The organism is Microvirga zambiensis WSM3693, assembly GCF_016735695.1.
GTDB classification, from domain to species: Bacteria; Pseudomonadota; Alphaproteobacteria; order Rhizobiales; family Beijerinckiaceae; genus Microvirga; species Microvirga zambiensis.
Window position 1 is genome coordinate 57,672 of record NZ_JAERQD010000020.1, and the last position, 55,431, is coordinate 113,102.

The following is a 55,431-nucleotide window of genomic DNA, read 5'->3' on the forward strand; positions in this document are numbered from 1 at the left end:
GCGCACAGGCGCGCGGCGAGGTTCACGACGCTGCCGATGGCGGTGTAGTCGAACCGGCTCTCGTAGCCGATCCGCCCGACCGTGGCCGGGCCCATGGCCAATCCCATCCCGAAGCCGATCCGGTAACCGCGCCGCTGCCAGCCGACGATGAGCTTCTGCACGCAAAGCTGCATCTCCACCGCGAGATCGACGGCCCGCAGCGCCGGCTCCGCTACGGGGACGGGAGCGTTGATGAGCAGCATCAGCCCATCCCCCGAAAAGCTCGTCAGAGTCGCGGCGTATTTGGTGATGATCCCGCCAAGCGCATCGTAATATTCCGACAGGACGCTCATCACCTCCTCGGGCGTCGCCCTGGCCGAAAAGGCGGTGAAGCCGCGCAGGTCGCCGAAGATCGTCACCACCTCGGTGCGCCGGCCCTCGAGCACGTCGTCGTCGCCCGTGCGGTCGACCAGTTCCGCGACCTGCGGCGCGAGGAAGCGCTTGAGCTTCGCGATCCGCTCCTGGCGCTCCTGCGACACGGCGAGTTCGGCCGCCATGGCGTTGAAGCTCTCCGCCAGCCGCTGAAGCTCGTCTCCCGTTTCGATATGGATGCGATGGTCGAATTGCCCGGCGCCGATGCGTTCGGTGCCGTCCTCGAGAAGGTGGATCGGCTTGGTCATGCGGCTCGCGAGGACATAGGCCAGCAGACCCGCGAAGGCGGCGCCGGCGAGAAGGAGCCCGACCGTTCGCCACAGGGCTGCATAGATCGGCCCGAAGGCTTCTGAAAGAGGCTGTTCGACCACCACGGTCCAGTCCGGGCCGGCAACCGGCGCGGCGGCGGCTGCGACGGCGATGCCTTCGGCGTCCCAGCCCGTCGCGACATCGGCACCGGCACGCCCGATCGCCTCCCTGAGTTCCCGGAAGGGCGCGAGCGTCGCCTCGTCCGCGCCCCGCAGCACGAGACTGATATCGGGATGGGCCACGAGCCGCCCGGGCCTGTCCAGAACGAAGGCGTGGCCCGTCTCACCGATCTTGATGGACGAGATCACGTCCCAGATCAGCTTCAGGTTCACCTCGGCGACAACAATGCCGACGGACGGCCGGTTGCCGGCCATCGCAATCGTCATGTAGGGCTCGGAATCGCGATAATAACGCACCTCGCCGTACCAGAGCCGGTTCGCGCGAGCTCCCGTCACGGCCTCGTCGGCGGAGCGGTCGGTGCGCGTCTCGGTTCTGTTCAACCCGATGCGCGAGACATAGAGGCGTTCGCGCCCGGCACCGTCGAGAAGCGTGAGGTTGACGATAGCCGGCACCTGCCGCAGCAGGCGCAGGGCATCGATCCGCCGCCTCTCGTCCGGCTCCTCTGCCCAGGGAAGCTGAACCAGCCAGCCGAGCTGGTTGGTGATGTCGTCGAGAAAGCCCTGGATCCTGGCCCCGGCCGAGCGCGCCTCGACTCCCAGAAGCTGGTCGAGGGTCGCCCTCTGGTCGCGATAGCCGAACCAGGCCTCGCTGACGCCATTGGTCGCGAGGGGAATGACCACCGCCAGAAACAGCACGAGGAAATATTTCTGGAAGAGGCCGCGGATCCGGAGGCGCTGCCTGGTCATGAGCGCTTCGGCCGATCGCGACGGGAACGGGCCGGGATCGCACGCGGCATCGACAGGGTAGGCAAAGCGATCATGGTGAGCCCTCGCCCCGCTTCCATCGCATTCCCTCGAATATGAGGCGAGGCGCGGCACGCTGCCAGTGGTTTGTCTCGGAAGGCGGGTCCACTTTCACGCACGATGCGCTACGCTGCGCTCCGGAGCATCATTGCCGGACAGAGGGAAGCATGACCGCACGGGACTTATTCGATCTTTCCGGCAAGACGGCGCTGGTCACCGGTTCATCGGGCGGCCTGGGCCTGTCCATCGCCCGCGGGCTTGCGGAGGCCGGCGCGGCGGTCATCCTCAATGGGCGCGACGAGGCGAAGCTCGCCGGTGCCGTGCGGGAGCTGAGCACGGCCGGGCATCGGGTCTCGGCGAGCGCTTTCGATGTCTCGGACGAGAGCGCGGTCAAGGCGGCCTTCGACGGCTTCGACCATTCCGGCATCTCCATCGACATCCTCGTCAACAATGCCGGCATTCAATTGCGCAAGCCGATGGTGGATCTCGCGGCCGACGAATGGCGCAAGGTGCTGGAAACCAACCTCACCAGCGCCTTCCTGGTCGGGCGCGAGGCTGCGAGGCGCATGATCGCGCGCGGCGACGGCGGAAAGATCATCAATATCGCTTCACTTGCGAGCGAGGCCGCGCGCGCGACCATTGCCCCCTACACGGCCGCGAAGGGCGGCATCAAGATGCTGACCCGCTCCATGGCGGCCGAGTGGGCGCAGCACGGCATCCAGGCCAACGCCATCGGCCCCGGCTACATCGTCACGGAGATGAACAAAGCCCTCGCCGAGGATGCGAAATTCGACGCCTGGGTGCGCGGCCGTACGCCATCGGGACGCTGGGGCGTGCCGGATGACCTGATCGGCGTTTCCGTGTTCCTGGCCTCCGCCGCGTCGGCCTATGTCAACGGCCAGATCATCTATGTCGACGGCGGCCTGCTCGCGGTGCTGTGAGCGGAACCGTCATTGACTCGGTTGAGCGGCGGCATTGGCTGCTGCCACGCGCCATACGGCATTGCCCGCATCGTCCGCGATGAGCAGTGCGCCCGTGCCGTCGATGGCGACTCCCACCGGCCGCCCGCGGGCCTGGTCGCCGTCCAGGAAGCCGGTGACCACGTCCTGCGCCTTGCCCGCCGGCTTGCCGTTCTCGAAAGGCACGTAGACCACCTTGTAGCCGTTGAAGGCGTTGCGGTTCCAGCTGCCGTGCTCGCCGATGAAGGCGCCGCGCCTGTACTGCTCCGGCAGCGACGAATTCATGGAGAAGGTCAGGCCGAGCGCCGCCACGTGGCTGGACAAGGCGTAGTCCGGCTTGATCGCCTTCTGCACCATGTCCGGCCGCGGCGGATGCACCCGCTCGTCCACGTGATTGCCGAAATAGCTCCAGGGCCAGCCGTAGAAGGCGCCCTCCTGCACGGAGGTCAGGTAGTCCGGCACGAGATTGGGCCCGAGTTCGTCGCGCTCGTTCACCACCGTCCACAGGACACCGGTTTCGGGATGGATGCTCAGGCCGTTGGGATTGCGCAGGCCCGAGGCGTAGAGGCGCGATGCGCCCGTCGCGCGATCGACCTGCCAGATGGCCGCCCTGCCCTTCTCGGCCTCGATCCCGCGCTCCGCGGCGTTCGAGTTGGAGCCGACCGAGGCGTAGAGGAAACGTCCGTCCGGACTGAGCGCCAAATCCTTGGTCCAGTGATGGTTGATCGGCCCGCCGGGAAGTGGCGCGAGCTCCTTCGGCGGAGCCGTGATCGACGTCTGTCCGAGCTGATAGGGATAAGCCAGGATCGCGTCGGCGGCGGCAACATAGAGCGTGCCCTCGTGCCAGACGACGCCGAAGGGCGAGTTCAGTCCTTTGAGCAGCTCGTGCCGCTCATCGACCTGGCCGTCGCGGTTCGTGTCCCGCAGGAGCGTGATCAGGTTGCTTTCCTTCGGCGGCCCGCCACCGCCGCCCTTGGCCATCGCCATGATCCATTCGCGGATCACGTCCTTGGGCCGCGGCAGCGGCTTGCCCTCCGGCGCGCGTGACTGCACGACGAGAACGTCGCCGTTCGGCAAGGTGCGCACCACGCGCGGGTTGACGAGATCCTTGGCAAACGCGGTCACGGTCATCCCCTGTGGGACCGTCGGCGTCTGCCCCTCCTTCCAGCCGACGACCTCTGCCACCTTCAGGTCGGGCAGGAGTTCCGTGCTGGGCTCAGGCAGAACCGGATCGGGCCCGATCTGGCTGGCGACGTCGAAGTTGGAACCGGTGTCGCTGCAGCCGATGAGAGCAAGTGCCAAAAGGCTCGATCCGACGAGAGCGGAGGCGCGATTCAGGTGGAAGCGGTCAGTCATGATAGCGCACTCCCACGCTGTGATTGTGAACGAGCGAAGTGCCGAACCAGACCGTGACCAGCATGGCCAGCACCGTCAGTGCCGAGAGGGTCAGGCCCCAGGGCATGACTGCGGTCCAGCCGTCGGCCGTGTGAACGAGATTGTTGAGGAAGGCCAGGATCAGCACGACGAGAGTGCCGATGATGGTCGGCAAGGCAAACCTGACGATGCGGAGGCCGAAGCGGACCGGGACATAGACGGCACCGTAGAGCGCGGCGATGACACCGAACGTGATGCCGGCCAGCAGAAGCCAGGCCGAGAACTCCAACCACATGAGATTCGACGTGCGCCAATAGGCGATATCGGTCGCAAGCGCGAGCGTGAAGCAGGCGATGGGGAATGACGCCAGCAGCCTGTGAATCACATGCCCGGCGATGGCGGCTGTCGATCTCGGGGGCGGAGCATATGGCGGCATTGAACCTCTCTTGAGCCGATGAGACTCTATGTCTACGACCGATGACCGCTTAAGTTCCTGAGTTACGCTTCGCGGCGTCGTTTCCGGCCATCAATCAACCGTTACCTGCGCGCTCATGGAGCACGGCCGAGCCTATTCTCGCCAGGACGATTGACCTGCCATGCGGCGACCTAAATCTATCCCGACGACGCAAGCCGCGCGGGCCGCAGGGTCCGCCGGCCGGGGGGCATTCCACTTTGGACAATCGGAGATCTTCGAATGACCAGCGTCGACGATGTGGGAAAAACGATGCTCCGCAACAAGCTTCTCGGCCGATGGGCCGCCGAGAGGCTGGGAATGACGGGGGAGGACGCCGAGGCCTATTCGGATGACCTAGCGAGGGCCACGGTCGATCCGGTGCGCTGCGATGTCTTCAGCAAAATCCGTAAGGATTTCGATGACGCCGGCGTGGACCAGTCGGACGAGCGCATCCTGAGCGTGATGACCGAACTCATGCTCAAGGCCGGAAGCCTGATGCCGGGAACGCGAGGAGATTCCGCCGATTCGGCAGCCGTGATGATCGCACGCAATCTGATGTCGCATTGAGGCCGGAGCCCGATCCGACCAGCAGGCTCAGGCCGCGCCGGCCATGGGGGTCGACCGGGTGCGCTCCTGCGACGGCGTCGCGCCCGTCCAGCGCTTGAAGGCGCTCGTAAAGGCGCTGACCTCCTGGAAACCGAGCAGCCAGGCGATCTGCGAGATCGAAAGCGTCGCATCCTCCAGATAGCGCAAGGCGAGATCCCTGCGCAGGTCTTCCAGAATTTCGGTGAAGGACACACCCTCTGCAGCGAGCCGGCGCGTGAGCGTCCGGCGGCTCACGCCAAGCGCTTCGGCAATGTCGCCCATCTGCGCCCGCCCATGCGGCAGGAGCGGTGCGACGGCGTTCTCCACGAGCGCCCGCATGGGGCTTGCCGGCGTGGGCCGGCGGGCCAGAATCTCCTCGCAATATCCGATCAGAATTTCGTTGAGATGATGGTCGGCGCTGACGAAGGGACAGGCGGCGACGCCCCGTGCGAACGTAATCTCGTCGTGCTCGGCACCGAAGCCAACTTTGCAGCCGAAGAACGCATCCTGCTCGTCGGATGATGCGCCGCGGGTCTGGGCGAGCCTGACGCGGATCGGCCTTAGAGGCACTTCTGTCACGTGCCGGCAGACCCTCACCAGAGCCGTTGCCCAGAACTCCATCTGATGGCGATCGGAGTGTCGCGGCACCCCGACGTAATTGATATGTACGCTCAGGTCGCTCGTCATTCGGCAGTGAACCTTGATGCATTCGTTGCTCACCCCGCTGTAGCGGGCAGTCCGAGTGAGAGCCTCCCCAAGCGTCGCAGACGAGGCGAGGACGTAATAAAGCAGGCCGATTTCCCGGAGATCGAAATCCTCGGCGAGGTGGAAGCCGAGGAGGTCGTCCCCGACCGCGCTCGCCACGAGATTCAGGAGCGCGATCTGGTTCTCGGCACCGATGCGAACATGGCTATCCTCCAGGAGGGCGAGGGTGAGACCCGCCTTTTGCACCAGGGGTTCGGGGTCGATGCCGGCCGAGACGGCGCGGGCCACCGCAAGGCGGGCAATCCCCCCGCTCGCAGTCGGCGGCATGGTGCCGAGCACCTTGGACGGATGGTACATTGTCTCCACTCCTCCCGATGCTGCGTTCTCCGCTGCCGTCGCGATGGCCCGTACAGACAAATCAATGGCCAAGGATAGCAAGACCGAAGCCCTCTGTCGCGGGTAGGAAGGTGGAATCGACGGTAACTTCGCGCAGGGGCTGCGGACCGCCCAACCCCGACGCATTCGGCTGCCCGGTCAGCCGGAGTTCGTGCAACCTAGGGAGATCGAATGCCTCAGCCTGAAGCGATGGCCGCCCGCGCGCTCTGCCCGGCGCTGGATGCCGATTGGATCGAGCAGAAGATCATCCGCTCCTATGTGCGGCTCGCCATGGAACCGCACGACGAGGATGGCTGCCGCGCCGTCACGCTTGTCCGCCGTGGCGGCCTGGAGGTGCGCCTGATGGAAGTGCCGAGCGACGAGATGATCGGGCTGCCGGCATTCTGGCTCGAGCTCCGCTCGCAGATGACGGGGGCGACCATCGACAGTCTCGGCTGCTACGAGTTCGACGAGGACGAATTGTCGGCCGCCGTCATGTTCGTCCAGGACGCGACGCACCGGCTGCCGCTCCTTCATTGACGGCAGCCTCGCTGTCGCGCGTCGCCCGGAATGATCCCATGAAACCCCTCCCGCGCCGTATCGACCTCATAGAAGGTGCCTTCTGCGGCGGTCTGGCGGGACTGCTTCTGTTCGTCGTCGTCGACGTTTTGATGGTCGCGGCGGATCTGACCCTGGACGTCGACCCCGTCACCTATTTCCTGACAGGGGTCGCCGTCTCGGTCCTCGGCGGAATCCTGCTGGCGCTGGCCCTGGTCCGCTTCTGGAACCGGTATCTTTCGAAAGCCGCTCGCGGCGAGGGCGAGAGCGAAAAGGAACGTTGAGGACTCGAAACGAGATCACGGGAAATTTCAGTAACGTCATGATTTCAGTTCGCGCGATCCCGTGGCGCATGAGGCCCGGCCTGACAGGCTGGGAACCGATGGAAGGTGAGCCCCGGCATTCCTTCGGTCATCGACGATATTCCGGCGCGTAGGGGCAAGTTGCGTACCAGTGCCGGAACCCCGCCCGTCCGAAAGGCAGCCTTCAAGAGCGCCATCAACCGGACGGGCGGGATCTCTTCTTTCAGCTGAAGATCTCCGCTGGCGATCGCTGGATGCCGGCGAGCTCGATCCGCGTCGACGAAAATTCTCTACGACGCAGACAGGTCCTGCCGGAGCTGGGCAGGGTCGATCGCCACTTTCAGCACCGTGCCGCCGAAATCCAGAATCAGGACGGGTCTTTCACCGCTGTGATCGATTGTCGTGCTCAGAGGCTGCACCGGCACGCTCTTGGCATGGTTGGGCCCGGCATCGGCCGAAAAGCTCCTGGGCGGCTTGCCCCGATGGGTCCGCACCATCTCGTTGAGCAGATCGGTCACGAGGGGCGTGGAATCCACCGCGCTGAGGAGAATCTCGTATTCCTTGCCCGCATCGGCCCGGATGCCGAGAGCCACGATGCTGCCGTCGTCCGCAACCCGGACCCGCCAGGCCTTTGAACCAATCCGCTTGACCAATACCGTTCCTCCGATGCGCCGCGGCCATCGATACTCCGACGGACCGTCTCCCTGTCAATCCCGGCAGCGACGTTGAGAGGTTCAGCCCGGATCTTTCAGGAGATCGCCGAGGATCCGGTAGGCCAGCTCGGTGAAATGCAGCTTGTCCGGCCGGTAGGCCAGGGAGCCGGCCTCGATGAGGGCCGCATCGGCATCCAGGTACCGGACGCCGTCGCGCCGCGCGACATCCCGGATGAGACGGTTGGCCTCCAGCCGTGCGGCGTTCCGCGACGCGAAGGCATCGCCCCTTGGCGGAATGGCGATCACGTCGATCCGGGCACCGGGCCAGACCTCTGCGAGCGTCCTGACGATTTCAGCGATGCCGGCAGCGATGGCGCAGGGCTGATTGTCGCCCGCGATGTTGTTCGTTCCGGCCAGAAGCACGACCCGCCTCGGATGGAGAGACGCCAGGGCCAGGTCCCGCAGCCGCCAGAGCACGTTCTGGATCTTGTCTCCGCCGATGCCGAGATTCCAGATGCGGGCTTGTGCAAAAGCCGCCCTCGCCCATGCCGGGTCCCAGCCTCGGACGAGACTGTCGCCGATCATGACGACATTCGCCGATGTCGGCGGATTGGCCTTGAGAGCGAGATGTTCCCGCACGCGCGCGGCCATCTGCGCGGGAGCGGGCGTCGTCGTGACGATCAGGTCGGCCTGCGGACAGGCCGGCCCTCGGGCACCGCCCTCCTCGGCTCGCGAGGACAGAGAAAACGCGACGATCGATACTGCCGCGATGCAGATCGACCGCACCGATAGGGACTTGCGCATCTGTCGCCTCGCCGGATCTCACGCCGGTGCCAGCGCATCGGCGGATGGTTGCTCCTGCCGGGCGCTCTTTGGCGTCATCCTGTCCAGGAGGGCGAGCGTATCCTTGTGGTCCGCCCGGATCGACAGGGCCCGCTGACACAGGGTCGTGGCGGTGGCGGCGCGTCCCTTCTTGAAGCAGGCCTTCGCAAGCGTGTGCAGGTATTGCGGCGATTTTCCCCGGCTTTTCCGCAGCATCCGCTCGTCGATGGGACGTCCCTCGAGGAAGTCGACGACGAAATTCTGCAGAACGCCACCATGCGCGAGAACGAAGGTCGATGGGTGATCCGTGTATCGTAGATTCAGGATCCGCGATCTCGGGAATGACGGGATGACCTCCCGCAGAACGTAGGGTCCGTCGATGGGCTGGAGCGGATCGACCAGGATCAGATGGTCCCTGTCCGGATCGGCAACGTCGCGCAAAGGCAGATGGTTGGTGTCGAACTGATCTGCATATCGCTGCATTCCGACCAGAGCGTAGTAACTGTGATTGCGGGGCGAGAAGGACAACGCGCGCGCCCCGACCGCCGACGCGAAATACAGGGCTGCATATCCGCCCATGCTCGATCCATAGGTGACGACGGCCTTGTAGCGAGGAACGATCTCGGAGACGGCCTGCTTCAGGTCGTCGATCGACAGGTCCTGATACCAGTTCTCCTTGCGCTTCTGAACGGAGATGACGTCGTATCCGCGCTTGTTGAGAAACATTTCGCCGAAGCCCGGGCGATCCACGTCGACCGGCCCCATCTCGGTGAAGGCGACGACCAACGTCGCGCTCACGGCCTCCCCCGCCGGACAATAGGAAATCGTCGTAATGCCGTTATCGAAAATACGGCGCTTCATTCCGCTCATGCCCGCTCAATCCATTTTGCTCGAACCGTCGGCGCGAATGCATTTCCCTCAAAGGCCATGTCGCTTTCGGGCCGTTCAATCAGCTTTTCAGAAAATTATTATTGAATACATTTTGATCAATACACAACATCGAGAGCAGTTTTTCTTATTTAATCAATAATTCTAATTTCGAACGAATATTCTTATAATTCAAATACTATTGATTGGCTTCGCCCAGATCTTGATGCGTCCGGTCTGATCGTCAGACTTACCGCGTTCACCGCTCTTGCAGCGAGCAAGCGGCACCGACAGGCCACGCTCTGCGTTGTTTGATCATGACGAATCCTCTCAAGCTCGCACCAGCTTCTCCACAGAAGCGCCCCGGGGTGGTCGCCTCCGCCGCCTATGCCGGCGGCCGCCGCGTGGCCGAGATCCCCATCGAGGAGGCGGGGGAATGGTCGCGCAAGCCCGGACACGTGGTCTGGATCGGCCTGCACGAGCCGGATCTGGACCTCCTGCGTCAGCTCCAGAGGGAGTTCAGCCTGCACGAACTCGCCATCGAGGATGCGCTCAAGGCGCATCAGCGGCCCAAGCTGGAGCAATATGGCGACGCCCTGTTCGTCGTCGCGCGCACGGCGCAGATGTTCGACGGTCGCATCGCCTTCGGCGAAACGCATCTCTTCGTCGGGAAGGGCTACGTGGTCTCCGTGCGACACGGCGCTTCGACCTCCTACAGGCCGGTGCGCGAACGCTGCGAGGCGGCTCAGAAGGCATTTTCGGAAGGAGAGGATTTCATCCTCTACGCCATCCTGGACTTCATCGTCGACAACTACATTCCGGTGATCCAGACGATCCAGGATGAGGTCGAGGAGATCGAGGACAGCATCCTCGGCGAGACCGCGAACCAGTTCCATGTGACGCGGCTCTATCAGCTTCGCCGGGATCTCCTGCGCCTGCGCAATGCCGCCGTGCCGCTCGTGGAGGTCTGCCGCCGCCTCGAGCAGCCGGGACTTCCGGGTGTCGATCCGGCCATGTCTCCCCTCTTCCGCGACGTCTCCGATCATATTCGGCGCGTGCAGGAGGAGATCGAATCCTTGCGCGAAGTGCTCGCCTTCGCCTTCGAGACCAGCCTGATGACGGGACAGGCGCAGCAGACCGAGATTACCCGCAAGCTCGCCTCCTGGGCCGCCATCCTGGCCGTGCCCACTGCCGTTGCGGGGCTGTACGGCATGAATTTCGACGTGATGCCCGAGCTTCACTGGAAATACGGATACGCCCTCGTTCTCGTCGTGATCCTTGCGGTGTGCGGATGGCTCTACTGGCGCTTCCGCAGGAACGGCTGGCTCTGACCGGACTTCCGCCGGATCCTCAGTAATTCACCTTAGACCGAACCCCGCCTCTCCCGAGCGATCAGGGTTCGCCGGGTCCCTTTTCAGGGTTTCACCCGATGGCCGGCGTCGATGCGGTTCCTAAACTAGGACTACGTGGCTTCGAGCGTCCCATCCCATCGACCGGCGGGATGACGACGGCAAGCGCCTATCGACGTGGCGTCGATCCCGACGACGCTCGCGCCATTGCAACGACGACCATGATCGAAGGAGCATTGCATGTCTGAGGATACGGCGAACACCCATTCCGACAGCGGCTTCAGCCGCCGCTCGCTTCTCACCGGATCGACGGCGCTCGTCGCGGCCGCTGCAGCGATCAGTGCATCATCGCAGGCCGTCGCTCAGGCGCAGACGCCGGCTCCGGCTCCAGCGGCGGGCACCGGGACCGGCAGGCCGCCGAATATCCTCGTCATCTTCGGCGACGATATCGGCGTCCCGCAGATCAGCGCCTATACGATGGGCATGATGGGCTACCGCACCCCCAACATCGACCGCATCGCGGCGGAGGGTGCGATCTTCACCGATTCCTACGGCCAGCAGAGCTGCACCGCCGGTCGCGCCTCCTTCATCCTCGGACAGGAGCCGTTCCGCACCGGCCTTCTCACCATCGGCATGCCGGGAGATCCCCACGGCATCGCCGACTGGATGCCGACCATCGCCGATGTCCTCAAGACCAGAGGCTATGCGACCGGCCAGTTCGGCAAGAACCATCTGGGCGATCAGGATCAGCATCTTCCGACCAAGCACGGCTTCGACGAGTTCTTCGGCAACCTGTATCACCTGAATGCCGAGGAGGAACCGGAAGGCTATTTCTATCCGAAGGACCCGGCCTTCCGCAGGCAATACGGGCCGCGCGGCGTCATCCGCTCCAGCGTCGATGGGCGCATCGACGACACCGGGCCGCTCACGACGAAACGGATGGAGACCGTCGACGAGGAGTTCCTCGCGGCGGCCAAGGACTTCATCGACCGGCAGCACAGGGCGAGCAAGCCGTTCTTCGTCTGGTTCAATGCCACCCGTATGCATGTCTTCACGCATCTCAAGCCCGACAGCGTCGGCAAGACCGGCAAGGGACTTCATGCCGACGGCATGGCGGAGCACGACGGTCATGTCGGACAGCTGCTGAAGCAGCTCGATGATCTCGGCATCGCCAACGACACCATCGTCCTCTACACCACCGACAACGGCGCCGAGCTGGCCCTGTGGCCCGACGGCGCCATGACGCCGTTCCACGGCGAGAAGGGCACCACATGGGAGGGCGGCATGCGCATCCCGATGATGGTGCGCTGGCCGGGCGTGGTGAAGCCCGGCACGCAGATCAACGAGATCGTCACGCTCATGGATTGGATGCCCACCTTCGCCGCGGCAGCGGGGATTCCCAACATCAAGGAATCCATGAAAACCGGCTTCACCGCCGGGACGAAAAACTTCAAGGTCCATCTCGACGGATACGACCTGACGGGCTTGCTGAAAGGCGAAGCGAGGAACCCGCCGCGCGATACCATGTATTACTTCGATCAGGGCGGCAACCTGAACGCCATCCGGTGGAACGACTGGAAGCTGAGCTTCGCCGTCGCCAGCGAAGGCAACATCGCCACCGCGCTCCGAGAAACCCCGAGCTGGGCCAATATCGCTAACCTGCGCATGGACCCTTATGAGCGTGGCATGAAGGAAGGCGGCGGCGCGATCGAATTCCTGGCGCGGAACATGTGGCTGCTGGTCCCGATCCAGGGCAAGATCAAGGAGTTCTTCGCCGATTTCGAGCAATTCCCATATCAGGAGGGCAGCACGCTCAATGCGAGCGGCATCAATTACGGGATGCTGCGTCAGCAGGCGGCTCTGAAGCGTCTCAACGACATCGAGCGCCTGGCGCCGCGATGAGGGAGGACCTCACCCCTCTTGTCTGAAACGACTCACGGATCGGGCGGACAGTTTGTCCGCCCGATCGCATGTGAAGCATGGTCAAAAGACATCCGATCACAAGACGATAGCCACGCGGTTTGGAAAGGCGCACAATTACTGTGAAGAGGAAGGCTCGTGCTCGCGCCTCGGGGAGATGCCCGATCCTCCTCTCCTGAACGTCTCAAGGAGAGCCTCATGCGAATGATGATGGCGGCGATGCTCTGCACTCTGACGATGACTGCTACCGCCCAAGCAGCGATCCGGGAAGAGCAGGTGACCTACCAGGACGGCGGCACCACGATGAAGGGGTTCATCGTCTATGACGACGCGATCACGGCCAAGCGTCCCGGCATCGTCTTGGTCCCCGAATGGTGGGGCATCACGAGCCATGTCCGGGGCGAGGCGCAGAAATTCGCGCAGCAGGGCTATACCGCCTTCGTCGCCGACATGTATGGCGACGGCAAGACGGCCGACAATCCGAACGATGCCGGCGCATTGGCGACCCTGGTGATGAAGGATCCCGGGGTGATGGAATCGCGCTTCAACGCCGCGCGGGCCCGGCTCGCCGGACATGCCTCCGTCGACCCGGCCCGCATCGGCGCCGTCGGCTATTGCTTCGGAGGCGCCGTCGTTCTGAACATGGCCCGCCTCGGTGCCGATCTCGACGCCGTCGCGGGCTTTCATGCCACGCTCGGGCTCAACACCCCTGCTCCGGCGCCGGGCACCGTGAAGGCAAAAATCCTCGTGTTGAACGGCGCGGAGGATCCCTTCGTGAAGCGCGAGGAATACGAGGCGTTCCGCAAGGATCTCGACGGCGCCAAAGCGGAATACAAGGTGATCGAATATCCGGGCGCGACGCACGCCTTCACCAACCCGGAGGCCACCGCGCTCGGCCAGAAGTTCAACCTGCCGCTCCGCTACGACGCACAGGTGGATCGCGAGGCGAAGGCGGAGGCATCGAAATTCTTCGATGCCAATCTGAAAAAATAGGTTGGACAACGCAGCACGAACGCAATGTAATTTGATTTCATTTCGTTCGTGCTGCGATCGTTCGACAGGAATTATTGCCGGGAATGGAGGCACCTTAACCGGTTCTTATCCTTACTGTGACATTCGAGAAGTCCTGCCTTCAGGTGACACCCATGCTTCTCGGATTGCTCCCGTCCAACTCCGCCGCCGCCAAGATTCAGGCATTGGATGCCACCTTCGCCACGATCGCCTTCGACGTCGACGGCAACATCCTCGAGGCCAATGACAACTTCCTGTCCCTGGTCGGCTACAGCATCAGTCAGATCCGTGGGCGCCATCACCGCCTCTTCGTCGAACCGACGGAAGCCGAGGCGCCGCAATACCGCAAATTCTGGCAGGACCTGCGCAAAGGCCATAGCCAATCCGCCGAGTTTCGTCGCCTCGGAAAGGACAAGAAGGAGGTCTGGCTCAAGGCGAGCTATGTCCCGATCCTCAACCGGAGCGGCGACGTCACCCAGATCGTCAAGTTCGCCACCGACATTACGGCCCAAAAACTTCAGCAGGCCGATTTCGCCGGTCAGATCGCGGCGATCAACCGGTCGCAGGCCGTGATCCATCTCGCGCTCGATGGAACGATCATCGACGCGAACGAGCTTTTCCTGAAGACGATGGGCTACGAACGCGAGGCCGTGCTTGGCCGGCATCACCGCATGTTCGTGCTCGGCGATTACGGCCACAGCCCGGAATACGAAGCGTTCTGGCAGAATCTCAATCGCGGCGAATATCTTTCCGGCGAGTTCAAGCGGATCGCGAAGGACGGCCGGGAGATCTGGCTGCAGGCGAGCTACAACCCGATCTTCGACGACAGCGGGCGGCCTTTCAAGGTTGTCAAATACGCCTCCGACATCACGGCAGAAAAGCTGAAAGCCGCCGAGACTGCAGCGCAGGTCGCAGCCGTCGGCCGATCACAGGCGGTCATCCATTTCGACATGGACGGGAGGATTCTGGATGCGAACCAGAACTTCCTCGACACGATGGGATACAGCCTTGAGCAGATCCGCGGACAGCACCATCGGATGTTCGTTCCAAGTGCATACGCGGCAAGCGCCGAATACGCGGCGTTCTGGGACGGCCTGCGCGCAGGCCGCTATTCAGCCGCCGTGTATCAGCGGGTCGGGAATGGCGGACGCGAAATCTGGATCCAGGGCAACTACAATCCGGTTCTCGATACGGACGGCCGGCCCTTCAAGATCGTCAAGTTCGCGACCGACATCACAAAGAGCATGGCCGTTCGCGGCGAGGCGATCCAGCTCGCCGAGCAGACCCTGGGCAATGTCCGCGCCGTCGCGATGGCTGCCAACGACATGAACATTACGGCGAGCGCGATTTCCGACCGGATGCAGGAATCGCGCAGCGCCGTCGATGAGATCCATGCCAGAACGCAGGGAGCCGACGCCTCCACGGCCAAACTCCGCGATGCGGCCCTGGCGATGGATGGCGTCGTGCAGGCGATCACCGTGATCGCCGAGAAGATCAATCTCCTCGCACTCAATGCCACGATCGAGGCGGCGCGGGCCGGCGAAGCCGGACGCGGCTTCGCGGTGGTGGCGAGCGAGGTGAAGAACCTGGCCAATCAGGCGGCCCAGGCGACCGCGCGCATCTCCGGAGAAATCCTCTCCATGCAGGCCGTGTCCGGCGACGTCGAGCAGGCCCTCGCCTCGATCAGCACGGCGGTCGCGGATGTCAGACGCTTCATCGTCGAGACCGCCGGGACTATGCATCAGCAGAGCCTCGTGACGACCGACGTGTCGAGAAACATCAAGATCGCGGCGCAGGGCGTCGCCGGGATTGCCCGCAGCCTGGACGAATGGGTCGTCGGCGTCGAGGAGCGGCGCTCGAACGAACGAACCAGGGTCAGCCGTGCAGCGACCATCCAGCTTGGAACCGCCTCGAGCGCGCAGGACATCGCATGCATGGTTCTGAACATCTCCGAGAGCGGTGCCAAGATCGCCGTCGCGACGGCCGGCGTTCCGAACCGCTTCGTGCTCAGGATCGACGGTGAAGGCACCGAGCGAACCTGCCAGGTCGTGCGGCGGAGCGAGCAGGAGCTCGGTGTCAGATACGTCCGATATTAGCCGCTTGAACTCACCTTCGCTCGAACCGACGCATCCGCGGAGACTCTTTTCCGATCAGGTTTAACCAAATAACGACAACTGCTGGCGAATTCTGGCGGAGATCGTCGTGAAGACGCCGAACCGGGATTCGCCGTGCCTGCTTATCTGATCATCGCTCTGAGCATCTCCGTCGCGGCTGCCGGGATCATCGGTGCGGCCCTGCTGCTCGTGCGCGGGACCAACGACGACCTCGCGAAGGCCGAGGGCGAGCTCGCCAATCTCGCCCTATCCCTCCAGGAACGGACCGACGGCGTCTTCCAGTCCATCGAGAACGTCTTACGCGATGTGATCGGCAGAATTCCGCAGAACTGCCTGAAGGCGAACGAGTTCGACGGATTTGCAGCCTCCCAGGCGACGAAGGCGGTCCTCGTCGGTGCGGCCCATTGCCTGTCGCAGATCGTCCGCATCGATCTCGTCAATGCCCGCGGCCGGATCGTCGGCACCTCGAACCCGCATCCGATGGCCGACGCGATCTACCTGACCGACACCTCCTACTACCGGGCCCTCTCGACCGACGCGTCGCTGCTTTTGTATCTCAGCGAACCGCGGCGGATCCCGGCGACGGGCAAGAGGGTTCTCTCGCTCGCCCGGAAGATCACGGACGCCGACGGGAATTTCCTCGGCATCATCGTTTCCACCATCGATCTCGGCTATTTCGAGAAGATCTTCGAGGAGCATCTCAAGACCCGCCTCCTCGCGATCACCCTCTATCGGCGCGACGGCACCATCCTCGTTCACCGGCCGAAATCCGAGCGGGCGCTCGGACGCCGGATCTGGAGACCCAACACCCCTCTGCAGCGGATGATCGCGAAGAACAGCGCGACGCTCATTCGCGACGTCAGCTGGATCGACCTGAAGGAGCGGCTGGTCGCGCTCCACCCTCTCGCCAATTATCCCGGCGGCATCGCGGTCAGCCGGCCCGTCGCGGAGCTCATGGCCGGGCAGCGCTTCGAGGCACGCCTTGTGCGCTTCTTCGCCTATCTCATGGACATCGCCGTCGAAGCGGCCAGCCTGCTCGGCCTGCGCCATGTGAGAACCGGCATTCTCCGGGCCGCCAGCGAGAGCTACCTGTCGCGGCACGACATGCTGACCAGACTCCCGAACCGGCAGCTTTTTCTCGAGGAGCTCACGCGCACATTCGCCGTCTCTCAGCGGGTCGGCAGGGATTTCGCGCTGCATCTGATCGATATCGACCGGTTCAAGGACATCAACGACAATCACGGGCACGGGATCGGAGACCAGATCGTCCAGAACGTGGCGCGGCGCCTGCGCGACCGGATCAGAAAAAGCGACTTCATCGCCCGCGTCGGTGGCGACGAGTTCGCGATCATTCAACGGCCGATCAGGGGCCGGCCGCAGGTCTTGGATCTGATCGCAGCGGTTCAGGCCGCCATGAAGGTTCCCGTCACCGCCGGCAACACCGAGTTCGACGTCGGCCTTTCCGCGGGCGTCGCCCTCGCCTCCTCCGACGGCAAGACCCCGACCGAGCTCATGAAGTCGGCCGATATCGCCCTTTATGCAGCGAAGTCCGATCCCGACAGCAGTCACCGGCTCTTCGATGCCGACATCAAGGATTCACGCGCCGAACGACGCGCGCTCGAGGGAGCTCTGAAGACCGGTCTCGACAATAGAGAATTCGAGCTCTTCTACCAGCCGATTCTCGACATCGCCACCAATCGGATGTGGGGCTGCGAGGCGCTGGTGCGGTGGAAGCATCCGGCGAAGGGAATGATCTCTCCGCTGCAGTTCATTCCGACCGCGGAGGAGTCCGGTCTCATCGGCCCAATGGGCGACTGGATCCTGCAGGATGCATGCTCGACCGCAATGACCTGGGCACATCCGCTGAAGGTTGCGATCAATCTCTCGCCCGTGCAGTTCAAGTGCCGGGACGTCTTCGCCAGCGTCAAGAAGGCCCTGACCGTCTCGGGCCTGCCGGCCCATCGCCTGGTTCTGGAGATCACGGAATCCGTCAAGCTCACCGAGGAGGCGACCTCGACGCTCAAGCGGCTCAAGGGGCTCGGCGTCTCGATTTCACTCGACGATTTCGGCACCGGCTACGCCTCCATGAGCTATCTCAGGAGCTTTCCCTTCGACAAGATCAAGATCGATCAGTCCTTCGTGCGTGGCATGGATTCGCCGGACAGCCGCGCAATCATCAAGGCAACGATCGGCCTTGCGAACGATCTGAAGATGAGCACCACGGCCGAGGGCGTCGAGACGGAAGAGCAGCTCAATGCCCTGCGCATGGCCGGCGCATCGCAGGCACAGGGCTATCTCATCGCCAAACCGATGCCCCGCGAAGCGATCGCCGCGTTCATCGAGCAGACCCAACCGGCCCAGCAGGCCAATCGCGACGAACAGATTCCGGCGCGCGCCGTCGCCTGATTCTGTTAGGCTGGACGCAGCCGATTCCACGCAGGTGGAATGCCTTCGATGCAAGGGACGTGAACGATGATCATTCGCAGCGGTCTCATCCGCAACCGCGACAATATCGACTTTGCCGCGTTCTCGGAACACTGGCGTCATGTGCACGGGCCGCTGGCTTTGCGCGTCGAGGCCATGCGGGCCTATCGGCAGAACCATATCGCCGCGCGGCTGGACGCTCCGCATGGCGACAGGCTGCACCGGGTCGACGGCCTCTCGCAGCTCTGGTTCGACGATGTCGAGGCCATGCGCGTCGCCATGAATTCACCTGAGCAGCAGGCCTGCATCGAGGACATCCGCGGATTCCTCAGCGAGGTTACGCTGCTGATCCAGCAGGAAGGAGAAACGCGACGGCACGGCGCCGACAATCGGCTTCCCATGAAGTTGATTTACCTGCTGGCCGGATCGGAGGCTGAAATAGAGGCTGCCGTCGAAGCGCTCTTTGCGGCGCTCGCCTCGTCGTCGGAATGTACCGCGATCCGCATCAACCCCGTGATCGACCGGAATTTCTCCGTGGATTCGACGGTGTCATCCGGCAGCCAGATCATCGATGCGGTTCTGGAGATCTGGCTCCCCGAAGGAGAAACCAGCGCGGTCGCTCAGCGCGTCCTGACGGACAGTGCGGGAGTCGGAATCGTCGGTGCCTTCCAGGCCGACGAAGTGATCCTGAAAAGCGCCTGAGAGCGTTCAGCAGGCGATCTGCGCGCCTGTCATGTGCACGGGCGTGACGGGCCTGACATCGCGTCCGGACACGGAACAGGTCAGCCGCGCCTCGGACCGGCATTGCGGCCCCTTCGGCGGCCCTGCCCGCGGACCGACTGCGAATTGAACCGTCACTTCTCCAGGCGCCGTCTCCAGGAAGCCTTCGACCGATGAAAGCCATGTCTGTGCGACGACGTCCTCCGTGGCGCGAGCCTCGTTGAGCGCCTGTTCGAGGCAGACGGCTGCGGCTTCCTTCGGCAGCAGGGGCTCGAGCGCAACCGGCGGCGCGATGGCCGCCGTGGTCTCGACGTCAGCTACCGGCGTCGCGGCGGCGTCCGGCGCGTCGGAGACCTGCGGCTCGCCACGAAATCCGTTGATCGTCGTGAGTGCCAGAATGGCGAAGACGGCCGTCTGAATCGGAATGCGTTTCAGCTTGCTCAGCAGCGGCGTTCGGCTGAACAGCACCGGGCCGTACAGGTGGACGAAGATGGCAATCAGGGCGAGGAGAATGAGGAAGCGAAGCATAATCGATCGTGCCCGCGCGATATCGTGCGAAATGAATGGATTGTTCTGGGAACGCCATCACCCTAGCGCAGGATCCAAATCACTGCATTCGGCAAGTCCTACTTCACGCTATTACGGTTAACCATGTCTTAAAAATGCGATCGAAGCTGTCATTTGCGTTGCGACGCAATGCCAGCATCGACGCGCAGCGCAACCTTCGGCCGCGTCGGAATCACATTGTCAACACATTAACGGGCCATGCGCGAAGGCGCATTCAGCGGCATGCAATTTTCATCGCTTCGGAATGTAAGCCTAACATATTTATCCAAGGGGCATTTTTCAGAAATGACGACACCGACAAATTTAGAGACGCTCTTTCTGCAGCTCATCAACGAGGCTCGCACCAATGCCGGCGTCAAGCCGCTCAGCTTCGACGGCGAGCTTCTCGATTCCTCGGACGCGCACAGCGCCTGGATGGATCAGACCGACACCTTCTCGCATACCGGCGTGAACGGCTCCAGCGCCGGCGCCCGCATGACGTCGGCCGGCTACGGCTGGCAGGGCTGGGGCGAGAACATCGCCTATGTGAGCGGAGGCATGACCGAAGCGACGGTGCGCCAGCTGCACACCAATCTGATGAACTCGCCGGGCCATTACGCCAACATCGTCAACGGCTCGTTCGAGGAGATCGGAATCGGTCTGAAGGAAGGCACGATCAACGGCTACAAGGTCGTGTTCGTGACGCAGAACTTCGGCACGCCGAACGCAGCCGAGCGGGCCGAGCCGAACGACGCCGGCACCACTCCCCCGACGACACCGACCACGCCCACGGGGCAGACCATCCTCGGCGACGGCGCCAACAACACGCTCTACGGCACGTCCGGCAACGACACGCTCAACGGCAATGGCGGCCGGGACACGCTATGGGGCCAATCCGGCGCCGACACGTTCCTGTTCGACACCGCGTCGGAAGCCAACGGCGACACGGTCAGCGACTTCGTCCACGGCACCGACAAGATCAACCTGTCGGGCATCGACGCCAACACGCGCACGTCCGGGAACCAGGCTTTCTCCTTCATCGGCTCCGATCGCTTCCACAAGGTGGCGGGCGAACTGCACACCTATCGTCTCGCCGATGGCAACACCTATGTCTCCGGCGACACGAACGGGGACGGCGCTGCCGACTTCGCCGTCAAGGTTGTGGGCAACTACACCTTCACGAACGCCGACTTCGTGCTCTGATAAATAAGGGCCCCCAGTTCATCTGGGGGCCTTTTCGAACGCGATTACGCGCGCTCTTCCCAGAGCTTCGCCAACTCGACGATGGTGTTCACCGCCTTTTCCATGTCCTGGCTGCTGACGAATTCCAGCGGCGAGTGGAAGGCATGGCCGCCGGCGAAGATGTTGGCGCAAGGCAGTCCCATGAAGGACAGGCGCGAGCCGTCCGTGCCGCCGCGGATGCTGCCGCGCACGGGCGTCATGCCGGCACGGCGGATCGCTTCGACCGCGTAATCGACGATCTCCGGCTTACGGTCGAGCACGACCTTCATGTTGCGATACTGCTCCTTCACGGTGAAGGTGTAGCTGGAGCCGGGATAGGCCTTCATCACGCCGCGCGTGATCTCCTCCAGAAGCGCCTCCTTCGTCTTGAGGCCTTCCCCCGTGAAATCGCGGATGATGAAGCTCAAATTCGCCTTCTCCATCACGCCGGACATGCCGGTCGGATGGATGAAGCCGTCGCGGCCCTTCGTGGTCTCGGGCGCCATGTCCTTCGGCAGCTTCGCGACGATGTCGCCGGCGATCCTGATGGCGTTCTCCATCTTGCCGTAGGCGAAGCCGGGATGGATCGCCACGCCCCTGATGGCGATCTCCACCGCATCGGCGGAGAAGCTCTCATCCTCGATCGTGCCGGCGGTCTCTCCGTCCATCGTATAACCGAAATCGGCGCCGAGCTTCTTCAGATCGACCTTGTCGACTCCGCGCCCGATCTCCTCGTCGGTGGTGAAGAGGATGCGGATCGTGCCGTGCTTGACGTCCGGGTTGTTGATCAGGAACTCGGCCGCCGCCATGATCTCGGCGATGCCTGCCTTGTCGTCCGCGCCGAGCAGCGTCGTGCCGTCCGAGGTGACGATGTCGTGGCCGATCAGGTCGTTCAGTACCGGATGATCGGCGACGCGGATGACCTGACTTCTGTCGCCCGGCAGCACGATGTCGTCGCCGCGATAATTACGGACGAGCTGCGGCTTGACGCCCGTGCCGGAAAAGTCCGGCGCCGTGTCCATATGGGCGCAGATGCAGATGACGGGCACGTTGTTCTTGTGCGTGTTCGACGGGATCGTCGCATAGACATAGCCGTGCTCGTCGAGATGCGCGTCGGAGATGCCGATCTCGATAAGCTCTTCGACCAGCAGGCGGCCGAGATTCTTCTGCTTCTCGGTCGAGGGCTGGGTCTGGGACTTGGCGTCGGACTGGGTGTCGATGACGACGTAGCGGAGGAAACGGTCGGTAACGCTGACGGCCATAGGGGGGATCCAAACTGCGAAGGGACCCCCTTTTAGCGGGCTAAGGGCCTCACGTGAATGGGGACACGGAAATTCCCTGCTTCCGGCCGGGACGGTCAGGGCTGGCCGGGAGGCGCAGCCGCGGCGTCATCGGTCGCCGGCTGCGGCGGGCGCGCCGGGGCGAAGATCGCGATGGGTTCCTTGCGCCCGGCCAGGGGCTCATGGCCGATCTCCCGCCAGGCCGCCGGATCGGAGGAGCCCTGAACGGCCGTCCCCGATGCCAGGATCATCTCGCCGTAGCGTTTCGTGGCCTGCTCCAGGCGCGAGGCGACGTTGACGGCGTCGCCCAGCACCGTGAACTCCATCCGCTCGTCGTCGCCGACGATGCCGCAGAATACCTCGCCCGCATGGATCCCGATTCCGATCCGCACCGTATGGGGCAGCTCTCGCGTGGCATTCCACTCCTCGACGATGCCGACGAGGTCATGCGCAAAGGCGAGCGCGCGGGCCGCGTCGTCGCCGCTCTCGTCCGGCACACCGAACAGGATCAGCGCGCCGTCGCCGATGAACTTGTCGACGAAGCCGTGATGCCTGCGCACGCAGGTGAGGATCCGCGTCCTGAAAGCGGTGAAGAACAGGGACAGCCGCTCCGGATCCATGCCCTCGGCCATGCCGGTTGAGTCGCGGATGTCGACGAAGACGATCACCGCCCGCTGGCGCCGGCCACGGCGCAGGGCGGCGTCGCCCGCAGCCACCCGCGGCGCGATCTCCGCCGGCAGGAAGCGAGCGAGGCTGGCGCGGCCGACCGCATCCTTGACCGCCGAGGCCAGCAGCCGCCGCGAGCGGACGATGCCGAAGGCCGTTGCGGCGCCCGCGAGGAGGATCAGCAGGAAACGCATCAGGTTGACCGGCATCGAGAACAGCCGGTACCACGGCACCTCATCGGCGCCGGGTGTGAGGACGAGACGATGGTCGAGGGCAATGGCGATGCCAATGAAGCCGAGCGCAAACAGCGCGATGGCGCAGAGCTGAACCTTGACGTCGTAGCGCAGGGCGCCGACCGCGAGGATCAGCGGCGCCGCCCAGACGATCGGCGCGGACGGGAGCGCATTGCCGGGCAGTCCCCGCTCCTCGACGGCGAGATAGGCGATGACGAGGACGAGCCCGACATCCAGCACCATGAACAGATAGGCGAAGCCATGATGCCAGCGCTGCGGCACGGCGAGCAGGATGCTGGCGGTGCCGGTCGCCAGAAAGCCCAGGGATGCGATCCAGGCATTGCGCTGGAACATGTCGAGCGCCACGCCCGTCCATTCGAGTAGCAGCCGGTCGGCAACGAGAACCGTGAGAATGATGCAGACGCCGATCGCCACCCGCAGCCAGCCGATCAGCCGCTCCGCCGCGACCGCATGGCGCCGCATCAGGGCCTCGATCAGGTCGCCCTCCAGGGCCCGGTTGGGAACGCTGATGAAAGGCTCCGCCTCGTGGGACGTCACAAATCTCCGCAGCTCTGGCCGCATGATGATCTACCGGCTCCTCGTTCGTCGGGCAGGCCGCCGGCGGATTAGAGCATGGCCCCGCCCATGCCGCTAGGCCCCGCCCCATCGGGCAGATGCCGAGCACCGCCCTGTGCCTTCTCCCGAGCCGAAGGCTCCCTATCGGACATCCGCATTGTGTCCCCTCCACCCCCATGGACAAATGCGGCATGTCCGATCTCTCCTGGTGGTCTCTGCTCTCCGTCACCGCAACCTTTCTCCTGGCAGGCCTCGTCAAGGGCGTGACCGGCATGGGCCTGCCGACGGTGGCCATGGGGCTGCTGGGGGCGATCATGTCGCCGGTCGCGGCAGCCGCGCTGCTGATCGTGCCCTCCTTCGTGACCAATGTCTGGCAGCTCCTCTCCGGTCCGAGCTTTGCCGCGCTGATCCGGCGGCTCTGGCCCATGATGGCCGGCATCGTCGTCGGGACGGTGGCAGGTTCCTCCATTCTGGCTCACGGGCAGATCCGATGGACGACGGTGGCTCTCGGAGCCGCCCTGATCGCCTATGCGGGCTTCACCCTGCTTTCCCGGCAGCTCTCCGTTCCGGCCCGGCTGGAGCCATGGCTCTCCCCGGCCATCGGCCTGGCGACCGGCCTCGTCACAGGGGGAACGGGCGTCTTCGTCATCCCGGCCGTGCCCTACCTTCAGGCGCTCGGGCTGCGCAAGGACGACCTGATCCAGGCCCTCGGCCTGTCCTTCACGGTCTCCACGATGGCGCTCGCGATCGGGCTCGGATCGCGCGGCGCGTTGCAGCTCGACGGCCTCGCCCTGTCGGCGCTTGCCATCGCCCCTGCCCTCCTCGGCATGTGGCTCGGGCAGGCCCTGCGCCATCGCGTGAGCCCCGTCACCTTCCGGCGCTGGTTCCTGATCTGCCTCCTGCTGCTCGGGATCGAGCTCGCCTTGAGGCCGTTTCTATGAGGGGCAGGATCGGTCGTTCACAACAGCCAATCGATATTCGCCGGCGTGATGCGTTCCGGCGAGGTGTTCTCCAGCACGAGGATGGACGAGAAGCCTGCCGATGAAAGCCGGGCCTCCAGCAAAGTATCGTCTCCGCTCGCCGTCAGGCGCAGCAGGCCCGCGATGAAGGGATCGCTTCCCGCCACATAACCCGGCAGGGCCTGCATCATCGACGAGAGATCGATCACGTCGCCTCCTGGTCCGGTCTCGAAATCCAGAATGCGATCGACCACCAAGGGCCGGGACGCCAGGAAATAGACCGAGAACCGGTCTGCGCCGGGACCGCCGCTGATCTCGTCGACGCCGGGCCTCTGCGAGGAATCCGGATAGCTGGGATCGAACCAGTTGTAGGAGACCATCAGGATCGTGTCGTTGCCCGACCCGCCATCGATCCTGTTCGCGCCGGCGATGTCGAAGAGCGTGTCGTCACCCGTTCCGCCGAAAATGTGATCATCGCCATGGCCGCCATCGGCATAATCGTTGCCGGCGCCGGCATGGATCGTGTCGTTGCCGGAGCCACCCCAGATCATCTCGTCGTTCGGCCCGGCGGCATGGTGGCCTTCGACCTCCATGATGAGATCGTCGCCGGCGCCGCCTTCCAGCGTATCGTTGCCGTTGTCGCCCTGGAGGCGGTCGTCTCCATCCTCGCCGTAGATCCTGTCGTTTCCGTCGCCGCCGCTGAGACGGTCGTTTCCCGCGCCGCCTTCCAGGCGATCGTCGCCGCCATGCGCCTTGATGATGTCGTCGCCGTCGAGCCCGTCGAGAAACTCCGGATATCGCGTGCCCGCAAGGCTGTCGGCAGCGGCCGTGCCGATGACCGCGCCGAATACGCCGCTCGGGTCGTAGGGCGGCACGAAGTTATCGGGTGTCAGATCCCCTGCATTCGTGTTCTGGAGAGTGAGTACGGTGCGAAGCTCGAGACCGGAATAGGTGTAGGTCAGCGCCTTCAGGACAGTGCTCGTGTCGGATTGCTCCAACACGAGATGGCCGCTCACGAAGGGAGAGGTGCCGACGACGTAGCCCGGCAAGCCGATGAGCATTTCGGAGACATCGATCACATCGCCGGACGGCCCGCCTTCGAAATCCGTGACGATGTCGGCCGGTGAATCGCCGAGCATGCCGATCCTGTACGTGTCGCGGCCCTCGCCGCCGGTGAGGAGATCGCTGCCCTCGATCGGCCAGAATTCGTAGCCGCCCCATTCCGGCATGCTCGACACGTAATGGAACGTATCGTCGCCGGCACCGCCGATGATGGTGTTCGGGCCGCCATCGGCCCGCCATTCGTAGAAATTGTCGTTGCCGGCGCCGCCGTCGATGAAGTCCGCTCCGCCGGGCTTGGGCGGAGGCGACCAGCGATCGCCGCCCCAGAAGGCAGGATCGCCATAGATGTGGTCGTCACCGTCGCCGCCAAAAATGGTGTCGGCATGCTCCCCGCCGAACAGGGTGTCATTGCCGTCCCCGCCGTCGATCCGATCCTCACCCTCACCGCCTGCGATCTCGTCGTCACCGCGGAGACCCGACAGCACATCGCCTTCGAGCGATCCCTTCATCACGTCGTCGCCGTTCGTGCCGATGGCGCCTTGGTTGCGCCCGAACGGATCGAGCGGCGGATTGAAGTTGAACGCGGTGAGCTGCTCCGGCGAAACGTTCTCGATAAACAGCATCGTGCCGTATCCTTGGCCTTTGCCGATCCAGGAGAGATCGACCTGCACAAGCGCGCCCTTGCCCGAGGCGATCACCCGGATCAGGCCGCTCTCGAAGGGATGGACGGGATCCAGCGTCCATGGATAGGGCGTCTCGTTGCGTGGGTCGACAGCCGCGATGGCCCAGGAGAGGTCGAGAATGTCTCCGCCATAACCGACCTGGAAATCGCGGAAGATATCCGGCGCATCGACCGCCGCGCTAAAATCGCTCACGCGATACCGATTGGACCCTCCACCGCCGAGAATGATCGTCTCGCCCGCGGAATCGATCAGATCATCCCCGGTGCCGCCATCGATGACATTGGTGCCCGCGCCGCCCGACAGGGTGTCGTTGCCGTTGCCTCCGACGAGAATGTCATCGCCGACGCCTCCCGTGAGCGTGTCGTTGCCATCGCCGCCGACTTGAAGCCAATCACTGTCGGACGCTGCTTGCAGCAATCTGGATGATGGGCCCTGAATTGCGTCGGCACGAGCAATAGCCATGTTGTCCTCACGATGAAATCACGCAAGCAATATCATCGGAGGCAAAAGCAATGAATGGAAAATTCGTGCGCCATCTGAGATTAATGCTTTGAAATTCAAAGCATTTCTTCGCGAAATTCGTTCTGAAATCACCTGCTGCGAATATCGACATGCTCGAGCGACAGCTGCCGCCGCGCTCAGACAGACATGATTGTCGCCAAACCGCATATGATCAGAATGGCAAGCGCGGCGACAACGAAAGCGCCGTCGCGTCGTGCGAATCCGGGTGCGTTCAGGATCGTGCGTGGGCCGTCTGGCCCAAGGCCCCGCGCTTCCATGGCGATCGCCGTGCGGCCGGCGCGGCGGATGGCGTAGGCGAGAAGTGGAATGACGAGGCCTGCCACTTCGAAGGGGCTCGGAATGCGCCTGACGCGGCGACCGGATTTCATAGCGCGGGCGAGGCGCATCTGCTGCGCCTCCGCCGCGAGATCAGGCACGAGCTGCATGCCTGCGAAAAGCGAGTAGCCGATGCGCGGGGGCAGCCTGGCATGCCGCATCAGGGCGCGCACGAACAGGCCGGGATCGGTGGTGAGCGCGAAGAACAGCGAGATCGTGCCGCAGGCGAGCGCGCGCAGGAAAAGGGTGATCCCTGCCGAGAATTCCGGCGACGTGAGCACGGATTCATTCGCCATCCGAAGCGCAAAGTCGCTTTCCTGGCGAAACAGCAGGCTCGTGGTGAGAAAGCCGAAGCCGAAGAGCGCGAAGGGGATCATCAGCGCGAGAAGGACGAGCGGCGACGTGCGGTTGATTGTGACGAGCGCAAGAGCCGGCACGAGGATTGCGGCCAGCTGAAAGCGCGGATCGAAGATCAGCACCGCGGCGACAAGCCAGACGCAGCAGACGACGAGCTTCGACAGCGGATTGAGAGCCTTCAGCATGCGGCCGTCTCCAGCCATCGCATCGCATCGCCGCAGGAGGGCTCTGCCAATCCGGCGCGGGCGAGAAGCGCTCGGTCGTTCATCAGTACTGCGGTCGGCCCCTCAGCGAGGATGCCGCCCTCCCCCACCACGACGGAACGCGGGCAGAGTTTGAGCGCGAGATCCATGTCGTGCGTGATCAGCGCGACGGTGCGTCCCTTGTCGCGCAGCGCAAGAATTTCCCGCGAAAGATGCTCCGCGCCATGCGCATCGAGCCCGGCCATCGGCTCGTCGAGCACGAGAAGCGGCCAGCGATCGGCGATGGTGAGCGAGGCGAGCGCGAGCCTGCGCTTCTGGCCCTGCGAGAGCTCGAACGGGTGGTTCTTCGCGAGCGCCGTCAGGCTCCAGGATTCGAGCGCCGTCGCAACATGCGCGGCCTTCTCGCCCGCGCTCATACGATCGGGCAATGCCGTTGCCAGTTCCTCGCGCACGGTGCCCGCGACGAGCTGGTTCTCCGGCCGCTGGAAGGCGTAGCCGCCCGCCGGTCCGTGCCGCTTCCCCGCCTTCAGCGGCAGGAGGCCTGCGAGGCAGAGGCCAAGCGTGGACTTGCCGGCACCGTTTCTGCCCAGAACGCCGAGGATCTCGCCCTTATGGACGGCAAGATCGATGCCGCGCAGCACCGTCGGGCCGAGAAACGGTGCGCAATCGGCGCGCTCCAGGTGAACGAGAACGGGAGCGTTGCAGATCGCAGCCACGTCGTCCTGCGACCGGCATGAAGCGACGTAAGTCTCGACGATGGGTCTGGCGGCATCGATCAGCAGGCGCGGAGCGGTCGCGGGATCGAGATGCGCGAGCGCCTCCGTGACGGAAAGCGGCGCAGCGCGCGAAGCGATGCCGGCTTCAGCCAAAGCGGCATCGAGTGCGCTCGCAGCGGGACGCCAGATGCCCTGCGCTTTGAGAAGCGCGCGCTTGTCGCGAAAAATCCTGCGCGGCTCGCCCTCCGCGACAATCGTGCCGTCACGGCCGAGCACGATCATGCGGTCGATGGATTCGATCAGCCCATCGAGCCGATGATCGACGATGAGAATGCTGCAGGCACCATCGCGCGTCGTGAGCAGCGAATGCAGGCGTCGTGCCGCCTGCGGCGCCAGATGCGCGGTCGGCTCGTCGGCAACGAAGAGCGGCGCTTCCTGGATCAGGGTTGCCGCGAGCGCGACGAGCTGCCTTTCGCCGCCCGAGAGCTGCGCGGAACGGCGGTGGCGCCATTCATCGGGAATGCCGACGCGACGCATGACATCGGAGACGGCGTCGAGAATGCGTTGTGGCGGCCAGGCGCGGTTCTCGAGCGCGAAGGCGAGCTCGTCCTCGACGCGCATGCCGCAGAGCGTCTGATCCGCGTCCTGGAAATATTGCGCCACCTGCGGCGACCAGCCCCAGGGCTTTCGTGTCCCCACATCCTTGCCGAACAGGCTGATGCGCCCCTGCACCTGCGCCGGAATGCTGTCGGGAATGAGGCCCGTCAGCGTCAGCAGCAGCGTGGACTTTCCCGAGCCCGAAGGACCGAGCAGAAGCACGCGCTCGCCGGGACGGATCGCTAGATCGAGGGGACCTACGGAAGCCTCTTTGGCGAAGGGATAGCGGATCTCGACCGCATTCCACTCCGCCGCCGGAACCGGAGCCGGTTCAGGCTGCAGCAGAGCGCTTCTCGACATCGATCGCAAGTCCGCTCAACGCGCCGGTTTTGTACAGCGCCTGCACGATGAGATGGCCGAGCCATCCGCCGAGCAGCGCACCGCTTAAAGTCCGCAGCACGAACATGGCGATCAGCACCGTCGGCTGCAGCGCGCCGTAATCGAACCGGATCCAGGTATAGGCGAAGGAGAAGATCGCGGCTCCCACGCCTGCCGCCATCAGCACCGGCAGCGAATAGTTGCGCCAGCGCGTTGCCGCGAAGACGGCCTCCGCGCCTGCGCCCTGGACGATGCCGGTGACGATCAGCAAGAGGCCGGCAGGGCTGCCGAGCAGCACCTGCAAGGCGGCTGCGAGCACTTCGGCCGCGAAGGCCGCACCGGGCTTGCGGATGATGGCGGCGGCGACGATGGAGGCGACGAACCAGAAGCCCATCACCACATCCATCGTCACGGAGCCAAACACGGCCTGCGCGATCAGCCACACCTGCACCCAGCCGAGATAGAGCACGGCGAAGACCGCGCCGATCACGGTGACGATCAGGATCTCCCTCAACGTCCAGCCTCGTGTTACGGGCATGGCAACCTCCTCATGTAGGGGTGAGAAATGCAGGTTAAGAGAAATTACGCTTTGCTCGGGCTGTTCGCCGAGACCTTGAGATCGAGTGCCACATGGCCCTGCGGTGCGCCGAAGCGCAGGAAGGCTTCGCTCAAGGTCGCGAAGACCGGGCCGGCATCGCCGCGCAGCTTGGTGCAGAAGTTCTTCGAGCGCTCGAAGACGCCGGACTTTTTCAGGAACTCGATGCAGCCGTAGATCTCGTCCATGTGGTGTCCGCTGCCGAGCGGATAGAGCGAGAACTGCGCGGCCACGATCTGCCCGCTCTTCGGCGCAGCTTCCACAAGCTGCACGGCGGCCGCGATGCGCTCGGCGAGCGGCCGGTCATGGTTCGAGCCGGCGATCGGCGTGCAGATCGGATCGTCCGGCTCGCCTGGGCATCCGCGCGAGACCGTTGCCGCCAGCACGCAATGAACGCCGCGTTTCGAGGCGCCGAGAAACAGATCGCGCATGGCGGGAAAGAGCTGATCGGGCGGGCCGACCAGCAGCGTCGAGATATCGTCGGTCTCGATCCGGAAGTTTTGGCGATAAGGCTCGAGCGCGCTGATGGCGCCGAGGATGACGTCGACGAAATCGTCGGTCATCGCATAGAGAGAGACTTGTGCGCCGGAAAACATCGTCACCTCGCTCCGCTGGCATTACCCAGATCAGCTTGAGGGTCCGACGGCTTCGCGCCGTCATCTCAGCCCCGGCAATACGGAGCACCCCTGTTGGAAGTGACTTTGCTTAGCACCCTTCGCCGCTGCATGGCAAGCGGCACGCATCTGTGATGGAAGTTCGCCTCTCGTGCTTACCGAACCGTGACCTGATCCTTGATCTTCTCGAAGGACGTGCGGCGCAGCACGCGCTTCTTCACCAGATCGTCGACGGAGGCATAGGGACGGCCCCGGATGATGGCCTTGCCGAGCGATCCGGCCCCGTCAAGCGTATTCAGATCTTCGAGCGAGCCCTTGTTGAGATCGACGAGGCCGGCATCGGACGCGCCGGCGGACGCCACGGCAGACGCGACCTTCACGGGTACGGCGGCTTTTGCAGGCGCGGCCACGGTGCCCGTCAGGTTCATGTCATTGGTGCGTGCCGGCACAGGGACTTTGGCGACGGCCGCCTCGACCGGCTTCAGAACGACGGGGGCTTGAGGGAGGACGAGCGGAACGGGAGCGGGAACGCTTGGAGGCTCGGCCGGCGCGCGGGCCGCGTCCTTCGGCTCCGCCATGGGCCGCGGCGCGGCATCGGGCTGAACCATAGAGACGGCGACAGGTGCGGAGGGACGCGCGTCGGCCACCCGGACGGGAGCCGTTTGAACTGCTGAGGCAAGCGTTCCGACCTCACCGGATGCCGGGGTCGGCGGGGCTGCGGCCACCAATCCTTCCGTTAGGGAGCCTGCGCCGCCGGTGAGCCCCAGGGCCAGCGATCCGCCGGCGATGAGGCCCCCGACCAGGAGAAGGCGCATGGTTTGGAGAGCGGCGTTGTCGCGCCTTTCGCAAGGCACTTGGGTGCGGGAAAGATTGCCTACCTGCATGGGCCCCTCTCACGTTGTTCTGACGCTGAACGCGGAACGTCTGTATAGGGCTAGACAGTGGATGTGGCGCAGACGTGGCAAAGTTTGCCGTTCGCTGTGCGTCGGCGAAAATTTCGACGACGGCCCGTTATAGCGGGCGCAACGTGCCGCGCAATATCATCACCTTACGTAAGTGAGATACTCAAACGCTCCGCACCCGCGCCGGCGCACCGATTTCGCATTCGAGTGCGGGCCGGTCCCACTTGCCCGCATCGGCCGCAGCCGCATAAGTGGTGACGAGGAAATCGAGCAGCAGCGCATCGGGATCGTCTGCCTTGCGCACAGTCTTGTAGGGCAGGATGAACTCGCCCAGAGTGGTGTCGAACGTTGCGCCTTTTGTCACGGTGGCATCGCTAAAGCCCGGCGGCGCGGGATAGGCATAGGAGTAGAAGGCGGCGTTCGGAAACGCGTCGCTGCCCGGCCAGAAGCCCGCGCTCGACACCTCGTGCGAATAGGCCTCGCGCGTCACGTCGTCCGGCAGTCCGGGCACGCCGCCGGGATGCAGCGGTGCAGGCCGTCCGGAAAAGCGCGTGACGGCGAGATCGAAGCTGCCCCAGAAGAAATGCACCGGCGACGACTTGCCCAGAAAGCCGCTGCGAAACTGCTTGAACACACGATCCGCCTGCACGAGCGCGCGCCAGAAGCGCTGGACCGCATCAGCGTCGTAGGAAGCGTGCGTCCGGTCCTGCGGGAAGGGAATCGGATCCGGCACCTCGTTCGGCATCTCGTTGATCGAGACCGGGATGCGAAGATCGTTCAGAAGGCCGATGACGCCGGCATAGAAATCCGCGACGCTCTGCGGCTGCAGCTTGAGATCCCGCTCATCGCCGCGGCTCGTGCGCATGAGCAGGCGATGCGCGATGAAGTCGAACTCGATCTCAAGGATCTCGTTGCCGATCGGGATCGGCGACGTGCTCAGGCCGCGCGCGGTGACATAGAGCGGCACCTGCCAGCCGTGATTGAGCCAGGGCGAGAGCGAGAGCCTGACCTTGCCGACGATCTGCGTCCACAATTGCAGGGTCGCGGCGGTGTCGCGCCATTCGGAATAGGGCAGCTCGGGCCAGGCGGCATCGTTCATCGGGCGTCTCCCTGTAATGCGGGATCAGGATCGCCCGGATAAACTAGAGCGTCTTCGTGCGGGGGAAACCGCGCCGAAGGATGCGCGTCTTCACCTCTCCTTGAGGGAGAGGTCGCGCCGGAGGCGCGGGTGAGGGGTTGCGCCCTCTCCGGATAAACCTGTGCCCCCTCACCCTCGCTGCGCTCGACCTCGCCCCATTCAAGTCGGGTGTTCCCGACTTGAATGGGAAACGGATCTCGGGAACACCCGAGACCCGGGGAGAGGTGATGCCTGCGGCAGCAAATACGGATCCCGGGAACACCCGAGATCCGAGAAAGGTAATACCCTGGAGCCTACCGCATCAGCTCAAGCAGCAGGACGCATGCTGGCGGCGATGGTGGTCGGGATCTCGATGTCGACTTCGAGCGTCGACACGGAGGCGCCGCGGTCCATCTTGATCTGCACGTTGTCCTGCGGCACCGACATGTGTTTTGCGATCACCGCCATGATCTCCTCGCGCAGGATCGCGACGAGATCGGATTCGCCGCCGCCGACGATGGTGCGCTCGTGGGCGAGCAGGACCTGAAGACGCTCGCGGGCGACGGGCGCGGAGGTGTTGCGTTTGAAGAAGCTGAAAAGGCTCATGCGGCCCTCCGTGCGAATAATTTGCTGAACAGGCTGCGCTGCTTCTGCACCTCGACCACGGTCTCGCCCGTCAGCTTGCGCACGGCGTCGAGATAGGCGCGGGCCGGCGCCGAATTCGGGCTGCCGAGCGTCACCGGAGCGCCGAGATTGGAGGAGCGCAGCACCTCGGTGCTTTCCGGGATGATGGCGAGAAGCGGGATGGAGAGAATGTCGAGCACGTCCTCCACCTTCAGGATCTCGCCGCGCTGCGCGCGCGCATTGTCGTAGCGCGTGAGCAGGAGATGCTTTTCAACCTGCTCGCCCTTCTCCGCCTTCTCGGTCTTGGAATCGAGCAGGCCGATGATGCGGTCGGAATCGCGGATGGAGGAGACTTCCGGGTTCGTGACGACGACGGCGACATCCGCATGGCGCATGGCGAGGGTGGCGCCGCGCTCGATGCCCGCCGGGCTGTCGCAGATCACCCAGTCGAACCTCTCGCGCAGGCTGTTGATGACGCGCTCGACGCCCTCCTCCGTGAGGTTGTCCTTGTCGCGGGTCTGCGAGGCGGGGAGCAGGTGCAGGGTCTCGACGCGCTTGTCGCGGATCAGCGCCTGCTCGAGCTTCGCGTCGCCCTTCACGACGTTGATGAGATCGAACACCACGCGGCGCTCGGCGCCCATGATCAGATCGAGATTGCGCAGGCCGACGTCAAAATCGACCACGGCCACCTTTTTGCCTGTCTGCGCGAGCGCCGCGCCCAGGGCCGCCGTCGAGGTCGTCTTTCCGACGCCCCCTTTGCCCGACGTCACGACAAGAACTTTCGCCATTCCTGGTCTCCTCACCCTAAAAATTTTCGTTGCGACGGCATTGCCGACGAATGGCTCCAGGGGCCGCAATCCAGGCTGGAATGCGGAGGGCCCCAAGGGCTGTCGCGGTCTGCTACGCTACGGGATAAGGCTCATTCGGCGCTCGATATGGTTACCGGCGAGTTAATAAATGGCGCCGGAGATCGATTTTTCGGCGGAAAACAAAGGTTTTTCGCGCATTCTTGTGCCATTCGCGGCGAATTAGGACAATATCCCTCAAATGGAAATGGACGCTGGATAGCGTCTTTTCGTTGCGTCAGGGCAAATCCTATTGGGCGGCAGCCCTCCAGCGGGAACTGAACCTGGATCCGATCTGCCACCGCTTCACCTCCGCTTCGGAAGTATCACACCGGAAGGTGACCGCGTCCCGCAGATAGGAGAACTCCGCATCGATGACAGCCCCGAGCAGGAAGCAGATCTCATCGCGCCGTCCGAGAGGCCGGTTCTGCAGCACGAACTCGGCCCGGACGATGACGGCCTCCACCTTGCGCCTGTTCCAATCCGCATCACCGAAATCGGCAACGGAATAGGACTTTGTCTCGAGCTCCCAGCGGTCGCGCGTCAGTTGCTTGTACTCGCGCACGAGATTCGGGAAGAGTTCGGCCGCCTTTCCGAATACGCCGTCGCCGCGCTTGTCGCCGCTCGCCTTCACTTCTGCGATGAAGGCATCGACGATGCCGGAGACCTGATCCTGCGCCGCACGTGCGAAGGAGCGGTTGCGGGACTGCAGGTCGCGCTCGATGTTTTCGCGCTTGGCCGCCTCGTCCAGGGCACGCTGCTTCATGATGGCGGCTTCCTGCTGCAGCGCCTTGCGGGCCTCCTCCTCCTTCGCCATGACATTGGCCATCTGGGAGGCCTCGGCCTGGAGAACCGCCTTCACCTCCAGGGAATCCACCCACATTGGCGCCACGACATAATCGAGACGCTCGCGCTTCATGGCCTTGACGATCTCGGCCAGGTCCGTCGCCGAGGCATAGATCGCATTGCACTTCCGGGTCTGGAAGTCCGCGAAGGCATCGTCGAGCGATGTCCTGGTGAAGCTGATGTCGTCCGTCGACACGTTGAACACTGTGCCGGTCTTCTGCAGGACGGCGATCCGATGGGCCTCGGGATCGTCGGCGACGGTCTGGCAGATGCGGCCCTGGCTCGGATTGTTGAAGACGATACCGAAGCCGGAACTCTTGCCGTTGAGGATCTGCGCCTCGAGGGCCGCAGAACTCAGGACCTCATCCTGCAGTGCCCTGACGACCTCGGGGCCGGGAATCGATGCGAGGCGGCCGAAGGTGGTTTCGACCTTGCGGACCAGGGACGAGACATAGCCCGGCGCCTGCGACAGCAGTCCGATGCGCTGGAACACGATGACGTCGTAGCCTTCCATGCCGTCGATCGGACAGGCGGCCTGCGCGATCCTCACGCCCTGGACATCCAGCTCCTGCCTTTGGATCTGCGCCATGGTCAGGCGCTCCAGATCCTTGATCCGCTCGACATTGCGATCCTGCGCGAAACAGATCGTCGGGTTCCTGTCCTTGAAGACGAGGTCTCCCTTCAGACTCTTGACGATGCGTCCCGACGCATTGTTGTAGAGAAAGATCAGCTCCTCGTTATCGCCGTCGATGAGGAAGCGCGTGCGCTCGGTGATCCCGAGCTGGCGGGCCAGAGCCGTCTGCGGATCCTCGGATGTCTTCGGCGTATTCTTCTCGGTCCAGGCCAGCATCGCCGACCGATAATCATCCGTCAGGTTGTTTGCGGCGACGAGGCGCGAGAATTCGGTGTTCGCGCGGTTGAGAGCATTCAGGTTGCGCTCCTTGAGCGCCTTCGCGAACTGCTCGCCGAATTTGGTGAGATCGGCCGTATGCGGCGACAGGATGTTGCCGGCGACATAGGATTCGATGAAAGTGACATTCTTGCCCGCCTCGAGCGCCGCCTCCGAAATCCGGCGGTCGAGGGCTTGTTGCCGCTCGTCGGCGAGGCTCTTCATGAAGACGCCGAAGTTCGCATCGTTCTTGAAGAACGCCTCGAGACGCTTCTTGCCTTCGCGAGCGCTTTTCAGATTCTGCGTGTCGACCGCAGCCTTCGTCGCGACGGCGCTTTTGGCGATGTCCGCGAGATTGGCCGGGCTGCCGCCGGCAACGGCCCTGTCTTTCAGGTATTGCGAGATATCGTTCAGGAAATCCGCGATCTCCTGCATCTCCTTGGTTTGTCCCGAAGCACCTCCAGCTGCGGCCTCCGCCTCGGCCTGCTTGAAGCGGTTGTAGAACTCGACCGGAACCCGCTGCCAATTCGCCGAGGCCGAGGTTTTACAGTAATGGTTGCCGTTGTCGGCGCGCGCGCAGGTGCGGAAGCCGTCGAGGGAGAATTCCTGCGCGACCGATGTCGAAAGGAAGCCTGCGAGGCTTCCTCCGACAAGAGCAGCCGTCGCCAGAAGGCGCGGAAGGCTCAGGCGCATTCGGTCCGTTCCTCGGTTGAGGGCTTGCCCTGGAAGGTGATTGTCTCCTGGATCGTGCGGCAGGTCTTGCCGTCGGGCATCTTGTCGACCTTGGCGACCTTGATCGACCCCGTGGCCTCCTTGCTCTTCCAGCTCGTGGTCGAGCCGGCGGGCTTGCGAACGGCCGTGCTCACCGCCTGCTGGCGCTGTGCCTTCGATTGGGCGTCCATGTTGGGCAGGATATGGCCGAGCACTGCGCCGACGAGAGCTCCAGCAACGATTCCTCCGGCGTTACCCCTCCCGACCGCAGCTCCGACAGCAGCCCCGCCGGCGCCGCCCAGGAGGGCTCCGAACGGGTTTTGCTGGGCCTGAACGGGAGCAGCCGTGCCGAGGACGAGAGAGAGTACGACGACAAACGCGGTTATGACTTTATGCATTGTGGCCCCTATTAGTTTCTTATGTCCTGATGAAAATCCTACATCCCGCCACGAAGTTGACACAATAGGGAAAACCCGAGGTTGTATCATTTTCTCTGCAAACCCGCCGTGCCGATTTGCATAAACCAGACACCCAGCCTCCCAACGCGCCCCTCCATTGACCTTACGACAGCTCCCCCTAGCCTTGATTCAGGTCATGGAGGTCCTCCTATGCGGCACGGATGGCGGCTTCTTATCCTGGCGACATTGTCGCTCGTCGGCGCTCACGCTCCGGCTCTTGCCCAGCAAGGCACGACCGTTCGGGTCGGGCATTTTCCCAACATCACCCATGTGCAGGCTCTCGTCGCGCGCGGCTTCGAGCGGCAGGGGCGCAGCTGGTTCGGGGAACGGCTCGGACCGGGCGTAAAGATCGAATGGTACGCCTACAATGCCGGTCCGAGCGCCATGGAAGCGATCTTCGCCAATTCGCTCGACCTCACCTATGTCGGCCCCAATCCCGCGCTCAATGCCTATGCGCGCTCGCGCGGCGCGGAGGTGCGCGTCGTCGCCGGTGCGGTGAACGGCGGCTCTGCTTTGGTGGTCCAGGGCGATTCAACCCTGTCGAAGCCGGCCGATTTCAGGGGCAAGCGCATCGCCACGCCGCAATTCGGCAACACGCAGGATGTGGCGGCAAGAGCCTGGCTCGTGGCCGGCGGGTTGCGGATCACCCAGACCGGCGGCGATGCGCAGGTGGTGCCGACCAGCAATCCAGACCAGCTCTCCCTGTTCCAGAGCAAGCAGCTCGATGCGGTCTGGACCGTGGAGCCATGGGTCTCGCGCCTTGAATCGGAATCCGGCGGCAAGATCCTGGTCGAGGAGAAGGAGGCGATCACGACGATCCTGGTGTCCAGCGCCGGTTTCCTCGCCAAGAACCGGGACCTCGCCAAGCGTTTCGTCGCCGCCCATCGCGAGCTGACGGAGTGGATCCGGAAGAACCCGGACGAAGCGCAGAAGCTCGCCCGCGACGAGCTGCAGGCCGCCTTCCGCCTCGACATGTCGCCGGAACTGGTGGCGCGCGCCTGGAGCCGCATGGTCATCACGCCTGATACGACGCGGGAGGCTTTTCAATCTTTCGTGACCAGCGCGCAGCAGGTCGGCTTTTTGCGCGATACGCCGGACCTGTCCAATTTGATCGAGGCGCCTTGATGGAGGCAGCGCGTCCCGATTTCGTCGCCGATGCCTCCGCCAAGCTCCTCGTCGATGGGGTGTCCAAATGGTTCACCCCCTCGCGGACGCAGGTCCATGCTCTCGACAACGTGTCCCTCGCCATCGAAGAGGGCGAATTCGTCTGTCTTCTAGGGCCGAGCGGGTGCGGGAAATCCACCCTCCTCGACATCATGGCAGGCCTGACCATGCCGGATTCCGGCCGGGTGCTCACCGACGGCAAGCTCGTGGAGAGACCCGGACGGGAGCGGCTCGTCATGTTCCAGGAATCGGCGCTGTTTCCGTGGCTCGATGCCTTCGGCAACGTGATGTTCGGGCTCAGGTTGCGGCCGGACCTGAGGAATGCCGAGCGCAAGGAGATCGCCAACCATTTCCTCAAGCTCGTGGGGCTGGCAAAGTTCAAGCATGCCTATGTGCATGAGCTCTCCGGCGGCATGAAGCAGCGCGTCGCGCTGGCGCGTGCGCTCGCACCGGATCCGCAGGTTCTGCTGATGGACGAGCCCTTCGCCGCGCTCGATGCGCTCACCCGCGATCAGCTCTACGACGACATCCAGCAGATCTGGATGGAGAGCCGCAAGACCATCGTCTTCGTCACGCATAACGTGCGCGAGGCCGTGTGCCTCGGCGATCGCGTCGTGCTGATGTCGCCCTCGCCGGGGCGCATCGCGCAGATCTTCGACATTCCCCTCTCCCGCCCGCGCGACATCAACAGCCCGGAGCTTGCCGGCTATGCGTCGCAGATCGCCGCGGCGCTGAAGGGCAATATGAGGAAGGCGGTTTCCGAATGAAGCGCATCGCCGTCGCCCTCTTCTTCTTCGCCGTATTGATCACCCTGTGGGAACTCGCGGTGCGCAGCGGCCGCTGGTCCGTGGTGCTGCTGCCCTCCCCCATCTTCGTTGCGGAATATATCTGGGCCGCTTTGCTCGACGGCACGCTGATCGAGTCGACCTGGGTCACCCTCAAGCGGCTGCTGATCGGCTATATCGCCGGCGTCATCATCGGCCTTCCGCTCGGCCTTTTGACCAGCACGTCGCAGGTGTTCGAGGACACGATCGGCGCGCTGGCACTCGGCTTCCAGACCCTGCCGAGCGTGTGCTGGGTGCCCCTCGCGCTGATCTGGTTCGGCCAGACCGAGGGCGCGATGCTCTTCGTCGTCATCATGGGCACGGTGTGGTCGGTGATCATCGCCACCGACCACGGTGCGCGCAACATTCCGCCGATCTATGCCCGCGCGGCACGCACCATGGGCTCGGAAGGCTTTCACAAATGGACGCGCGTAATCCTGCCGGCATCGCTGCCCTTCCTGGTCAGCGGCATGAAGCAGGGCTGGGCCTTCGCCTGGCGCTCGCTCATGGCGGCGGAGATCTACGTGACGATCCTCACCGGCTTCGGCCTTGGCCACCTGCTGCATTACGGGCGCGAGCTGAACGCCATGGATCAGGTGATCGGCATCATGATCGTGATCGTCGTGATCGGCCTTCTCGTCGACCGCCTGCTCTTCTCGCCCTGGGAGCGCATCCTGCACCGGCGCTGGGGAACGAACGTGAAGGAGGCCTAAAGCATCTGACTCAGAAGTGGAATCCATTTTCGGGATCAATTCTCGCGTATCGTTGAGCGTTAGAGGCTCATTAAAGGCGCCGAAGCAGACGATTACGTGATAATCTGCGCCTTACGATCGCAAGTGATGGAGGTTGAGATGCGCAGAATCATCGCCCGTCTTGCCCCGCTGCCTCTCGCCGTGTCGACCGCGCTGGCTCAAAGCACTCCGCCTGCGCAAAGCCTCCCGACAGGCGCCGACGACAGCGCGGTCCTCTTGTGGATCGCCGCCTTCTCAGCCTTGGCGGTGCTCGCCTTCTGGTATGTCGCCAGGAGCCGGCACCACCCGTAAGCGGAAAATTATTGTCTGTCCTGCTTAGGCTGGGCCAATCCGGGTTCGCTTGTCTGAGCGCTTGCGGGCGCGACGGGACTGCCCGATGGCAGCGTGCCGCCGGGCTGCAGCGGTGTCGCGATGCCTGACGGTGCACGCGGCGGATGAGCCGAGGAGAACCAGGTGTCGTCGGAGGGGCTGCCGCCGACGGCTGACGTCGAGAGGCCTGCTCCATGGAGCAGAGCGTCATCTTCCGGGTCGTAATGCTGCTCATGCGGGGCTGCGGCAGGTCCCGGAGCCGGCCTCGGCCTGGCTTCCCCCTTGCCGGTCGTCCGATAGTTTCGCCCATGGGCGGAGAGGCGGCGGTCGAAATCCTCATCCGGGAACGGATAGCGCGTTTCGGGATGCCAGGGCGCTCCCGGCGACGGCCGGCGATAGTGCGGGCGGGGACGCCTCGACCGGGTGGCGCTCCACAAAAGCGCCCCCGCGCCGATGGCGGCAAGGCCTGCGACGATCCCGAAGACGGTTCCTGTCGGAAGGCCGTAGCGGCTCGGCATTGCGGATTGGGGCATATGCCAGCGCTCGGCCTCATAAGCAGCGATGCGCTCGTGCTCGTAGCGGCGCCACAGAACCTTGAGCTCGTTAGGCGAGAAGGCGCTGCGGGCGACGATCATCACGCCGTTTTCTTCGAGGGTGAAGGCATGCCGGATGGAGCCGGTCAGATCCTTGAAATCCGCCGCCCAATCGTGGCTGTCCTTGCTGGGATGAGCCGCGAGCCTGTCGAGCTCGCGCAGGATCTCGTCCTGCCTGCCTTCGAGATCGGCAACAAAGGAGGCCATCCGCTCGTGCTCGGCGAGAGCGGGATAGATCACTCGCTGCTGCGCGGCGATGTGCCGTTCCAGCTCGTCCTGCAGATCGGCAAAAAGCTCGGCGCGGCTGTTCGGGCCGGTGCCCGTGGCACGCAGCACCTCGCGGCAGAGCTCCTCGATGTTCCCGTGGTCCGCCACCACCATCTGCCACAATTCCATGGGGATCCTCCTCATGCAGAGCCGATAAGCATGAACGGCTGGAACCGACCGCTGTTCCGCCGGCGAGATCCCTCTCGCAAGATCCCTCTCGAAAGGATGTGACAAGGATCGTCCCGACTTGCTATGGACGGGTATGAGGTTCGACCCGGCATGCGCGAGACGCGTGCCAAGTCTTCCAAGGCGCGAGTGACCGATGACCACGCAAAATCCGCAACCACCTGAGACCGCTGCGCCGCAGCTGCCCACCTACGAGGATGTCGTCGCCGCGGCCGGGCGCATCGACGGCATTGCGCACCGCACGCCGGTGCTCACCTCCCGCACCGCCGATAAGCGCACGGGCGGCACCCTGTTCTTCAAGGCCGAGAACCTTCAGCGCGGCGGCGCCTTCAAGTTCCGCGGCGCCTACAATGCCATTGCCCGGCTCTCCCCCGAGGCGAAGCGGCTCGGCGTCGTGGCCTTCTCCTCCGGCAACCACGCCCAGGCCATCGCCTATGCAGGACGGCTGCAGCAGGTCCCGACCGTCATCATCATGCCCGAGGACGCGCCCGCGATGAAGGTTGCGGCGACGAAGGGCTATGGCGGCGAAGTGGTGCTCTACGACCGCTACAAGGAGGACCGCGAGGCCATCGGGCGCAAGCTGTCCCAGGAGCGCGGGCTCACCCTCATCCCGCCCTACGACCACGAGGACATCATTGCCGGCCAGGGCACCGCCGCCAAGGAGCTGATCGAGGAGGTCGGCCCACTCGACATGCTGCTCGTCTGCGTCGGCGGCGGCGGGCTGCTCGCGGGCTCGGCACTCGCCTCCAAGGCGCTCTCGCCCGATTGCCGCATCTACGGCGTCGAGCCGGAAGCCGGCAACGATGCGCAGCAATCCTTCCGCAGCGGCTCCATCGTGAGGATCCCCGTTCCCGCCACCATCGCGGACGGAGCGCAGACGACCTATGTGGGCAACAAGACCTTTCCCATCATGCGCGCGCTCGTCGACGACATTCTCACCGTGTCCGATGCGCAGCTCGTCGACACCATGCGCTTCTTCGTCGAGCGCATGAAGATCGTGGTGGAACCCACCGGCTGCCTCGCGGCTGCGGCCGCCCTCCACGGTATCCTTCCCTGCAAGGACAAGCGCGTCGGCATCATCGTCAGCGGCGGCAACGTGGATCCGCGCGCGCTGGCCGGGTTTTTGGCGGGGTAGCAGCGTCCTCGTCGCGATTGCCACGTGACACGCTCCCCCCTCCCGGGTGGGAGAGGGGCAGGGGTGAGGGCGGGGCTAAACCAGTCAGGCGCCGTCACCTCCGCTGCTGCCTGTCATCGACTGCGTTTCATCGGGCACTGGCCTTCCCTCACCCCAACCCTCTCCCAAACGGGAGAGGGAGAAGCGCTTTGGTTCACGGCCCCGCCCGCACCACGACGGCGATACCGTCGTGATCGCCGCTCGTCAGCTTCGGGTCGCCGATCAGCGCGTTGCCGAGATTGACGAAGGCGCTCACCTTGAAATCGGTGTGCAGATCGAGCCTCTGCGTGAAGTCGTCCCTGGCGCGGTTGAACGAGCTATACTGGTGCGGAGGATCGCGGATGGGGTCGACCTCCTCGCGGCTGAAGGCGGCGGTGAAGAGATACCCCTTCGCCAGGGCATAGGGCCCGAAGATGCGGCCGTGATTGTTGCTGACCTCGAAGATGTCGTTGGAGAAGGCGTCGTCCCTTCCCTGCGGGAGCTGCGGATAGGGCCTGTCGCCGATATAGCCCTGATAGCCGGTCGAGTGCCCGAAACGGATCGGATAACCGGCGCGCGTCGCAGCGGCGATGAGCCTCGTCTTCGCCTCGTCGACGCTCGTTGCGCCTTCGTCGACGATGATGACATTGATGGGCTCGCGCAGATTCCTGCCGTGATAGATCTCGCCGAGCCAGTCCGACGGCACGCCCTGCGCCGTCAACATCCACTGGCCGATAGGCGGCAGGCCCTCCGGCGTCGCGATGGCGAAGTTCTGTTGCGCCTTTGCTGCGGGCGCCGCCATCAGCGCGACGCCCAGAATGAGAATCCGGAACCGGCCCCGTCCCATGTGCCTTCCCCGATGCGGCTGATCGTCATGCCGCAGGAAAACACGATCGTGCGCGTCAGGCCATGGCTTTTCCGGCGGAGGCCTTGACGGCGACGACGGCATAACGATGTTGCGTCGCGCGCTCAAGCCCTTTCAGGAGCGGCAGATTCCTCGCCTGCTGCCGATGGATCGCCTTGAGATTGCGGTCGACCGCAACTTCTGCAAAGCCGGCCTCGCGCAGCAGAGCCATCACGGCCTCGGCCCGCGCGCCCTTGGAGAAATAAACGCGCTCGAGGATGCGCTCGTGGGTCTCGCGCATCGCGTTCGGTGCATGCGGAACTCCGGACGATCCCGGCAGCAGCCTCTCGATGACACGGATCATGCGCTTGACGAACGTATCCGACACGAAGTCACCATCGACGATCAGCAGACGCCCACCCGGCTTGAGCAGGGAATGCCATTCGCGGAACGCTGCCTTCGGATCGACGAGCGTCCAGACGAGGTGGCGCGTGACGAGGACGTCATAGCTTTCCGGCTGTTCCAGCGTGTGCTCGGCATCGCCCATGACGAAGCGAATATCCGCGCCGCGACGCGCCGCCTTCGCCCGCGCCTGACGCAACATCGACTCGGACCAGTCGAGCCCAGTGACGTCGAAACCAAGGCCGTGCAGCAGATGCGAGATCACGCCCGTACCGCTGGCAAGATCGAGCGCCCTGCGGTCGTCTCCGGGGCCGAGATGGCGCCGGAAGAGATCCCGCCACGCCTCGCGTTCCTCCTCCGAGAAGATCTCGTGGCCGACCTGCTCGTCGAAGGTCGCGGCGCCGGCGGACCAGTAATCGCGGATTTCGTCGCGGAGGGTGAAGTTGGCAGTCATCGAACGTCCATCGCCAAAGGAAGCTTTGCGATGCTCGTCTAGCGCATTCTGCAGAAAAGTGGACTCGGTCTTCGCGCATCGCCCCCGCCCGAACGCAGGGCGCTGCAGGACCTCGCCGTTAAGAGGCAGGAAATCCGATGGCGGAGCATTTTCCTAGTCTTCAATAGAAAAAGGGTCGCGCCCAGTCTTTGTTCGACTGTGTTCGCGACCCTTAAGACCGTATTTGCCCCTACGGTTAATTCGGCATAAATCATATTTTACGGTATCGCAAGACCAAATAGTTCTTAAATGAACGGTCCGCGGCGTCAGAATATCGCATATTCCATATTGACATGCCTTAGATATGTCATGAAGCGCCACATTTAAGACATATTACTACACAAATAGATAGGTGTACCGACCTTTGTATTTGCCCCTACGGGTCGGATCCTTAAAGCGCCCCTGAAAAGTGGGCGCTTTCTTTTTGGGCGCGACGGGAATCCCGCCTCAGAGGCTGGCTCATAATGCGCGAGCAACCCTCCTCTTCCTTGTGGGGAGGGAGATGGCCTGTGCAAATCTCAATGAATTATGAGCCGGGCTTTCAGGACGATCCCTGCGGGGCGAAGAAGCAGATGATGGCGTGGGTCGTCGGCTCCTCGCAGATGTGGAACCTCGCATCCGGCGACATCTTGCCGAATTCGCGCCCGATCAGGCGCCCGTCCCAGAGCCGCCAGCCGTCTTCGGTCTCCGTGACGGTCTCGCCGCGGCTCTCGACGAGTTCCCGGCAATCGTGATCGTCACAGCACCAGAACGGATACCAGCTATGGGCGAGGGCCGGCCCGCCCGTCAGGCACATCACCGCAAATATCGTCCAGCGCATGAATATCATTCAGGCCCTCGGGTCTCGCTCGACGAGCTCGATCCTGATCTTGGGGCGCCGGGCATGAGGCGTCCAGCCCTGCCGCATGGGCAAGAACCGCGTCCGCCGACAGCCTCATTTCTCGGTCTGAAGATAGGGTTCGACCTTGCCCTTGAGCTTGATCGTCATCGGGTTGCCGAAGCGATCCTTGGCATTGCCCGCCGTCACGCGCACCCAGCCCTCGCTGACGCAATATTCGTCCACATTGGTCTTCTCGGCCCCGTTGAAGCGGATACCTACCCCCTTCGCCAGCAACTCCTCGTTGTAGAAAGGGCTGTCCGGGTTCGTGGACAGGCGGTCGGGAAGCGTGTCGGTCATGCGCGGGTCTCTCCGGATCTGGTTCTTTGTGGGGCGGCAAACTAGCTCTTCGGAGATCGAAAGCCAATTCCGCCTATCCGGCGTGACAAGCTCGGCGCAATGTCCTACTTTCGTCGAACGTCCCAGGGGAACGCCTGGGGGCACGATGACAATCCGCTCGAAGCGGAGGCGCGATCAGGGAGAGAGACTTGTCGGCTGCGACAGACGGGATTCATACCGATTTTTCAGAAGGCATGAGCTACGGGGACTATCTCCGGCTCGACACACTCCTCTCCGCACAGGCTCCCCTCACGGCCGAGCATGACGAGCTTCTCTTCATCACCATCCATCAGGTGATGGAACTCTGGCTGAAGCTCCTGAACCGCGAGCTCGACACGGCGCTGGCCCATGTCCGGGCCGACCAGCTTCAGCCCGCCTTCAAGTGCACCGCCCGGATCAACCGGATCCAGGAGCAGCTGATCCAGGCCTGGACCGTGCTCTCCACCATGACCCCGTCGGACTACCTGAGCTTCCGCCCGGCGCTCGGCCAATCCTCCGGCTTCCAGTCCTGGCAATACCGTCTCGTGGAATTCAAGCTCGGGTCGAAGGACGCGATCAAGATGGCGCCGCACCGCCACCGGAGCGACCTCGCGGAGCAACTCGAGGCGGCCTATCGCGCGCCGAGCCTCTATGACGAATCCTTGCGCCTGCTGGCCCGGCGCGGCTACGCGATCCCGGCGGAAGTGATCGAGCGCGACGTGACGCAGCCCTATGCGGCGCATCCCGGCGTCGAGGCGGTATGGGAGGAGATCTACCGCCATTCCGGCGCGCATTTCGATCTCTACGAGCTCGCCGAGGAGCTGGTCGATCTGGAAGACGCCTTTCAGCAATGGCGCTTCCGGCACATGAAGACCGTGGAGCGCATCATCGGCATGCGCCGCGGCACGGGCGGCAGCAGCGGCGTCGGCTATCTGCGCAAGGCGCTCGAACGCTCGTTCTTTCCCGAACTCTGGTCCGTGCGCGGCAAGCTTTGACGATGCGAGAGATGCGCCATGCTTGATCTTCGTTCCCAGTTCTCCCGCTTCCTCAACACAGAGCCGGACCGCCTGCATTTCGCAGCCCACAGTCACCATCCCTGGCCAGATGTGACGCGCGAAGCGCAACTCCAGGCCTGGGACGACGCTGCCCGGCTCATCGACGACAAATGGGAGCACGTGCTCGGACCCGTGCTCGACGAGTTTCGCGGGCATGTGGCCGGGCATCTCAGCCTGCCGGATCCGTCGACCATCGCAGTCGCCCCGAATACGCATGAGCTTCTCAAGCGCATCCTGTCATGCTTTCCGGCGGACCGCCCGATCCGCATCCTGACCTCCGACGGCGAGTTTCATTCCTTCACCCGCCAGATGGCGCGGCTGGAAGAGGAGCGACTCGTCGAGGTCACCCGCGTGCCGGCGGAGCCGTTCTCAACCTTCGAGGACCGCTTCTACGCTGCCGCTCAGGAGGGTTTCGATCTCGTCTTCGTGAGTCAAGTGTTCTTCAATTCAGGCTTCGCACTGGACGGGCGTTATCTCGCGGAATGCAACCGCGACGGCGCGATGATCGTGATCGACGGCTATCATGGATTCATGGCGCGGCCGACCGATCTGGGAAGCGTTGCTGACCGCGTATTCTACATCGCCGGCGGTTACAAATATGCGATGGCCGGCGAAGGCGCGTGCTTCATGCACTGCCCTCCGGGATGGGCCTTACGTCCGCGCGATACCGGCTGGTATGCGGCCTTCGGCCATCTCGCCGGCGCGCAGAACGGCCAGGTCGGCTACAGCGGCGACGGCTGGCGCTTCATGGGCGCGACATTCGATCCGTCGGGCCTCTACCGCTTCAATGCGGTCATGCGCTGGCTGGCGGATGAGGGCATCACGCCGGGCATCATCCATGCCCATGCCAAGGCGTTGCAGCAGCACTTCCTGCACCGCATCGGCGGATCGGCCCCGTTCGAACACGCCTCCCTCGTGGTGCCGGCCGATGAGATGCGGCGCGGCAATTTCCTCACCTTCCAGACACCGCAGGCACAGGCAATCCATCGCGACCTGGCGGAGCTTCGCGTCGTCACCGACGTGCGCGGCCAGCGCCTGCGACTCGGCTTCGGCATCTACCAGACGGAAGAGGAAGTGGATGACCTCGTGCGCCGCATCGACGAGGCTGGTGCGCTGGAATCCCTGCCCTACGACACGCCATCGGCAGCCTGACGTTAGGCCCTCATCGGCCCGGTTGATCTCTGCCTTTCATCTTGGCCGCAACCTTCCGCAACACCTTGCGTTGGCTTCTTGACCGACAAGTCATTGTCTTCAGGGGCATCTGATCGCAAGGAGATCCCCATGCGTCGTATCGTGTTCAGCAGTTTGACCATCGCCGCCATTGCTCTCGGCGCTACCAGCGCCATGGCTCAAAATAGACCTCCTCCGCCGGTTTCGGGTGGAAGCGGATCGCAAGTCACGAATCCTGCTATCTACCGCAACTACGCCACCAAAGAACATGAGCGGAGCATGCTGGTGCAGCAGCGCAAGCTGGGCCTGACCACTGGCAGCGTCAGCAAGCACCACACTGCCAAGAAGCCCCATCACACGACCCATAAGAGCATGTAAGCGTGCTGGTGATGTGTAGTCCGAAGGCTCCGGCCATGGACCGGAGCCTTTTTCATGCGTCATGACGGCGCTCAGAGGTCCACCATCCTCATCCCAGCCTCGGGATAGCGCATTCCGGCGGCGGAGCCCGGCGGGACGATGCTGTCGATACGCGCGAGGTCGTCCTTCGTAAGCGTCACGTCGAGCGCGTGCACGTTCTCCTCGAGATAGCTCCGACGCTTGGTGCCGGGGATCGGCACGATGTCGTTGCCCTGCGCCAGCACCCACGCGAGCGCGAGCTGCGATGCCGTGCAGCCCTTCTCGCGCGCCATGGTCTCGATCTCGCGCACGAGGTCGAGGTTCTTCTGAAAATTCTCTCCTTGAAAGCGTGGCGACATGCGGCGGAAATCATCGTCGGCAAGATCGTCGATGCTCTTGATCTGCCCGGTGAGAAAACCGCGCCCGAGCGGCGAATACGGCACGAAGCCGATGCCGAGTTCGCGCGTCGTGGCGAGGATCTCGCCTTCGGGATCGCGGCTCCACAGCGAGTATTCGGTCTGCAGTGCGGCGATGGGATGAACGGCGTGCGCGCGGCGGATGGTCTGCGGACCGGCCTCGGAAAGACCTAAGAAGCGCACCTTGCCCTCGCGCACGAGTTCGGCCATGGCGCCGACCGTGTCCTCGATCGGCGTCTCCGGATCGACGCGGTGCTGGTAATAGAGATCGATCACGTCGACCTTGAGCCGCTTCAGGCTCGCCTCGCAGGCCTGTCGCACATAATCCGGCTTGCCGCTGATGCCGAGGCGCTCACCGTTCGGCCCGCGCACATTGCCGAATTTGGTGGCGAGCACGACCTTGTCGCGACGATCCGCAATGGCGCGCCCGACAAGCTCCTCGTTGCGGCCGACGCCGTACATGTCGGCAGTGTCGAGGAACGTTACGCCGAGCTCGATCGCGCGATGGATCGTCGCGATGGACTCGGCCTCGTCGGCGCTGCCGTAGAATTCGGACATGCCCATGCAGCCGAGGCCGATGGCGGACACTTGCAACGAACCAAGCTGACGCTGCTGCATGAGATCTCTCCGAAATCGAGGGCAGATGTCGCCGCAGGCTTGCGCGGCGGACGAGCCATGAACTGGCTCTGCCGCATCCGGTTTCAAGCCGTGCGCGTCAGACCGCGGTTTCCGCCAGCAGGAGAATGAGCCCCAAGGCCACAAGCGCGATGCTCGGCCAATGGTGCTTCGGGTGAAGGGCCTGCGCCCTCCCCTGCGGCTCGAGCGTCACGCCGGAACCGGTCCGATGCGGGTCGCTCAGGCGTCCCTTCCAGAGAACCCGTCCTGCCGCAAGCACGATCCCGCCGACGATGAGCAGCGCTCCGATCCAGATGAGGACCATGCCTGACTGCATGAGGTTCTCCCGGCTGATAAGACCTTGGGACTGCGCAACATATCACACCCGCGCATCGAGGCACAGAAGTGGGGGTCTCAGGGTGTGGTCGCAGCCGAGCGGTTGAAGAGAAGTGCATCGGGATGGCGACGCATCGCCTCCTCGCTGCAGGCCTCCGGACCGAGCTGGTTGCGGAGCCGAGGATAGCGGTTTTCCAGTTCCGCGAGCGTCACGTTCTGTGCGATGCGCGGATGCGCGATGCAGATGGCGCCGTCCTTGCCCCAGGCCGCCTCGAAGGGCATGAGATCGACGGTCTCCGGCTTCTGGATGCCGAAGCGGTCATAGACATCGATCACCGTGCCGTCGCGGGTGGTGGCACGATCGTCGCCGCCGTAATCGGCACGCACCATATGGATGCAGGCGGCATGAAGATCGCGCATCGGCACGCCAGCGCCCTCCTCCCAGGGCTGATAGCCCATGAGGATGCACTTGCCCTCCGCGCCGCTGGTACAGGTGACGGTGATGCCGGTCTGTTTGAGAAGCGGCATTCCCAACCGGCGGCCTTTCGCATCGGGCTGGCAGGCTTCCTGCACCTGCCCCGAGGCGTCTTCGACCAGGAGCCGGTAGAGTGTGAGCGGCTTGCCCGAGGACGTTTTGTCCTCCTCGACCGCATCGATCAGAAGCCGGACGGAGTCGGCACCGTCGTGAATCACCACGCGCGCTCCGACAAGCGCATCGCGCGTCAGCACGCGGCCATCGTCGAGGGTCAGCCGGAACTCGCCTCTGTCAGCCTCGAGACGCCCGCCCGTCGCGGGAGCGGCATCGGGAAGCGCGGCGACGAGCGCGATGAGAAAGGCGCGAAGCAGCATGGCCGTGCACAAAGACCCTCGCCCGCTCACCGGGCGAAGGTCCTCCCGCGTCAGGTTATTCGAGCGTCACGCGCGTGCCATCCGCGAGAATGACGAACGCGGCGCGGCCTGCGGCCTGTTCGCCGGCCGTGCCATTGAACGCCAGGCCGTTCATGTTGCGACCGTTCATGTTGCGGCCGTTGTCCAGCGTCAGGGCGTTGACGCCCGACGCTGCGAGAAGCCCCGCCATGAGAATCGGCAGGGCATGAAAAGTCTTCTTCATCGCGTTTTTCTCCAAGCCCCTTGAGGAAGCGAGGCCCGGTCGGCCCTTCTTATGAAACTTTATATCGATGGGTTGCCGAAAGACCTCAAGGAACCGGAAGTTGAAAACTTTCCCAATCGGAATGCAGTGTGACTTTGCGCACGTCCGCCGGCCGAAAATCCAGTCTGGAACGGGATCGCATTTCCTCAGATGACCTGCCCGGCGCACCAGCCCGACGACCAGGCCCACTGAAAATTGTAGCCGCCGAGCCAGCCGGTCACGTCAACGACCTCGCCGATGAAGTAGAGGCCGGGCACGGCCTTCGCTTCCATGGTGCGGGAATCGAGGTCGCGGGTGTCGACGCCGCCGAGCGTCACCTCGGCCGTCCGGTAGCCTTCCGAGCCGGCCGGCTTGAAGCGCCAGCTTTTCACCGCTTCCTCGACGGCGCGCAGGCGCTTGTCGGAATAATCCGCGAGATTGGCCGGCCCCTGCTCCGTATCGGCGATCAGCTGCGCCAGGCGCTTGGGGAGGAACGCGGCAAGTGCCGTCTGCAACGCCTGGCGCCCGTTCTCGGCCCTGGCCTTCCGCAGTTCCTCGAACAGATCGACGCTCGGCTGCAGGTTGAGCACGATCTCGTCGCCCTCGCGCCAATAGGAGGAGATCTGCAGGATGGACGGGCCGCTCAATCCGCGATGGGTGAAGAGCAGCGCCTCCGCGAACCGGGTCTTGCCGCAGGACGCCACCGCGTCGACCGAGACGCCGGCTAGCGGCGCCAGCCGTTCCAGCATGGTCGGCTCCAGCGTCAGCGGCACGAGAGCGGGGCGCGTCTCGACGATCCTCAATCCGAATTGCTGTGCGAGATCGTAGCCGAAGCCGGTGGCGCCCATCTTCGGGATAGACTTGCCGCCGGAGGCCACCACGAGGGAACGGCAGCGCACGGCACCCTGCGATAGGGTGAGCGCGTATCCGTCCGAAGTCTTCTCGACCGAGCGTACCGACGTGGCGAGGCGAAGCTCCACATCCGCCTGCCGCATCTCGTTCAGCAGCAGGTCGACGACCTGCCGGGAAGAGCCGTCGCAGAAAAGCTGACCCAGGGTCTTCTCGTGATAGGCGATGCCATAGCGCTCCACGAGCGCGACGAAGTCGCGTTGGGTGTAGCGGCGCAGGGCCGAGATGGCGAAGCTCGGATTCTGGGAGATGAAGTTTGCCGGCGATGCGTTGAGATTGGTGAAATTGCAGCGCCCGCCGCCGGAGATGCGGATCTTCTCGCCGGGCTTCGCCGCATGGTCGAGAACCAGCACGGAGCGCCCGCGCCGCCCGGCCTGTGCCGCGCACATCATCCCGGCGCCTCCTGCGCCGATCACCACAACGTCGAATGGGTCCAAGGGACGCTTTCCTGCCAGAGCGGGCCTGCCCGAGCAGGCTTGTCACGCCTGTGGCTAAGGGATCGCAGGCGATCTTGCAAGGCGTCCGCGCCTGGACGCCGCGACAGCCCGCGCACCCATCAGATGACGAAGAAGTCTTTGTAGGTCATGGCGAGCTTCTTGGAGAGAGCAGCGATCTCCACCGCCTTGCCCTTGCCCGAGCCATCGGCATCGTAATAGAGCACGCCCTTGGCTTTGTCGTAGACGATGTAGTCGTCCTTGTCCTTCGCCTTAGGGCCGACGACGAAGAAATCCTTCAGAAGCTGGGCCGGCTTCTTCTCCGTGCCGCTCTTGCCGAGCTTGGTGAACACGACGTTGTCCAGCCAAATCGAGTCATCCGCGACCTTGAAGTCGAGGATCTTGTCGAGGTTCGAACTCTTGTTCGGCTTCGTGTCGAACACGAAGGCGTCACGGCCTGAGCCGCCCTTGAGGACATCTTTGCCCTTTTCGCCTCGGATGACGTCATTGCCGCTATCGCCGAACAGCGTGTCGTGGCCGTCGCTGCCGTAGATCTTGTCGTGCCCGCCGGCACCCTTGATCGTGTCCGCTCCGGATCCGCCGGCGAGGAGCTCCGCGCTTCCCGAACCGCCGATATTCGTTCCGGGCGTGGTTGGAGGCCGGTATCCCGATGACGTGTAAGTGCCGCTGGCGTCGGTGATCTTCTTGACGCCGTTCGACTCGAGCTCATGCCTCTGCAGGTCTGTGAAAGTCTTTCTATCCAGGATCACCCAGATGTTCTTTCCGCCCTGGCCACTGATAAAGGTCGCGAGCTTTGGGTCGCTGATCAGAAGAGTGGCGGTGCTGTCTGCGAACGAGATCGTCTCGATATTGGAGACCGTCTTTCCCCGCAGGTCGAGACTTGGCCCGTGAAGGACCAGAGTGTCGCCCATAGTGAAGAAGTCGGGTTTGCCGCCATCCAAGGCTCTGACCGAGGAAAGTGTCTGCGCGTTGAACGCGAAGATCTCCTCGGCATCGCTCCCCTGCACCTTCTCGATGCCGCGGAAGGCGCCGAGCTTGGTGAAATCGTACGTGCCGCGATCCCAGGGTTGTGCATTCGGAGCGGAAAATCTGAGCGTATCGAAACCGGCGCCCCCATCGAGAGCGTCGCCGGCACCCAGGTCGCTCAGGCCTGACACGAAAACCTCGTCGGCGGCCGTTCCGCTCAAGGTGTCAACGCCCGAGGTCAGGGCGATCACATTCGACGCACCGACCGTGACACCGATCGTCGCCGTGCCCTTGCGCATCCCATCGTCCGATGCGGTGATGACGATCGTGCGATGGGCAGCGAATGCCGGATCGGCGTTGAGGTTCACATAGGTGATGGCCCGGACAAGCTTGTTGACCAGTTCCGGCGTCGCGCCGTTCGTCAGCACCACCGACAAATCCTCGCCGGGCGTGCTGTAGATCGTGCCGATCTCGGTACCGTCTACGCTGACTTTGCTGCCGGCAAAAAGACCGTCCGACAGGCGTACCGCGCCCGCCGTGTCGATTCCGATGCTCTCGGTCGGGAGCTTCTGTCCCGCGATCCGAACCGACAGGGAGCTGATCACTCCGTCGTCGTCGGTGATCGCGGCATCCGCGCCGGCGTCGAGCAGGACGGCCTGTCCCGGGAGGGTGCGAATGGACGAGCCGTTCAGATTGGCGATGACCGGAGTCTCGTTGATGCTCACCGCGCCGTCGGCATAGGTGATCTTGTCGATGCCGTTGGCATGGAGAGCTTCGCGCTCTTCCGGAGTCAACGAAACGCCGTTGATGATGAGGTGGTCGTTCTGCCCGAAGCCCCTGAGCTTGAAAGCGGTGGCCTTGTCGCCAAGCATCACGACGGCATTGTCGGACACGAGATTGATGCGATCGATGTTCAGGATCGTCCGCGTCCGAAAGTCGAAATTTGTGCCCTCGAGCCCGAGGACGTCATCGGACACGCTGGCGCCGCCATCGATCGTCACGACATCCTTGAGCTGATCGTCGCGGAGCCAAATTATGTCGCCGTAAGACGTGGCGCGAATGATTTCGACGCCCGAGAAAACCGAAAGATCCGTGAGATCGAAATAGCCCGTGTAGAAATCGGACGTCAGGCGAAGCGTATCTGTTCCCGCGCCACCGTCGATGGTCCCGACCCATTGATTGACGGTGACCGACGTTGTCAGCGTCAGAACGTCGTCCGAGGCAGTGCCGACGATATTGAGAGTGGTAGGACCTGAAAAACCGAAACTCATGGATCGTACAACCAATTCAATTTGCGTGGCCGGAACTTGGCCATTCGCGTTGACTTACCCGTCAATGCCATATTCCTGTAATATTGTATAGGTAGCGCCGGACTTTATTCAGGGCAGTCCAAGCAACTCATGCGAAAGGATGAGTTCAGCTCACCCTCTCAATTGAAGCCGTTGCCCCCGGGGTGTACCATTGGTCATTCTTCACAGCCGCGCATCCCGCAGCGACGGTATGTCAGTCAGCCGCCCTCCCGATACGCGGATCGTCAATCCGACAGGAGGCTGTCTTGACCATTGCACCGACCCTGCAACGCTACATGGCCGACAAAGGCATTCCATACGATCTGATCTCGCACGACCGCGCGATGACGTCGCTCGGCAACGCCAACGCGGGGCATGTTCCGCGCGACCGCCTGGCGAAAGGCGTCATGCTCAGCGATGGCCAGCATTACATGCTCGCCGTGATGCCGGCCTCGCATCATCTGCGGCTGTCCGACCTCAAGACGGAGCTGGGGCAGGAGCTGCGCCTCGCCTCGGAGGATGAGATCGTCGAGGTTTTCCGCGATTGCGACCGCGGCGCCATTCCGCCCGTCGGCTCCTGCTACGGTCTCGAGGTCATCGTCGAGAACAGCATGGACGGGCAGCAGGACGTCTATTTCGAAGGCGGAGACCACGCCACGCTGGTCCATATCAAGGGAGACGACTTCGCGCGCCTCAACCCCAAGGCGCAGCACGGCTCGTTCAGCGAACGCATCTCGTGAACGTCCAAGAGACATGAAGGCGGCCTGCGTGAGCAGGCCGTCTCGGCTCGGCAGAGGCATCGAACTGTGATAGGGCCTGCGAAGGCTTCCAGCCGCCCTTTCCAGTTCCGAGTGATCGCCCCGCCTCATGCCGCATCTTGCCGAATATGCCGGCCTCTTCGCCGCAGCCTTTCTCTCGGCCACGATCTTCCCCTTCCAGTCGGAAGCCGTGCTCTTCGCCATGCTGGTGGCGGATCATTACTCCTGGTGGCTGCTGATCCTGGTGGCGAGCGTGGGCAATATCCTGGGCTCCATCGTCAACTGGTACCTGGGCCGCTTCTTCGCCCATTTCGAGGACCGGCGCTGGTTCCCGGTGAAGCGGAAGCAGATGGCGCGGGCCGAGGCCTGGTATCACCGCTACGGGCGCTGGACGCTATTGTTGAGCTGGCTCCCTGTCGTCGGCGATCCGCTGACCATCGTCGCGGGCGTGCTGCGCGAACCCTTAAGGGTGTTCGTCCCGCTCGTCGCGCTCGCCAAGACCGGGCGATACTTGGCGGTAGCAGCGTTGAGCCTGGGTTGGGTTTGAGCAAAGCCTGTCATTCCGGGGCGAGCGTAGCGAGAGCCCGACCCGAAGGGCCACGCCGCAGGCGGGGAAAACCATAAACACGACGTTTCAAGAAGAAGCGGTCAGCGCCACACCCCTTTCTGTACCCTCAGCGGCTATGGGTTCCGGGCTTGGCCTGCGGACAACCCGGAATGACGGCAGCGGTTCAAGGCCCCTGCAGGCTCGACCAGATCTCCTCCAGATGGCGCGGCCCAATCACGGCCCCCGATGCGGTGCGAATGAACGCTTCCATCCCTGCGGGCGGCTCGTTGTTCATGGCCCAGTGGACGGCCTCGCGCAGAGTGGCGAATTCCCTCACGTCGCTCGGGTGGCCCTGGCCGGCTTTCGTGCCTATGGGCTCGTATTGCAGATGGGCCGGGGCATCCAGTTCATCCTTGGTCAGCATGTCGCGGTCCTGCCTGATACATCGTGGCTCAGGC

General features: G+C 63.9%; 55 protein-coding genes, 1 pseudogene and 1 riboswitch (1 of these 57 cut by a window edge). Of the genes and pseudogenes, 23 read left to right on the forward strand and 33 right to left on the reverse strand.

The genetic code is table 11. The features are described 5' to 3' along the window. On the reverse strand, window positions 1–1,586 hold the 5' portion of the coding sequence (locus JKL46_RS16530) for a cache domain-containing protein (protein ID WP_201834787.1). Its footprint begins 160 nt before the window's first position; 1,586 of the gene's 1,746 nt are visible here — the first part of the coding sequence; it begins with the start codon at window positions 1,584–1,586; the stop codon falls past the left edge of the window. A gap of 224 nt (window positions 1,587–1,810) precedes the next feature. Between JKL46_RS16530 and JKL46_RS16535 the strand changes: the two genes are divergently transcribed. Continuing rightward, a complete protein-coding gene (locus tag JKL46_RS16535; protein ID WP_201834788.1) occupies window positions 1,811–2,584 on the forward strand; it encodes an SDR family oxidoreductase in 774 nt (257 codons plus the stop codon). 18 nt (window positions 2,585–2,602) lie between these two features. Here the strand turns inward: JKL46_RS16535 and JKL46_RS16540 are convergent. Both JKL46_RS16540 and JKL46_RS16545 read right to left on the reverse strand, forming a co-directional pair. After that, window positions 2,603–3,958 (reverse strand): annotated as a pseudogene (locus JKL46_RS16540) (PQQ-dependent sugar dehydrogenase); the annotation flags it as partial. Then, a complete protein-coding gene (locus tag JKL46_RS16545; RefSeq protein ID WP_201834793.1) occupies window positions 3,951–4,412 on the reverse strand; it encodes a DUF2231 domain-containing protein in 462 nt (153 codons plus the stop codon). The gene JKL46_RS16545 and the pseudogene JKL46_RS16540, both read right to left, overlap by 8 nt. Before the next feature lie 258 nt (window positions 4,413–4,670). On the opposite strand from JKL46_RS16545, the gene JKL46_RS16550 reads away from it, so the two are divergent. Beyond that, window positions 4,671–4,997, forward strand: coding sequence for an ATPase inhibitor subunit zeta (locus JKL46_RS16550; protein ID WP_201834795.1), 327 nt, complete (start codon window positions 4,671–4,673; stop codon window positions 4,995–4,997). Between the two features lie 27 nt (window positions 4,998–5,024). On the opposite strand, the gene JKL46_RS16555 is transcribed toward JKL46_RS16550, so the two are convergent. Beyond that, the gene (locus tag JKL46_RS16555) at window positions 5,025–6,077 is read right to left on the reverse strand and encodes an AraC family transcriptional regulator (RefSeq protein ID WP_246529352.1); all 1,053 of its coding nucleotides are present in this window, start codon (window positions 6,075–6,077) and stop codon (window positions 5,025–5,027) included. Window positions 6,078–6,287: 210 nt separating this feature from the next. On the opposite strand from JKL46_RS16555, the gene JKL46_RS16560 reads away from it, so the two are divergent. Beyond that, window positions 6,288–6,635 (forward strand): hypothetical protein, encoded by a 348-nt coding sequence (locus tag JKL46_RS16560; RefSeq protein ID WP_201834797.1) that lies wholly within the window; start codon window positions 6,288–6,290, stop codon window positions 6,633–6,635. A 38-nt stretch (window positions 6,636–6,673) separates the two neighbouring features. Continuing rightward, on the forward strand, window positions 6,674–6,937 hold the full coding sequence (locus tag JKL46_RS16565; RefSeq protein ID WP_201834799.1) for a hypothetical protein: 264 nt from the start codon (window positions 6,674–6,676) through the stop codon (window positions 6,935–6,937). A 308-nt stretch (window positions 6,938–7,245) separates the two neighbouring features. Here JKL46_RS16565 and JKL46_RS16570 read toward each other — a convergent pair whose 3' ends face one another. The 3 genes from JKL46_RS16570 to JKL46_RS16580 form a co-directional block, all read right to left on the reverse strand. Further along, on the reverse strand, window positions 7,246–7,608 hold the full coding sequence (locus JKL46_RS16570; protein ID WP_201834801.1) for a hypothetical protein: 363 nt from the start codon (window positions 7,606–7,608) through the stop codon (window positions 7,246–7,248). Between the two features lie 81 nt (window positions 7,609–7,689). Continuing rightward, complete coding sequence (locus JKL46_RS16575) at window positions 7,690–8,412, reverse strand: GDSL-type esterase/lipase family protein (protein WP_201834803.1); 723 nt, start codon at window positions 8,410–8,412, stop codon at window positions 7,690–7,692. A gap of 18 nt (window positions 8,413–8,430) precedes the next feature. Next, window positions 8,431–9,291, reverse strand: a complete 861-nt coding sequence (locus tag JKL46_RS16580; protein WP_201834805.1) for a YqiA/YcfP family alpha/beta fold hydrolase — start codon at window positions 9,289–9,291, stop codon at window positions 8,431–8,433. A gap of 323 nt (window positions 9,292–9,614) precedes the next feature. Here JKL46_RS16580 and corA point away from each other — a divergent pair, with 323 nt between their 5' ends. The 7 genes from corA to JKL46_RS16615 all read left to right on the forward strand — a co-directional run bounded on the left by corA (window position 9,615) and on the right by JKL46_RS16615 (window position 18,817). After that, window positions 9,615–10,628 carry a magnesium/cobalt transporter CorA gene (gene corA / locus JKL46_RS16585; protein WP_201834807.1) on the forward strand — a complete coding sequence of 338 codons (1,014 nt, stop codon included), beginning with the start codon at window positions 9,615–9,617 and terminating at the stop codon, window positions 10,626–10,628. Between the two features lie 98 nt (window positions 10,629–10,726). Then, complete coding sequence (locus JKL46_RS16590; RefSeq protein WP_201834809.1) at window positions 10,727–10,894, forward strand: hypothetical protein; 168 nt, start codon at window positions 10,727–10,729, stop codon at window positions 10,892–10,894. After that, window positions 10,887–12,548, forward strand: a complete 1,662-nt coding sequence (locus tag JKL46_RS16595) for an arylsulfatase (protein WP_201834811.1) — start codon at window positions 10,887–10,889, stop codon at window positions 12,546–12,548. The genes JKL46_RS16590 and JKL46_RS16595 overlap by 8 nt, the downstream gene beginning before the upstream one ends. 216 nt (window positions 12,549–12,764) lie before the next feature. Further along, window positions 12,765–13,559 carry a dienelactone hydrolase family protein gene (locus JKL46_RS16600; protein WP_246529353.1) on the forward strand — a complete coding sequence of 265 codons (795 nt, stop codon included), beginning with the start codon at window positions 12,765–12,767 and terminating at the stop codon, window positions 13,557–13,559. A 152-nt stretch (window positions 13,560–13,711) separates the two neighbouring features. Continuing rightward, on the forward strand, window positions 13,712–15,673 hold the full coding sequence (locus tag JKL46_RS16605) for a methyl-accepting chemotaxis protein (protein ID WP_201834813.1): 1,962 nt from the start codon (window positions 13,712–13,714) through the stop codon (window positions 15,671–15,673). 132 nt (window positions 15,674–15,805) lie between these two features. Continuing rightward, window positions 15,806–18,097: an EAL domain-containing protein gene (locus tag JKL46_RS16610; RefSeq protein ID WP_201834815.1), complete on the forward strand. Its 2,292-nt coding sequence runs from the start codon at window positions 15,806–15,808 to the stop codon at window positions 18,095–18,097. A 66-nt stretch (window positions 18,098–18,163) separates the two neighbouring features. Continuing rightward, window positions 18,164–18,817, forward strand: coding sequence for an EthD family reductase (locus JKL46_RS16615; protein ID WP_201834817.1), 654 nt, complete (start codon window positions 18,164–18,166; stop codon window positions 18,815–18,817). A 6-nt stretch (window positions 18,818–18,823) separates the two neighbouring features. Here JKL46_RS16615 and JKL46_RS16620 read toward each other — a convergent pair whose 3' ends face one another. Then, window positions 18,824–19,363 (reverse strand): hypothetical protein, encoded by a 540-nt coding sequence (locus JKL46_RS16620; RefSeq protein WP_201834819.1) that lies wholly within the window; start codon window positions 19,361–19,363, stop codon window positions 18,824–18,826. 324 nt (window positions 19,364–19,687) lie between these two features. On the opposite strand from JKL46_RS16620, the gene JKL46_RS16625 reads away from it, so the two are divergent. Further along, the gene (locus JKL46_RS16625) at window positions 19,688–20,584 is read left to right on the forward strand and encodes a CAP domain-containing protein (RefSeq protein ID WP_201834821.1); all 897 of its coding nucleotides are present in this window, start codon (window positions 19,688–19,690) and stop codon (window positions 20,582–20,584) included. Between the two features lie 44 nt (window positions 20,585–20,628). On the opposite strand, the gene pepT is transcribed toward JKL46_RS16625, so the two are convergent. Together pepT and JKL46_RS16635 are read right to left on the reverse strand one after the other, a co-directional pair. Next, complete coding sequence (gene pepT, locus JKL46_RS16630; protein WP_201834823.1) at window positions 20,629–21,864, reverse strand: peptidase T; 1,236 nt, start codon at window positions 21,862–21,864, stop codon at window positions 20,629–20,631. Window positions 21,865–21,959: 95 nt separating this feature from the next. Further along, complete coding sequence (locus JKL46_RS16635; protein ID WP_201834825.1) at window positions 21,960–23,363, reverse strand: adenylate/guanylate cyclase domain-containing protein; 1,404 nt, start codon at window positions 23,361–23,363, stop codon at window positions 21,960–21,962. Window positions 23,364–23,548: 185 nt separating this feature from the next. Here JKL46_RS16635 and JKL46_RS16640 point away from each other — a divergent pair, with 185 nt between their 5' ends. After that, window positions 23,549–24,298, forward strand: coding sequence for a sulfite exporter TauE/SafE family protein (locus tag JKL46_RS16640; protein WP_246529354.1), 750 nt, complete (start codon window positions 23,549–23,551; stop codon window positions 24,296–24,298). 17 nt (window positions 24,299–24,315) lie between these two features. Here JKL46_RS16640 and JKL46_RS16645 read toward each other — a convergent pair whose 3' ends face one another. The 11 genes from JKL46_RS16645 to JKL46_RS16695 form a co-directional block, all read right to left on the reverse strand. Further along, complete coding sequence (locus JKL46_RS16645) at window positions 24,316–26,523, reverse strand: calcium-binding protein (protein WP_201834829.1); 2,208 nt, start codon at window positions 26,521–26,523, stop codon at window positions 24,316–24,318. 176 nt (window positions 26,524–26,699) lie between these two features. Beyond that, window positions 26,700–27,440 carry an energy-coupling factor transporter transmembrane component T family protein gene (locus JKL46_RS16650; RefSeq protein WP_201834831.1) on the reverse strand — a complete coding sequence of 247 codons (741 nt, stop codon included), beginning with the start codon at window positions 27,438–27,440 and terminating at the stop codon, window positions 26,700–26,702. Next, a complete protein-coding gene (locus tag JKL46_RS16655; protein ID WP_201834832.1) occupies window positions 27,434–29,131 on the reverse strand; it encodes an ABC transporter ATP-binding protein in 1,698 nt (565 codons plus the stop codon). Before JKL46_RS16655 ends, JKL46_RS16650 begins: the two co-directional genes overlap by 7 nt. Then, window positions 29,103–29,687, reverse strand: coding sequence for an ECF transporter S component (locus JKL46_RS16660; protein ID WP_201834833.1), 585 nt, complete (start codon window positions 29,685–29,687; stop codon window positions 29,103–29,105). The genes JKL46_RS16655 and JKL46_RS16660 overlap by 29 nt, the downstream gene beginning before the upstream one ends. Window positions 29,688–29,731: 44 nt before the next feature. Continuing rightward, window positions 29,732–30,340: a YkoF family thiamine/hydroxymethylpyrimidine-binding protein gene (locus JKL46_RS16665; RefSeq protein WP_201834834.1), complete on the reverse strand. Its 609-nt coding sequence runs from the start codon at window positions 30,338–30,340 to the stop codon at window positions 29,732–29,734. Continuing rightward, window positions 30,331–30,442: riboswitch (TPP riboswitch) on the reverse strand. (Overlaps the previous gene by 10 nt.) A gap of 71 nt (window positions 30,443–30,513) precedes the next feature. Beyond that, entirely contained in the window at window positions 30,514–31,242 is a 729-nt protein-coding gene (locus JKL46_RS16670; protein WP_201834835.1) for a ComEA family DNA-binding protein, read from the reverse strand. A gap of 181 nt (window positions 31,243–31,423) precedes the next feature. After that, window positions 31,424–32,359, reverse strand: a complete 936-nt coding sequence (locus JKL46_RS16675; protein WP_201834836.1) for a DUF5996 family protein — start codon at window positions 32,357–32,359, stop codon at window positions 31,424–31,426. 345 nt (window positions 32,360–32,704) lie between these two features. Beyond that, window positions 32,705–32,983 (reverse strand): cell division topological specificity factor MinE, encoded by a 279-nt coding sequence (minE, locus tag JKL46_RS16680; protein WP_201834837.1) that lies wholly within the window; start codon window positions 32,981–32,983, stop codon window positions 32,705–32,707. After that, window positions 32,980–33,789, reverse strand: coding sequence for a septum site-determining protein MinD (minD, locus tag JKL46_RS16685; protein ID WP_201834839.1), 810 nt, complete (start codon window positions 33,787–33,789; stop codon window positions 32,980–32,982). The genes minE and minD overlap by 4 nt, the downstream gene beginning before the upstream one ends. Window positions 33,790–34,096: 307 nt before the next feature. Next, window positions 34,097–36,274 (reverse strand): hypothetical protein, encoded by a 2,178-nt coding sequence (locus tag JKL46_RS16690; RefSeq protein ID WP_201834842.1) that lies wholly within the window; start codon window positions 36,272–36,274, stop codon window positions 34,097–34,099. After that, complete coding sequence (locus JKL46_RS16695; protein ID WP_201834844.1) at window positions 36,265–36,690, reverse strand: glycine zipper domain-containing protein; 426 nt, start codon at window positions 36,688–36,690, stop codon at window positions 36,265–36,267. Before JKL46_RS16695 ends, JKL46_RS16690 begins: the two co-directional genes overlap by 10 nt. A 210-nt stretch (window positions 36,691–36,900) precedes the next feature. Between JKL46_RS16695 and JKL46_RS16700 the strand changes: the two genes are divergently transcribed. The 4 genes from JKL46_RS16700 (at window position 36,901) to JKL46_RS16715 (ending at window position 39,781) form a co-directional block, all read left to right on the forward strand. Then, window positions 36,901–37,875, forward strand: coding sequence for an ABC transporter substrate-binding protein (locus tag JKL46_RS16700; RefSeq protein ID WP_201834846.1), 975 nt, complete (start codon window positions 36,901–36,903; stop codon window positions 37,873–37,875). After that, window positions 37,875–38,681: an ABC transporter ATP-binding protein gene (locus tag JKL46_RS16705; RefSeq protein ID WP_201834849.1), complete on the forward strand. Its 807-nt coding sequence runs from the start codon at window positions 37,875–37,877 to the stop codon at window positions 38,679–38,681. The genes JKL46_RS16700 and JKL46_RS16705 overlap by 1 nt, the downstream gene beginning before the upstream one ends. Further along, window positions 38,678–39,451 (forward strand): ABC transporter permease, encoded by a 774-nt coding sequence (locus JKL46_RS16710; RefSeq protein WP_201834851.1) that lies wholly within the window; start codon window positions 38,678–38,680, stop codon window positions 39,449–39,451. The genes JKL46_RS16705 and JKL46_RS16710 overlap by 4 nt, the downstream gene beginning before the upstream one ends. A gap of 138 nt (window positions 39,452–39,589) precedes the next feature. After that, complete coding sequence (locus JKL46_RS16715; RefSeq protein WP_201834853.1) at window positions 39,590–39,781, forward strand: hypothetical protein; 192 nt, start codon at window positions 39,590–39,592, stop codon at window positions 39,779–39,781. Window positions 39,782–39,789: 8 nt separating this feature from the next. Here the strand turns inward: JKL46_RS16715 and JKL46_RS16720 are convergent, their stop codons facing one another. Beyond that, a complete protein-coding gene (locus JKL46_RS16720) occupies window positions 39,790–40,788 on the reverse strand; it encodes a hemerythrin domain-containing protein (protein ID WP_201834855.1) in 999 nt (332 codons plus the stop codon). Between the two features lie 193 nt (window positions 40,789–40,981). Between JKL46_RS16720 and JKL46_RS16725 the strand changes: the two genes are divergently transcribed. Further along, window positions 40,982–41,980, forward strand: a complete 999-nt coding sequence (locus JKL46_RS16725; protein WP_201834857.1) for a threo-3-hydroxy-L-aspartate ammonia-lyase — start codon at window positions 40,982–40,984, stop codon at window positions 41,978–41,980. Between the two features lie 193 nt (window positions 41,981–42,173). Here JKL46_RS16725 and JKL46_RS16730 read toward each other — a convergent pair whose 3' ends face one another. From JKL46_RS16730 to JKL46_RS16745, 4 genes are all read right to left on the reverse strand, one after another. Next, a complete protein-coding gene (locus JKL46_RS16730) occupies window positions 42,174–42,845 on the reverse strand; it encodes a hypothetical protein (RefSeq protein WP_201834859.1) in 672 nt (223 codons plus the stop codon). A gap of 55 nt (window positions 42,846–42,900) precedes the next feature. Next, the gene (locus JKL46_RS16735; protein ID WP_201834861.1) at window positions 42,901–43,698 is read right to left on the reverse strand and encodes a class I SAM-dependent methyltransferase; all 798 of its coding nucleotides are present in this window, start codon (window positions 43,696–43,698) and stop codon (window positions 42,901–42,903) included. A gap of 580 nt (window positions 43,699–44,278) precedes the next feature. Beyond that, a complete protein-coding gene (locus JKL46_RS16740) occupies window positions 44,279–44,557 on the reverse strand; it encodes a hypothetical protein (protein ID WP_201834863.1) in 279 nt (92 codons plus the stop codon). Window positions 44,558–44,671: 114 nt separating this feature from the next. Beyond that, a complete protein-coding gene (locus JKL46_RS16745; RefSeq protein WP_201834865.1) occupies window positions 44,672–44,914 on the reverse strand; it encodes a DUF3297 family protein in 243 nt (80 codons plus the stop codon). A gap of 188 nt (window positions 44,915–45,102) precedes the next feature. Here JKL46_RS16745 and kynA point away from each other — a divergent pair, with 188 nt between their 5' ends. The 3 genes from kynA to JKL46_RS16760 all read left to right on the forward strand — a co-directional run bounded on the left by kynA (window position 45,103) and on the right by JKL46_RS16760 (window position 47,535). After that, window positions 45,103–45,927 carry a tryptophan 2,3-dioxygenase gene (gene kynA, locus JKL46_RS16750; RefSeq protein ID WP_210381376.1) on the forward strand — a complete coding sequence of 275 codons (825 nt, stop codon included), beginning with the start codon at window positions 45,103–45,105 and terminating at the stop codon, window positions 45,925–45,927. A gap of 18 nt (window positions 45,928–45,945) precedes the next feature. Then, entirely contained in the window at window positions 45,946–47,139 is a 1,194-nt protein-coding gene (locus JKL46_RS16755) for an aminotransferase class V-fold PLP-dependent enzyme (RefSeq protein ID WP_201834867.1), read from the forward strand. Window positions 47,140–47,268: 129 nt separating this feature from the next. After that, the gene (locus JKL46_RS16760) at window positions 47,269–47,535 is read left to right on the forward strand and encodes a hypothetical protein (RefSeq protein ID WP_201834869.1); all 267 of its coding nucleotides are present in this window, start codon (window positions 47,269–47,271) and stop codon (window positions 47,533–47,535) included. A 71-nt stretch (window positions 47,536–47,606) separates the two neighbouring features. Here the strand turns inward: JKL46_RS16760 and JKL46_RS16765 are convergent, their stop codons facing one another. The 6 genes from JKL46_RS16765 to JKL46_RS16790 form a co-directional block, all read right to left on the reverse strand. Beyond that, window positions 47,607–48,587, reverse strand: coding sequence for an aldo/keto reductase (locus tag JKL46_RS16765; RefSeq protein WP_201834871.1), 981 nt, complete (start codon window positions 48,585–48,587; stop codon window positions 47,607–47,609). 97 nt (window positions 48,588–48,684) lie between these two features. Further along, window positions 48,685–48,921, reverse strand: a complete 237-nt coding sequence (locus JKL46_RS16770; RefSeq protein ID WP_201834873.1) for a hypothetical protein — start codon at window positions 48,919–48,921, stop codon at window positions 48,685–48,687. A gap of 77 nt (window positions 48,922–48,998) precedes the next feature. After that, window positions 48,999–49,769 (reverse strand): ADYC domain-containing protein, encoded by a 771-nt coding sequence (locus JKL46_RS16775; RefSeq protein ID WP_201834875.1) that lies wholly within the window; start codon window positions 49,767–49,769, stop codon window positions 48,999–49,001. A 55-nt stretch (window positions 49,770–49,824) separates the two neighbouring features. Next, a complete protein-coding gene (locus JKL46_RS16780; RefSeq protein ID WP_201834877.1) occupies window positions 49,825–50,031 on the reverse strand; it encodes a hypothetical protein in 207 nt (68 codons plus the stop codon). A gap of 185 nt (window positions 50,032–50,216) precedes the next feature. Beyond that, window positions 50,217–51,395 carry a BaiN/RdsA family NAD(P)/FAD-dependent oxidoreductase gene (locus tag JKL46_RS16785; RefSeq protein WP_201834879.1) on the reverse strand — a complete coding sequence of 393 codons (1,179 nt, stop codon included), beginning with the start codon at window positions 51,393–51,395 and terminating at the stop codon, window positions 50,217–50,219. Between the two features lie 119 nt (window positions 51,396–51,514). After that, window positions 51,515–53,650: a calcium-binding protein gene (locus JKL46_RS16790; protein ID WP_201834881.1), complete on the reverse strand. Its 2,136-nt coding sequence runs from the start codon at window positions 53,648–53,650 to the stop codon at window positions 51,515–51,517. 284 nt (window positions 53,651–53,934) lie between these two features. Between JKL46_RS16790 and JKL46_RS16795 the strand changes: the two genes are divergently transcribed. Next, window positions 53,935–54,408: an aminoacyl-tRNA deacylase gene (locus JKL46_RS16795; RefSeq protein WP_201834883.1), complete on the forward strand. Its 474-nt coding sequence runs from the start codon at window positions 53,935–53,937 to the stop codon at window positions 54,406–54,408. 127 nt (window positions 54,409–54,535) lie between these two features. Beyond that, a complete protein-coding gene (locus JKL46_RS16800; protein ID WP_201834885.1) occupies window positions 54,536–54,973 on the forward strand; it encodes a YqaA family protein in 438 nt (145 codons plus the stop codon). Window positions 54,974–55,157: 184 nt separating this feature from the next. On the opposite strand, the gene JKL46_RS16805 is transcribed toward JKL46_RS16800, so the two are convergent. Next, on the reverse strand, window positions 55,158–55,397 hold the full coding sequence (locus JKL46_RS16805) for a hypothetical protein (RefSeq protein ID WP_201834887.1): 240 nt from the start codon (window positions 55,395–55,397) through the stop codon (window positions 55,158–55,160). Window positions 55,398–55,431 lie beyond the last annotated feature (34 nt).

What these genes read in the sequence shown, in the direction of transcription:
- JKL46_RS16775 (WP_201834875.1), bottom strand. Translation starts at nt 49,769, where the DNA reads ATGCTGCTTCGCGCCTTTCTCATCGCGCTCGTCGCCGCGCTTCCCGAT.
- minE (WP_201834837.1), bottom strand. Translation starts at nt 32,983, where the DNA reads ATGAGCCTTTTCAGCTTCTTCAAACGCAACACCTCCGCGCCCGTCGCC.
- JKL46_RS16650 (WP_201834831.1), bottom strand. Translation starts at nt 27,440, where the DNA reads ATGCTGAAGGCTCTCAATCCGCTGTCGAAGCTCGTCGTCTGCTGCGTC.
- JKL46_RS16615 (WP_201834817.1), top strand. Translation starts at nt 18,164, where the DNA reads ATGATCATTCGCAGCGGTCTCATCCGCAACCGCGACAATATCGACTTT.
- JKL46_RS16715 (WP_201834853.1), top strand. Translation starts at nt 39,590, where the DNA reads ATGCGCAGAATCATCGCCCGTCTTGCCCCGCTGCCTCTCGCCGTGTCG.
- JKL46_RS16535 (WP_201834788.1), top strand. Translation starts at nt 1,811, where the DNA reads ATGACCGCACGGGACTTATTCGATCTTTCCGGCAAGACGGCGCTGGTC.
- JKL46_RS16695 (WP_201834844.1), bottom strand. Translation starts at nt 36,690, where the DNA reads ATGCATAAAGTCATAACCGCGTTTGTCGTCGTACTCTCTCTCGTCCTC.
- corA (WP_201834807.1), top strand. Translation starts at nt 9,615, where the DNA reads ATGACGAATCCTCTCAAGCTCGCACCAGCTTCTCCACAGAAGCGCCCC.
- JKL46_RS16635 (WP_201834825.1), bottom strand. Translation starts at nt 23,363, where the DNA reads ATGCGGCCAGAGCTGCGGAGATTTGTGACGTCCCACGAGGCGGAGCCT.
- JKL46_RS16670 (WP_201834835.1), bottom strand. Translation starts at nt 31,242, where the DNA reads ATGCAGGTAGGCAATCTTTCCCGCACCCAAGTGCCTTGCGAAAGGCGC.
- JKL46_RS16740 (WP_201834863.1), bottom strand. Translation starts at nt 44,557, where the DNA reads ATGCGCTGGACGATATTTGCGGTGATGTGCCTGACGGGCGGGCCGGCC.
- JKL46_RS16545 (WP_201834793.1), bottom strand. Translation starts at nt 4,412, where the DNA reads ATGCCGCCATATGCTCCGCCCCCGAGATCGACAGCCGCCATCGCCGGG.
- JKL46_RS16640 (WP_246529354.1), top strand. Translation starts at nt 23,549, where the DNA reads ATGTCCGATCTCTCCTGGTGGTCTCTGCTCTCCGTCACCGCAACCTTT.
- JKL46_RS16765 (WP_201834871.1), bottom strand. Translation starts at nt 48,587, where the DNA reads ATGCAGCAGCGTCAGCTTGGTTCGTTGCAAGTGTCCGCCATCGGCCTC.
- JKL46_RS16620 (WP_201834819.1), bottom strand. Translation starts at nt 19,363, where the DNA reads ATGCTTCGCTTCCTCATTCTCCTCGCCCTGATTGCCATCTTCGTCCAC.
- JKL46_RS16565 (WP_201834799.1), top strand. Translation starts at nt 6,674, where the DNA reads ATGAAACCCCTCCCGCGCCGTATCGACCTCATAGAAGGTGCCTTCTGC.
- JKL46_RS16710 (WP_201834851.1), top strand. Translation starts at nt 38,678, where the DNA reads ATGAAGCGCATCGCCGTCGCCCTCTTCTTCTTCGCCGTATTGATCACC.
- JKL46_RS16555 (WP_246529352.1), bottom strand. Translation starts at nt 6,077, where the DNA reads ATGTACCATCCGTCCAAGGTGCTCGGCACCATGCCGCCGACTGCGAGC.
- JKL46_RS16725 (WP_201834857.1), top strand. Translation starts at nt 40,982, where the DNA reads ATGACCACGCAAAATCCGCAACCACCTGAGACCGCTGCGCCGCAGCTG.
- JKL46_RS16800 (WP_201834885.1), top strand. Translation starts at nt 54,536, where the DNA reads ATGCCGCATCTTGCCGAATATGCCGGCCTCTTCGCCGCAGCCTTTCTC.
- JKL46_RS16580 (WP_201834805.1), bottom strand. Translation starts at nt 9,291, where the DNA reads ATGAAGCGCCGTATTTTCGATAACGGCATTACGACGATTTCCTATTGT.
- JKL46_RS16595 (WP_201834811.1), top strand. Translation starts at nt 10,887, where the DNA reads ATGTCTGAGGATACGGCGAACACCCATTCCGACAGCGGCTTCAGCCGC.
- JKL46_RS16755 (WP_201834867.1), top strand. Translation starts at nt 45,946, where the DNA reads ATGCTTGATCTTCGTTCCCAGTTCTCCCGCTTCCTCAACACAGAGCCG.
- JKL46_RS16655 (WP_201834832.1), bottom strand. Translation starts at nt 29,131, where the DNA reads ATGTCGAGAAGCGCTCTGCTGCAGCCTGAACCGGCTCCGGTTCCGGCG.
- JKL46_RS16700 (WP_201834846.1), top strand. Translation starts at nt 36,901, where the DNA reads ATGCGGCACGGATGGCGGCTTCTTATCCTGGCGACATTGTCGCTCGTC.
- JKL46_RS16590 (WP_201834809.1), top strand. Translation starts at nt 10,727, where the DNA reads ATGGCCGGCGTCGATGCGGTTCCTAAACTAGGACTACGTGGCTTCGAG.
- JKL46_RS16760 (WP_201834869.1), top strand. Translation starts at nt 47,269, where the DNA reads ATGCGTCGTATCGTGTTCAGCAGTTTGACCATCGCCGCCATTGCTCTC.
- JKL46_RS16790 (WP_201834881.1), bottom strand. Translation starts at nt 53,650, where the DNA reads ATGAGTTTCGGTTTTTCAGGTCCTACCACTCTCAATATCGTCGGCACT.
- JKL46_RS16745 (WP_201834865.1), bottom strand. Translation starts at nt 44,914, where the DNA reads ATGACCGACACGCTTCCCGACCGCCTGTCCACGAACCCGGACAGCCCT.
- pepT (WP_201834823.1), bottom strand. Translation starts at nt 21,864, where the DNA reads ATGGCCGTCAGCGTTACCGACCGTTTCCTCCGCTACGTCGTCATCGAC.
- JKL46_RS16705 (WP_201834849.1), top strand. Translation starts at nt 37,875, where the DNA reads ATGGAGGCAGCGCGTCCCGATTTCGTCGCCGATGCCTCCGCCAAGCTC.
- JKL46_RS16770 (WP_201834873.1), bottom strand. Translation starts at nt 48,921, where the DNA reads ATGCAGTCAGGCATGGTCCTCATCTGGATCGGAGCGCTGCTCATCGTC.
- JKL46_RS16560 (WP_201834797.1), top strand. Translation starts at nt 6,288, where the DNA reads ATGCCTCAGCCTGAAGCGATGGCCGCCCGCGCGCTCTGCCCGGCGCTG.
- JKL46_RS16665 (WP_201834834.1), bottom strand. Translation starts at nt 30,340, where the DNA reads ATGTTTTCCGGCGCACAAGTCTCTCTCTATGCGATGACCGACGATTTC.
- JKL46_RS16645 (WP_201834829.1), bottom strand. Translation starts at nt 26,523, where the DNA reads ATGGCTATTGCTCGTGCCGACGCAATTCAGGGCCCATCATCCAGATTG.
- JKL46_RS16720 (WP_201834855.1), bottom strand. Translation starts at nt 40,788, where the DNA reads ATGGAATTGTGGCAGATGGTGGTGGCGGACCACGGGAACATCGAGGAG.
- JKL46_RS16805 (WP_201834887.1), bottom strand. Translation starts at nt 55,397, where the DNA reads ATGCTGACCAAGGATGAACTGGATGCCCCGGCCCATCTGCAATACGAG.
- JKL46_RS16575 (WP_201834803.1), bottom strand. Translation starts at nt 8,412, where the DNA reads ATGCGCAAGTCCCTATCGGTGCGGTCGATCTGCATCGCGGCAGTATCG.
- JKL46_RS16675 (WP_201834836.1), bottom strand. Translation starts at nt 32,359, where the DNA reads ATGAACGATGCCGCCTGGCCCGAGCTGCCCTATTCCGAATGGCGCGAC.
- JKL46_RS16735 (WP_201834861.1), bottom strand. Translation starts at nt 43,698, where the DNA reads ATGACTGCCAACTTCACCCTCCGCGACGAAATCCGCGATTACTGGTCC.
- JKL46_RS16605 (WP_201834813.1), top strand. Translation starts at nt 13,712, where the DNA reads ATGCTTCTCGGATTGCTCCCGTCCAACTCCGCCGCCGCCAAGATTCAG.
- minD (WP_201834839.1), bottom strand. Translation starts at nt 33,789, where the DNA reads ATGGCGAAAGTTCTTGTCGTGACGTCGGGCAAAGGGGGCGTCGGAAAG.
- JKL46_RS16625 (WP_201834821.1), top strand. Translation starts at nt 19,688, where the DNA reads ATGACGACACCGACAAATTTAGAGACGCTCTTTCTGCAGCTCATCAAC.
- JKL46_RS16780 (WP_201834877.1), bottom strand. Translation starts at nt 50,031, where the DNA reads ATGAAGAAGACTTTTCATGCCCTGCCGATTCTCATGGCGGGGCTTCTC.
- JKL46_RS16730 (WP_201834859.1), bottom strand. Translation starts at nt 42,845, where the DNA reads ATGGGACGGGGCCGGTTCCGGATTCTCATTCTGGGCGTCGCGCTGATG.
- JKL46_RS16660 (WP_201834833.1), bottom strand. Translation starts at nt 29,687, where the DNA reads ATGCCCGTAACACGAGGCTGGACGTTGAGGGAGATCCTGATCGTCACC.
- JKL46_RS16690 (WP_201834842.1), bottom strand. Translation starts at nt 36,274, where the DNA reads ATGCGCCTGAGCCTTCCGCGCCTTCTGGCGACGGCTGCTCTTGTCGGA.
- JKL46_RS16550 (WP_201834795.1), top strand. Translation starts at nt 4,671, where the DNA reads ATGACCAGCGTCGACGATGTGGGAAAAACGATGCTCCGCAACAAGCTT.
- JKL46_RS16600 (WP_246529353.1), top strand. Translation starts at nt 12,765, where the DNA reads ATGCGAATGATGATGGCGGCGATGCTCTGCACTCTGACGATGACTGCT.